Here is a 56,391-nt window from a genome sequence, read left to right as displayed (position 1 = left end):
CGGCACGCGGTCACGGCCAGCAGCAGCATGACTGCCAGCCCCCATCCACGCGCAGACCTTCCTCGCACTGCCACGCTCATGCACTCGGACTCCCCGGACCGGTCCGCATCTTGCGGCCTGCGAGGTGACAGCGGCAAGCCGGGACGTCACGGTTTCCGCGGTTGCTTGTGCAAGTCACTGATCGGAATAAAAAAAGAGCCGGGATCACGAGGATCACAGGCTCTTCAAGCCGGCGCAGGGCCGGTGGACAGTGTTGTGGCACATGTCCGGTCCGAGGACCGGATGGCGGCGATCCTACGCTGCCGCTCAAGTTAAGGCAACACTTCACGTAGTGTCATATAAATCATTGATTTTATTGATTAGCCTGATGCCTTGCGCCGGGGCCATGAAATCTACGGCAGGTTTTGCGGCGATTCGGGCACAACCGGTCCTTCGGCGGATGCAAAAACGCCATCCCGCGCGGGTCGGGATGGCGTTCGGGCCTGCAGACTGCGCAGCGGAATCTCAGCGCGTAGCCAACGCCGACGCGATTTCCTGCTGGATGGCCCGGGCCGCAGCCTGCGGATCGGCGGCCAGGCGGATCGGGCGACCGACCACGATGGCATCGGCGCCATCGGCAAAGGCCTGGGCCACGCCAACGGTACGCTTCTGGTCATCGCCGACCGGGCCACCGGGGCGGATGCCCGGGCAGACGATCGAGAACCCCGCGCCGGTAGCGGCGCGGATCGGGCCGGCTTCCTGGCCCGAGGCGATCACGCCATCGATGCCGGCCGCCTGCGCGGCCAGCGCGCGCTCGACCACCACGTCCACCGGCTCACGGTCGATGCCCATCTGCGCCAGGTCCGGGCGGCCCATCGAGGTCAGCACGGTCACCGCCAGCAGGCGCATGTCGCTGCTGTTGGCGGCGCCGCAGGCTTCCATCATCGCCGGGTGCCAGCCGTGGATGGTGGCGTAGCTGACCGGCCACTGCGACAGGCGCTTGATCACCGCCGCGGCGGTGGCCGGGATGTCGAAGAACTTCAGGTCGACGAACACGCGCTTGTCGCGGCGGGCCAGCTCGTCCAGCACCTGGAAGTACTCGCCGGAGGCGAGCAGTTCCATGCCGATCTTGTAGAACGCCACGCTGTCGCCGAGGCGGTCGACCCACTCCAGCGCCTGCACGCGGTCAGGCACGTCCAGCGCGAAGATCAGGCGCTCGTCATCGCGCAGCGGCAGCGGCGCGCGGCTCACGGTGCGTAGTCCAGCGCAGCGCGCTTGGCGTCGTGGCGGGCCTGGCGCGACTGGCTGTAGTCGTTGTTGAACTGCGCCGGCTCGAAGCCGCCGTAGGTCGGGTTCGGCAGCATCCACCAGCGCTCGCCGAACCAGTCGTGGTACTGCTGCAGAAGCGCGTCACGACCGTCGTTGGTGTTGGCGGTCACTTCGACGAAATCGCCCAGCTGGTCGCCGAACTGCATCAGCACGCGGTATTTCTGCCCGGCCAGGCGGCGGCGGCAGTTCTTCTCGCTGCCGGCCTGCTCGCAGCCTTCGACCACGGTGCCCAGGCCCAGGAACACGCTGTCATCGGCCACCGGCAGGCCCTGCTCGCGCAGGTTGGCCAGGGTTGCGTCCTTCAGGTGCACGGCGCGGTTGGAGATGTACAGCAGGGTCACGCCCTTGGCGTTGGCGGCCTTGGCGAAATCAACCACGCCCGGAATGGCCTTGGCCTTCTTTTCGGCCACCCACTGGTCCCAGGTCAGCTCGTCGTATTCCTTGCCGTCGCGCACCAGGCGCGCCTGGTAGGGCGAGTTGTCCAGCACGGTCTCATCCACGTCCAGCACCACGGCCGGCTTCAGGCCCTTGGCCTCGTTGCCGCGTTCTTCCGGCACCAGCGCATCCCAGTGGGCTTCCTTCAGCGCGGCATCCAGGTGGTCGGCGGCGGCACGGTAGGTCTGCTCGGTGATCGCCTTGTACTCCTGCGCGCGCTGCATCCACAGCACCGCATTGAGATTGTCGTTGGCAGTGGCATCGAGCGCGCCGTCGGCCTTGGCAGCGGCGGCCGGGGCCTCCGGTGCAGCGGCTTCGGCGGCAGGCGCATCCACGCGCTTGCAGGCGGACAGGCCCAGCGCCGCGGTGGCGAGCAGGGTCAGGGACAGGGAAACGGGACGACGCATGGATTCACCGGCAATCAGATATACCGGCGCATTTTACCGGCAAAGGCGGTCCCGGGACGGCTATGCTTGGCGGTTGACCCGTTGCCCTTCCGGAGGCCGCCATGACCGATTCCACCCAGACCCCCGACGTCCCCCTGCTCGACGCCGTGCAGGCCCGCCTGCTGGGCTGCCTGGTGGAAAAGGAGGCAACCACCCCGGACACCTATCCGCTGACGGTCAACGCCGCCCAATCGGCCGCCAACCAGAAGACCGCGCGCGAGCCGGTGATGAACGTCGATGCCGGCAGCGTGCAGCACGCGCTGCGCCAGCTGGAAACGCTGGGCCTGGCCCGCCAGCACTTCTCCTCCCGTGCAGACCGTTACGAGCACCGCCTGCAGGCCGCGCTGGACCTGACCCGGCAGCAGACCGTTCTGCTGGCGATGCTGCTGCTGCGTGGGCCGCAGACCCTGGGCGAACTGGTCACGCGCAGCGAGCGACTGCACCGCTTCGCCGACGCCGACGAAGCCCGCCACGCCATCGAGCGCCTGCAGCAGCGCGCGCTGCTGGTAGTACTGCCGCGCGCCAGCGGCCAGCGCGAAGACCGCTACATGCACCTGCTGTGCGGTGAAGTGGACGGCGCGGCGCTTGCGGCCAAATACGCCAGCAGCGGCGGTGGCAGCGACGCGGCCGATCCGGGCCTGGCCGAGCGCGTGGCCCAGCTGGAAGCGGCCGTGGCCGAGCTGCAGGCGCAGCTGGCCGAACTGCGCGGCTGATGGTGGGTGCCGACCGTTGGTCGGCACTACCCGACGTCAGCCGCATCCAAGGTGGCGTACAGCCGGCTGGGCGTTTCGATGCCCGGCAACTGGATCACCCCGCGCTCCTGCATGCCCAGGCCCAGCAGGATCTTCCCGGACACCACGTTGTCCAGATCGGTGATGCCGTACAGATCCTGCAGGCCCAGCTCAGCGCGCGCATGCGCGAACACCGCCCGCGCAGCCTCACCGGCATAACCCTGCCCGGCGAATTCAGACAGCACCGCGTAGCCGATGTCCGGCCCCGGCAGGCCATCGCGGCGCACCAGCCCGGCATTGCCCAGCCACGCCCCATCGGACAACCGCTCGATGGCATACATGCCGAACCCATTCAACGCATAGCTGTGCAGCACCCGCAGCGCGATGTACTCACGCGCCTGTTCTTCACTGCGCACATTGCGGTCACCAATGAAGCGCACGAAGCCCGGATCATTCAACAGCGCCAGCATCGGCGCCGCATCGCGATCAGGTTCAATCGCACGCAGGCGCAGGCGTTCACTTTCAATTGGATGCACGCGCAGACCTCCAGCCGAAACCCCGATTCTGCCTCAACCCCCGGCTGTTGCTTTTGATTTTCTTTTTTCTTTTCCGTGGCTGGCGCGCACGGAACCTGTCAGAGGCCGGGCGGGTGGGCTGGGCGGGACCGTCCGCGGCATGGATGCCGCGGCCGAGCCCCCATGGACGGGTTTACGGCGTGTCCCGACCAGGCCACCCGCCCGGCCCACCACGAATGCGCTGCGAACGGCGGCAGCCACGAGGGGCTGCGCCGTTCGCCGGTCAATCGAACAGCGCCTCGATCGCCGCCAACCCCGCACTCGCCCGTTCCTTCTTGCGCACCGCATCGGCCACCGGATCAGCACCATCGCGCTGGATCTCCTCCGCCGGAATCTCCTCGAAGAACCGGCTCGGCTTCAACCGCACGTGCTCACCGAACTTGCGGGTCAGCTTGCTGTAACTCATCCACAACTGGATCTTGGCGCGGGTGATGCCCACGTACAGCAGGCGCCGCTCTTCCTGCAGGTTGCCCTCGTCCAGGCTGACCTGGTGCGGCAGCACGCCATCCTCGCAGCCGACGATGAACACGTACGGGAATTCCAGGCCCTTGGAGGCGTGCATGGTCATCATGCGCACCTGGTTGCCGCCCTCGTCCTTGTCGCTGCGCGACAGCAGCGCCAGCTGGCCGGCCAGGTCGGCGGCAGTGGCACCGCGCGGGCCCCCCTCGAACCACTGCGCCAGTTCCTCGATGTTGTTGGCACGGCGCTGGTAACTTGCCTCTTCCTTGGCCTGCTGGCGCAGTTCGCTGAGCAGGCCGGATTCCTTGGCGACCTTGCGGATCATGTCGCCGGAAGTGACCTGCCGGGTCTGTGCACGCAGGTCACGCAGGATGTCGGTGAAGCGCGCCAGGCTGTTGGCCGCGCGCGGGGGCAGTTGCTGCAGGGCACCGATCGCCTCGGCAGCCTGCGCCATCGGCATGTCCTTCTCCTGCGCCAGCTCGGCCAGCTTGGCCAGCGTGCCGGCACCGACGTCGCGCTTGGGTGACTGCACCGCACGCATGAACGCGGTGTCGTCGTCCGGGTTCACCAGCAGGCGCAGCCAGGCCAGCGTGTCCTTCACTTCCTGGCGTTCCAGGAACATGGTGCCGCCGGTCAGGTGGTAGGGAATGCGCAGCAGCTGCATCGCCTTTTCCAGCGGACGCGACTGGAAGTTGCCGCGGAACAGGATGCAGAAATCACTCCACGGCACATTGCGCGACTGCGCCACGAAGGCGATCTCGGCGGCAACCTTTTCCGCCTCATGTTCGCTGTTGCGGCATTCCCACACGCGGATGCGTTCGCCGTCGGCCTGGTCACTCCACAGCTTCTTCAGGTGCTCGTGCGGGTTGTTGGCGATCAGCGCATTGGCCGCGCGCAGCACACGGTTGGAACAGCGGTAGTTCTGCTCCAGCTTGATGATCTCCAGCTTGGGATAGTCGCGCCCCATCTGCTGCAGGTTTTCCGGATTGGCGCCGCGCCAGGCATAGATCGACTGGTCATCGTCACCCACGCAGGTGAAGTTGCCCTTGTCACCGGCCAGCTGCTTGAGCAGCCGGTACTGCGCGTCGTTGGTGTCCTGGCATTCGTCCACCAGCAGGTAGCCGATGCGCTCGCGCCAGGCCAGCGCGATCTCCGGATTTTCTTCCAGGATCTGCACCGGCAGACGGATCAGGTCATCGAAGTCGACCGCATTGAACGCGGTCAGGCGCAGCTGGTAGCGCTCGTAGACGCTGGCCGCTTCCTTCTCGCGATTGCTGCGCGCGGCGGCCATCGCCTGTTCGGGCGACAGGCCGGCGTTCTTCGCGCGCGACACCAGGTTCTTCATGTCCTCGATGTCATCAGGCTTGGCCCCGTACATCAGGTCCTTGATCTGCGCAGCGGCATCGTCGGCATCGAAGATCGAGAAGCCGCGCTTCAGGCCAACGGCCGCGTGCTCGATCTGCAGGAACTTCAGGCCCAGCGCATGGAAGGTGCAGATGGTCACCTCGTCGGCGTCCTGCTCGCGCAGGCGCTTGGCCACGCGCTCGCGCATTTCCTTGGCCGACTTGTTGGTGAAGGTGATCGCCGCGATGCGGCGCGCCGGATAGCGGCCGCAACCGATCAGGTGGGCGATCTTTTCCACGATCACACGCGTCTTGCCGCTGCCCGCGCCGGCGAGCACCAGCAATGGACCTTCGATGTGCAGGACGGCGGCGGCTTGGGGGGGATTGAGACCGTGCATGGGATGGGGATTGTAGCGGGGCCGGGTGACGACCACAGCGGGCCGCCGGTGGGGTTGCTGAACGGCTTCGGCGAAGCGGGGCTGCGGCGTACAATCCGTCGATGGCCAAGCTCTACTTCTACTATTCGGCGATGAACGCCGGCAAGACCACCACCCTGCTGCAGAGCGCCCACAACTACCGCGAGCGCGGCATGCGGGTGGCGATCCTGACCCCGCGCCTGGACGATCGTGCCGGCGCCGGCGTGGTCGCCTCGCGGATCGGCCTGCGTGCGGACGGCATGGCCTTCGACCGCGATACCGACCTGCAGCGCTGGGTCGAGCAGGATCTGGCAGCCAACGGCCCGATGGGCTGCGTGCTGGTGGACGAGGCGCAGTTCCTGACCCGCGCCCAGGTCTGGCAGCTCAGCGAAGTGGTCGACCAGCTGCGCATTCCGGTGCTGTGCTACGGCCTGCGCACCGACTTCCGCGGCGAGCTGTTCGAAGGCAGCCAGTACCTGCTGGCCTGGGCCGACGAGATGCAGGAGATCAAGACCATCTGCCACAGCGGCAAGAAGGCGACGATGACGGTGCGTGTGGACGAGCATGGGCACGCGGTGCAGGACGGCCCGCAGGTGGAGATCGGCGGCAACGACCGCTACGTGTCGGTCAGCCGCGCCGAGTTCAAGAAGATCACCCGCGGCGAAGGGCGGATCGATCCGGCGCAGGCGCCGCTGCCGCTGTAGCAGGCGCGCCGGTGCGCCATGACCTCCAGCGGTTTACAAGCACGCGCTGTCGCGCCTAGGCTGCGGCTCCCCTGCTGCCGAACTGGACGTCCGACATGCGCTCTGCCCTCCTGCTGCTGCCGCTGCTGTTGCTGCCCCTGCTGGCCACCGCGGCCGAGCGCCCGTCAGGTGAAGACGATGCGGCGGTGATCGGCGCCGGTTTCATGGACAGCCACCCGGACATGATGTACCGGCAATGGGGCGTCAACGCGCTGCGTCGCAACGATGTCAACGGCGCGATGGACAACTTCCGGCTGGCCGCGCGGTATGCGGACAAGCCTGCCCAGGGCTACCTCGGCGAGATGTACTGGTACGGGGTAGAGCAGCCGCGCAATCCGGTCATGGCCTATGCCTGGATGGAGGTGGCGGCCGAACGTGGCTATCCGTTGTTCGTCGAGCTGCGCAACGAGTACTGGGCCACGCTGCCGCTGGAGCAGCATGATGCGGCGCGCGCGCAGGCAAGCGCGCTGCGCGCCGAGTATGGTGACGAAGTCGCGCGCCCACGCATGGCCGAAGTGCTCAGAAAGGGGCGCCGCGAGATGACCGGCAGCCGCGTCGGCTCGATGTCCAACAACGTCGACATCGTGTACATGGACGGCGGAATCTCCCGCACCATCAAGGCCGATCGCCTCTACGACCCGAAGTACTGGGACCCGAAGCAGTACGAACGCTGGCAGGACGAAACCTGGATGAAGATCCGCCGGGGCACGGTGGAAGTGGGTGTGCCGACCCAGTCGCACGCCACCGACAGCAAGCCTTGAAACAACGGTGCCGGCATGTAGCCGGCACCGGGCCGCATCCATTCAGTACAGCGTGCGCTCCGGCGCACCTGCCGGCGGCGGGGTGTACTGGTACAGCCAGGTCTCGGTGAGGGTCTTGCCGCCACTGCGCAGGAACAGGCGGATGTCGATCTGCTCGGTGCTGCCTTCCGGCGGCACCAGGTCGAACATCGCGCGGTAGCCGTTGATCTCGCGCAGCGGGCGCGCCGACACGATCTCGACCCGGCCACGGCTGGCTTCCACCACGGCCTCGACCTCACCCTTGTCGATCAGCCTGGCCAGTTCGCCGCCTTCGAAGTCCACCGCGAAGCGCCAGCTGAAATACTCGCGCTTCTTGCCGATCACGCCGCCCAGGCCGGTGCGGCTGGCCACGCAGTGCGCCAGCGGCGGCCGTGCCGGCGGCTCGGCGCCCCAGTACAGGCGGTAGCCGACCAGCAGCTCCTGGCCCGGCTGCGGCTTTTCCTTCGGGTTCCAGAACGCCACGATGTTGTCGAAGGTCTCGTCCACGGTGGGAATCTCCACCAGCTGCACCGAGCCCTCGCCCCATTCGCCCTTCGGCTCCACCCACAGGCAGGGGCGCTTCTCGTAGAACACGCCGTCGTCCTGGTAGTGGTCGAAGTTGCGGTCGCGCTGCAGCAGGCCGAAACCACGCGGGTTGCGGTCGACGAACATGTTGAAGCGCAGGTTGCGCGGATTCAGCAGCGGTCGCCAGATCCATTCGCCGGCACCGGTCCACAGCGACAGGCCGTCGGTGTCGTGGATCTCCGGGCGCCAGTCCCATGCCATGCGGCGGTCGTTCTCGCCCACCTGGTACATGCTGGTGCACGGGGCGATGCCCAGCCGCTCGATCGCCTTGCGCGGGTACAGCGCGCTGTCGATGTCCATCAGCAGCACATCACCATTGGTGATGGCGAAGCGGTAGGCACCGGCCACGCTGGGCGAATCCAGCAGGCCGTAGACCACGATCGTCTCCGAATCGGCCGACGGCTGCTCCAGGTAGTAGGCGATGAAGTCCGGGAATTCCTCCGGCTTGCCCATGCCGGTGTCGATCGCCAGGCCGCGCGCGGACTGGCCGTACTGGCCTTCCTTGCCGACCGCGCGGAAGTAGCTGGCGCCGAGGAAGGCGGCGAAGTCGCGGTCGGTGTCCTTGCGGGTGTTCAGGCGGAAGCCGGCGAAGCCCAGATCGGCCGGCAGCTCGCCGTCCTTGATGCCGCTCTTGCCGTAGTTGAACGCCGCGCCGTCATAGGCCAGCTCCTGCGCCTTGCCGTCGACCACGTCGAACATGCGCACCGGCGAGTGGAAGTACAGGCCCAGGTGGAAGAACTTGGCCTGGAACTTGCCCGGCTGGTCAGCCCACAGCGCATGGTCCTGGCGGTAGCCGATCGACTGGTACTGGTCCCAGTCCAGGCCTTCCAGGCGGCCCGGCAGCACCCGCTTGTGGCTCTTGTAGGGTGCCTGTGCCAGCGCGCGCGCCTGGCCCTTCAGGGTGGCGAAGTCGAACGGCTGCGGCTGGCCGAGGCGGCGCAGGCCCATCTGGCCGCTCTTGCTGGCCGCGCACGCGGGCAGGGACGGCAGGCCGAATGCAGCCAGGGCGAGGGAGGCATTGCGGATGAAGTCGCGTCGTTGCATGCAGGCGCGTCAGGCACAGAGGGAAGGTCGGCCATCATAGGCAGACAAACGTTAACGGGCAGCGGAGACGTACCCTGCCCGTTCAGCTGCCGCTGGCCGCCCGCCTCAGCGCTGGCAGTGGCTGCACCAGACGCTGGCGCGCTGGCCGATGGTGGCGTGCTTCAGCGCGCGGCCACAGTTCGGGCAGGGCAGCCCATCGCGGCCGTACACCAGCAGTTCCTGTTCGAAGTAGCCCGGTGCGCCGTCAGGGCTGATGAAATCGCGCAGCGTGGTGCCGCCACGGGTGATGGCGTAGCCGAGGATTTCCTTCACCGCGTCGGCCAGCCGCTGATAGCGCCCGCGCGAGATCTTGCCGGCCTCGCGCAGTGGACTGATGCCGGCCTTGAACAGGCTCTCGGCGGCGTAGATGTTGCCCACGCCCACCACCACCGCCTGGTCCATCAGGAAGGTCTTCACCGGCGCGCTGCGGCCACGGCTGCGGGCGAACAGGTAGTCGCCGTCGAACGCGTCGTCCAGCGGCTCCGGGCCCAGCCCCTGCAGCAGCGGATGGATCTCACCGGCGGGCTGCCAGAGCAGGCTGCCGAAGCGGCGCGGGTCGTTGAAGCGCAGCAGGCGGCCGTTGTCCAGGCTGATGTCGACGTGGTCGTGGGCGCGTACCGGCGTATCACCGGGCAGCACACGCAGGCTGCCGGACATGCCCAGGTGCAGCACCGCGCTGCCGATGGCGGTATCCAGCAGCAGGTACTTGGCGCGACGGCGGATCTCCTCGATGCGCTGCCCCGGCAGCAGCTCGGCCACTTCCGGCGGAATCGGCCAGCGCAGGTCGGCGCGGCGCAGGATCACGCCATGCACGCGGCGGCCCTGCAGGTGCGGCGCCAGGCCGCGGCGGGTGGTTTCGACTTCGGGCAGTTCAGGCATGAACCGATTCTACGCCCGCTCAGCGTGGCGGTGCCGCCAGTTCACGGGCATCCAGGACGCCATCACCGTTGGCATCCTGCTTGTGGAAACGCTGCACGATCACCTGCCGCTGCTGCTCGCGGCTGATCGCCCTGCCCTTGCCGCCGGGCAGCTCGTCTGCGCTCAGCACGCCATCGCCATTGCGGTCCATGCGGTCGAAGGCATACAGCATCCACTGCACGTATTCGGATTCACTCACCCGGCCGTCGCCATCGTTGTCCATCCGCTGCAGGTAGCTGGTGGTGTCGGTGACCTGGGCCAGCGCCGCGCCCGGCAGCAGCATCGTCAACGCAAGCCCATACCCAGCCCTCACGCGCCCACCAGGCTGTAGCCCTTCAACCGTGCGGCATAGGCCTGCAGCGCGGCGATCCCGCTTTCCTCGGCCTCACGGCACCACGCCTGCAACTGATGCAGGCGCTCGGCGGCATCGTGGCCGCGGGCCTCGAGCAGCGCCGCCAGCCGCGCGCGGTACTCGACCAGGGTGCGGATGCGCGGGCGCTGTGCCACCCATTCGCTGAGCTGGGCACGACTGTCCGGCTTCAGCCAGCGGCCATCGTTGACCAGGCCACGGCGCAGCCGGCGTGGCAGCAGGCGGCGCAGCTTGGCCCCGGCCTGCACGGCTTCCTCGCGCAGGGCCGGCATGAACACATTGCGCTGGTAATCGGTCATCGCCTGGAAGCGGTGCGACAGCAGCGCCTTCAGGGTTTCGGCATCGGGCACGGCGATGTTCGGGCGCACATCCATGGCCGGCGCCACCCGCAGCACCCTGGCCAGGCGCAGCGCCTGCAGCAGGCGGATCGCACTCCAGCCGATATCGAACTCCCAGCGCCGCATCGCGAAGCGCGCCGAACTGGGGAAGGCATGATGGTTGTTGTGCAGCTCCTCGCCACCGATCCAGAACCCCCACGGCGTGAGATTGGTGGAGGTGTCGGCGGACTCGTAGTTGCGGTAGCCCCACCAGTGCCCCAGGCCATTGACCACGCCCGCGGCCCAGAACGGGATCCATGCCATCTGGATCGCCCACAGGGCCACGCCCGGCAGGCCAAACAACACGGTATTGATCGCGAACAGCAGCACCGGCCCCAACGTGGCATGCGGGGTATACAGGCGGCGCTCGATCGCATCATCCGGGGTGCCGCGCCCGTACTGCTCGATGTCCGCGCGCATGCCACGCGCTTCGCGGTACAGCTCCACGCCGTGCCAGAACACCTTGCCGATGCCACGGGTGACCGGGCTGTGCGGGTCGTCCTCGGTCTCCACCTTGGCGTGGTGCTTGCGGTGGATGGCCACCCACTCGCGGGTGATCATCGAGGTGGTCAGCCACAGCCAGAAGCGGAACACATGGGCCAGCGCCGGGTGGAAATCGACGCCGCGATGGGCCTGGCTGCGGTGCAGGTACAGGGTCACCGAGAAGATGGTGATCTGAGTGAAGACCAGCAGCACCGCCAGCATGGCCCACCAGCCCAGGCCGAGCACACCACCGGTCAACAGGGACATCAGGGCATCTGGCATGACGGCTCTCCGGGTCGACGCGGGGATGGCAGACATCATGGGCGCTTGCGTTGCAAACTGCATCCCTGCGGCGATGCTCTGCATCGCCATCCGAGGCACCGTTCACAGTTGGGGACCTGAGTTGTCGAGCCTTGATCCACGCGCCAGCGCCATGACCGCCGCCCCGCCCCTGGCGGAGCAGCCCCCCTTGATCGAACTGGACCGCGCCACCGTGGTACGCGGCCAGGTGAAGGTGCTGCACGGGCTCAACCTGCGCATCGCACAGGGCCAGCACACCGCCCTGCTCGGCCCCAACGGCTGCGGCAAGTCCACCTTCATCAAGCTGATCACCCGCGAGCTGTACCCGCTGGCCCAGGGCGACGGCGCGGTGGCGGTGAAGGTGCTGGGCCAGAACCGCTGGCAGGTGGACCGGCTGCGCTCGCAGCTGGGCATCGTCACCGGCGATCTCAGCAGCAACCTGGCCGACATGCCCGGGCTGACCGTGGAACAGGCGGTGCTGTCCGGCTTCTTCGCCAGTTACGTGGTGCCGGCCTTCCGCGAGGTGACCGCCGACATGCGTGCACGCGTCGGCGAGACACTGGCGATGACCGGCGCGCTGTCGCTGCGTGAGCGCGCCTACGCCGAGCTGTCGGCCGGCGAGACCCGCCGCGTGCTGATCGCCCGCGCGCTGGTCAACCGGCCGCAGGCACTGCTGCTGGATGAGCCCTCCACCGGCTTGGATCTGGTCGCCCGCGAACAGCTGGTGGCGACCATGCGGGTATTGGCGCAGCAGGGCATCACCCTGGTGCTGGTGACCCACCACATCGAAGAGATCATTCCCGAGATCGAGCGGGTGGTGCTGCTGCGCGACGGCCGCGTACTGGCCGATGGCACCCGCGCCGAGCTGCTGCGCAATGAACCGCTGTCGGCGGTGTTCGGCGGCGCGATCACGGTGGTCGAACAGGAAGGCCGACTGACCGCGTACGCGGGATAGACAGATGCATCGCTCTCCGTAACCGTCTGTAGAGTCGAGCCATGCTCGACCGCCGTTCGCCGCGAGCAGAAGCAGCCGAGCATGGCTCGGCTCTACAGAAGGCGGGGCAGCGGGCCGGATGTTCCGCCCCGCCACCGCTTTGCTCAGAACCGCAACGCCAGTGCGCGCGACTCGATCGGTGCCATCCGGCTCTGGTCCTGCAGCTGCAGGTCGCGCAGCTCGTACGGCGCACCGAACCCGACCGGCAATGCGGCCTGGTCGAACGGCAGCACCAGCTGGCCTGCGCCCGGGCCATCGAACCACGCGGCCGCATGTGCCTGCGCGACCGGCTTCAACTGACCATCGCGGGCGGTGGCATACAGCGTGCCCCGTGCCTCATAGCGGCCTGCGGCGGCCACCTGCAATGGCAGTGCCACCTGGCGGCTGGACGGATCCGGTGCCGCCTGGCCGCTGAAGCGCGCGGTCGGCCGCGCCACCGCGAAGGCGACCTTGCCATCGCGCAGCACACCGTCGGCCTGGGCGAACACCTGCAATTCCCACAGCCCCTGTGCAGTACCGACATCGGCCGGGATGCGCACCTGCGCGCGCAGGCTGCCATCGGTAGTGCGCAGCAGGCGCTGCGGCCAGCTGCGGCCATCCGGCGCGACCAGCAGGGCTTCACCGCCCAGGCCGCCACGACGCGATGCCAGCTGCGCGGTGGTGGCACCGTCTTCCAGCAGGCGTGCCTGCAGCTGCACGTTGCCACCGGCCAGCACCTGCGCCTGGTTGGCCTGCACTTCCAGCCGCAGCGGGCTGTTCGGCTCCAGCACCTGTACCACGTAGCGGCCCTGGGCCTGCGCGCTCTGCAGCGTGTAGGCACCGACGGCACTGGTCGCGCCGGTACGCAGCATGCTGCTGCCATCGCTCACCGGCATGCCGGCGTCCTGCAACGCGCGCGCATCGACACTGTGCGCCACGCTGCTGCGGCCGGCCGGGTCGCGCACCTGTAGCGTGTTGGCCGGCAGCGCGCGGGCACCGTCGGCCGGGCTCAGCTGGATCACCGCATCCGGCGCCGTCAGTGGCAGGTCCAGGCCGCGTTGCAGCTGCGTGCCATCAACCTGCTGCCAGTAGCTGCGGCTGACCGAGGCATACGGCGTGGCCGCCTGCAGCGGTTGTGCGGGGTCCAGCGCCCAGGCAAAGGCCAGTGGCGCGTGTTCGCTCTCATCGGCGGGAAGCGGCGCGGCTACCAGGGCGGTAGGCACCTGATCGCCCGCACGGGCGGCCTGCAGCGGCTGCGCGGCCTGCGCTACGGAAAGGGACAGCACTGCCAGGGTGGCGCCGACCAGCAGGGTGGATTGAATCGTCATGGTCGTCTCCCTCACTGGGTCAGGTCGTTGCGCAGCAGGGTGCCGAGGCCGAAGCACTCGCGGCGGCTCTGGTTGTGGCTGAGCGGTTCTGCACCCTGGGTAAGCGCCTTGTCGGTGAACCAGGTGGTGCCGGCGGCCTTCTGGCTGCTGCACTCCAGGAAGCCATCGGAGCAGGACGACAGCCAGTTCTGGGTGAACTCCAGGCCGACGTTGGCGGCATAGCCACCGCAGTAACTGTTGCTGTCCCACACCGCCGATTCCACATCGCTGCCCACCACCGCACGGAACGGTTTGGGCAGCGCCGGGCGACCAGCGGTGCCGTACAGGTTCTGCGCGTTGTAGGTGGCCATGCTCGCCACCTGCTGCTGGCGCACGGCGTCGTTCTTGTAGCCCAGCAGCCAGCCCAGCGAGGTTTCAAAGGTGTTGCCGTTGAGCACCGCATCGGCCAACGGCGTGCCGGCCGAAGACGGTGCCAGCGCGTTGACCTTGCGCACCGTGCGGATGATCTTCGGATAGCGGCTGTCATAGGTCGGGTTGGACAGGATCCAGCGCATCACGTTGCCGCCGTTGGAGTGGGTGATCACCACCAGCTGGGTGATGCCACGGCTGTCGATGAAGCCGGTCAGCTGATTGGCCAGGCAGCCGGCCGCTTCCGGCTTCCACATGTACTGGGTGAAGTCGCAGTTGATGACCACGTAGTTGCTGCTGTTCGGCAGGCCCTGGCGCACGGTGTCGATGATCGCCGGCTGCCAGTAGTCCTGGGTGGCGTTGGTCTGTGCGCCGGTGCCATGCACGAAGGCCACACCGACCACGTCGGCCGCCTGTGCCGGCGCGGTTGCCAGCCCGAGGAGCAGGGCCAGGACGGTACTTCCTGTTGCGGTGCTGCGCATCGCTTCTCTCCCTCTGTCAACGGATCCCCCCGACCCGGCTGGAACTGGACGGCCCCTGGTGCTTGCCGTTGTGCCGATGCTCGCGGCGAGGCCGCGTGAAAGTCCGTGCGCTGCGCCCGGATTCAGGAGACTGACGTCACTCGATGACGCTTTTCATATCGCCGGGATGACCATGCCGGGTCTGGCCGTATGACCGATGGCCACTGCGGTGTCGTATACGGGCTGCGATCATGGCGCGATGTTTTTCCTCCGGAGCCTGTCCATGTCGCTGATTTCCCACCCTGCCCGCCCGCTACTCGGCCTTGCCGTCATCGCGGCCCTGGCCGGTTGTGCCGCCACCGCTGCCAAGCCGACCGCCGTCGAAGCCAACATCACCACCAAGGCGGTGGGCTATCTGGACAAGAGCGCGGTACCGGCCAGCCTCGACCTGGTGCCAGCACCGCCGGTGGCCGGTTCGGCCGCCCTTGCCCTCGACGAACAGGTCAGCCGTGAAGCCCGCGCGCTGCGTGGCAGCCCGCGCTTCGCCCAGGCCGGTGTCGATGCGGAACTCGGCTTCCCAGAAGGCGCCAACCACTTCTCCTGCGCCGCCGACATCGACGTCGATGCGGTGAAGACCCCGGCGCTGTACCGCCTGCTGGAGCGCAGCCGGATCGACGCCAGCGCCGCCACCAAGGCCGCCAAGAACCACTACCAGCGCCCGCGCCCGTTCATGGTCAATGGTGAACCGACCTGCTCGCCGAAGGACGAAGAAGGCCTGCGCAAGAACGGCTCGTATCCGTCCGGCCACACCTCGATCGGCTGGGCCTGGGCACTGATCCTGTCCGAGATCGCGCCGGACCGCGCCGATGCCATCCAGGCCCGCGGCCGCAACTACGGCGAGAGCCGCCTGGTGTGCAACGTGCACTGGCAGAGCGACATCCTCGAAGGCCGCTTCATGGGCGCCGCCGCCGTGGCCCGCCTGCATGACAACGCCGCGTTCAACAAGGACCTGCTGGCCGCACGCAAGGAGATCGCTGCCGCGCGCAAGGCCGGCCTGCATTCCAGCCGCGACTGCGCGGCCGAGGAAGCGGTGCTGAAGGTGCGCCCGCAGAGCGCGCTGTAAGCGCCTGGCGGTTCAATTGTTGCCGGCCAGCGGCCGGCACTACCGATGGGTGTAAAGCAGAAGGGCCGGCATTGCGCCGGCCCTTCTTCATTGCATCAACGCAGCCACCGCATCAGAACTTCGCGGTGAACTCCACGCCCCAGGTACGCGGCTCGTTGAGGAAGCCGGTCAGGTTGTTGAAGTCGATCGCGCCGACCACGCGGGTCTGGTTGGTCAGGTTGCGGCCGAACACGGCCACGTCGTACTGGCCGTAATCCCAGTTGTAGCCCAGGCGCAGGCCGCCTTCCAGCGAACTACGGCCGCGGAATTCCGGCGACTCGTAGATGAAGAAGTTCACCGCGCTGCGGTAGGCCCAGTCGGTGTAGGCATACAGCTCGCTGCCATCGCTGAGCGGGAAGCCCACGCGCAGGGTCGCGTTGTGGATCCACTTCGGCGCCTGCGGCAGCGGGTTGCCGTTCACCAGCGCATAGGTGCCACCGTTGATGACGGTGGTCGGGTCGTTGATGGTGCAGCCACCGCCGCAGATCGCTACCGCCAGATCCTTGTCCTTGATCTCGGTGTCGTTGTAGCTGCTGCCGAAGGTCAGCAGCACGTTGTCAGCCAGATAGGCTTCCAGGTCCAGCTCCACGCCCTGGCCGATGGTCTTGTCAGCGTTGAGCAGGGTGGCGGTGTTGTTGGTGCCGCCCACCGCGATCAACTGCTGGCCGTCAACGTTGTAGCGGAACACGCTCAGGCCCAGGCGCGCGCGGCGCTCGAACAGGTCGGCCTTGATGCCGGCTTCGTACGAGATCACCTTCTCCGAATCGGCCTGCGACAGGCCCGGCGCGAAGGCCAGGCGGCCCTGGATCGACGGCGCACGGAAGCCCTTGGCCACGCGGGCGTAGGCATTCACGTTGTCGGTCAGCTTGTACACGCCGCTGACATCCCAGCTGACGTCGTTGACGTCGGTGTTGGCCAGGTACGGGCCACTGACCGGGGTGCCGAACGGCACGGCCTGCAGCACGCTGGCGTTGAAGTCCTTCTTGTCCTGGGTGTAGCGCACGCCGGCACGCAGCTTGAAGCGGTCGGTGACATCGAAGTCACCCGAGGCAAATACCGCCCAGGCCTTGTTGCGCTGGTTCTGCACCACGTGGCCGGTCTGCGGGTTGCCCGGCTTCAACGAGTTGTAGTTGAAGTTGTTGATGGTCACGTCTTCGTCGAAATAGAAGACGCCGGCCTGCCAGTCGAAGCGACCCCATTCGTTGGATTCGACGCGGAACTCCTGCGTCCACTGGCGATGGTGCGGCAGGCCGTCGGCCGACTCCGACGAGAACGGGATGAAGCCCGGCCCATAGTTGCCAGCGCCCAGCGATGCGTCGCCGTAGCCACCGTCGATGTCACCACGATTGAGGGATTCGGCGGTTTCATAACCGGTGATCGAGTGCAGGGTCACCGAACCGAGGTTCCACTGCAGGCGCGCGCTGCCGCCCCAGGTCTCCAGGTCGGAGAAGTTGACGCCATCGTTGGCCACCTTGTCGCGATCGAAGTTCTCGACCAGGCCGTTGCCACCCTTCTGGATGATGTTGGCACGGAACAGGCGGGCGGTGCCGTTGAGCTTGCGCTTGTGCAGGTTGAACAGTGCTTCGAAGTCGTCGCCTTCGTACAGGAACTGCACGCGGCCGGCGGCTTCGTCATAACCTTCGAAACCGCTGTTGGGCGCGCCGGCACGGGTGTTGTCGACCCAGTCGTCACGGCGCTGGTAGATGGCCGAGACGCGAGCCGACCAGCGGTCGGTCAGCGGGCCGCCATAGGCGCCCTGCACGTTCCAGCTGTTGTAGCTGCCATAGCCCACGCGCACGTAGCCGTCAGCATCCTGCGACGGGCGCGCCGAGTCGAACTTGACCACGCCGGCCGGGGTATTGCGACCGAACAGCGTGCCCTGCGGGCCGCGCAGCACTTCCACATTGGCCAGGTCGAACAGCGGGAAGCCCTTCAGCAGCGGGCTTTCCTGCACCACGTCGTCGTACACCAGCGACACCGGCTGCGACGCATTGAGGTCGAAGTCGGTGTTGCCCAGGCCACGGATGTAGAAGCGCGGGAAGGCACGGCCGTAGGACGACTCGATGTTGAGGCTGGGCACGCGCGCGGCCAGGAAGCGGATGTCATCGCCCGCCGAACCCAGCACATCGAGCTTCTCGCCCTGGATCGCGCTGATCGCGACCGGCACGTCCTTGGCGTTCTCGACGCGGCGCTGCGCGGTCACCTGCAGGGCATCAAGGGCAACCGGATCCTTGGCAGCGGGAGTTTCCTGGGCGGCTGCTACCAGCGGCAACAGGGCGGAAAGAGCGGCAACGAGGGGGCGCGCGACCGGAAGGCGGCCACGGGAAGTGCGGGTCGGAGACATGGCGGTAGGCTGTGTTTGGAGGGGTGGTAAAACGGCGCTACCAGATAATTGTTGCAATACAGCACCTGCCCCGCAAATGCCTGCCGTTCATGGCCGCGTCGCCCCGGCCCCCGCGCCCTCGCTAGACTCGGGGTTTTCCAGCCCTGCAGAGCCGCCGCGATGACCCAGTGGTACTTCCATGCCTCCGCCCAGGCCGAGCGTATCGGCCCGCTTGATGACGAGGCCGCGCGCCGTTATGCGCAGGCCAACCCGCGCGCGCTGGCCTGGTGCCAGGGCATGAGCGGGTGGACCTCGATTGCCGAGGTGCCCGAACTGCAGTCCGCGGCCCCGGGCATGCCGAACACCCCGCCGCCGGTCCCCGCCGCGGCCAGCGGCCGCGCCGACGACATCGAGTTCCGCATCGTCGGCCATGAAATGCAGTTCGTGGAGATCGAGCTCGACCCCGGCGAGAGCGCCATTGCCGAGGCCGGCGCATTGATGTTCAAGGATGCCACCGTGCAGATGGACACGGTGTTCGGCGCCGCCAACGGCGACCAGGGCGGCGGCTTCATGGGCAAGGTGATGGCCGCCGGCAAGCGCGTGCTGACCGGCGAGAGCCTGTTCGCCACCGTCTACACCCAGAGCGGCCACGGCAAGGGCAAGGTCGCCTTCGCCGCGCCCTACCCCGGTACCGTGCTGGCAATGAAGCTGGACCAGCATGGCGGCCGCCTGATCTGCCAGAAGGACAGCTTCCTGGCCGGCGCGCGCGGCGTGCAGATCGGCGTGCAGTTCCAGCGCAAGATCATGACCGGCCTGTTCGGCGGCGAAGGTTTCATCATGCAGAAGCTGGAAGGCGACGGCTGGGTGTTCATCCATGCCGGCGGTTGCGTGGTGGAGCGCGAGCTGGCCGCGGGCGAGCGCCTGGACGTGGATACCGGCTGCGTGGTGGCCTACCACCCGACCGTAGACATGGATGTGCGCCGGGTGGCCGGCATCAAGAGCATGCTGTTCGGCGGCGAAGGCGTGTTCCTGGCCACGCTGACAGGTCCGGGCAAGGTCTGGCTGCAGTCGCTGCCGTTCTCGCGTCTGGCCGGCCGCATGTGGATGGCCGCGCCGCAGGGCGGTGGCCAGAACCGCGGCGAAGGCTCGGTGCTGGGCGGCCTGGGCCGGATGCTGGACGGCGACAACCGGTTCTGACCGCCCCCGGTCGTGCCGGCCGCTGGCCGGCAGCCCCATGGAACTTGGCGCGCATCCCGGTCGTGCCGGCCGCTGGCCGGCAACCTCATGAACCTTGGCGCGCATCCCGGTAGTGCCGGCCGCTGGCCGGCAGCCTCATGGACCTTGGCGAGCGTCCCGGTAGTGCCGGCCGCTGGCCGGCAGCCTCATGAACCGCTGCCAGGTTCCCAATGATTGCCGGCCAGCGGCCGGCACTACCTTTATGAATGGGCGATGTTTCCTACCCTGCCCGCCCCGCCACGGCTTCGGTATGCTGGCGCCCTTTCCTGAATCCGGCGCCGCGAGCGCACTGCCGATGAGCCTGTTCCGCCCCCGCATGCTGCTGTCCGTCGCCCTGATCGGCCTGCTGGCCGGCTGCGGTGGCGACCCGGTCCGCCCCACACCGCCGCCGGCGCCGACCGTGGTGCCGCAGGCCAAGCCGGTGAAGATCGGCATCGCCCTCGGTGGCGGCGCAGCCAAGGGCTTCGCGCACATCGGCGTGATCAAGATGCTGGAGGCCAACGGCTTCGAACCGGCCGTGGTGTCCGGCACCAGCGCCGGCAGCGTGGTCGGTGCGCTGTACGCCAGCGGCATGGACGCGTTCCAGATGCAGAGCAAGGCGGTGGCACTGGACGAAGCCAGCATCCGCGACGTGCGCCTGTTCTCCGGCGGCCTGGTGCAGGGCCAGAAGCTGCAGGACTACGTCAACGAGCAGGTTGCCAACCGTCCTGCCGAGCGCCTGAAGAAGCCGTTCGCCGCCGTCGCCACCCAGCTCGAAACCGGCGAGCGCTCGATCTTCGTGCGCGGCAACGTCGGCCAGGCGGTGCGCGCGTCCAGCAGCATTCCCGGTGTGTTCGAACCGGTGAAGATAGGCGGCCGCAACTACATCGATGGCGGCGTGGTCAGCCCGGTGCCGGTGGATGCCGCGCGCCAGCTCGGCGCCGACTTCGTGATCGCCGTGGACATCTCCAGCAAGGCCAGCGGCAAGGCGCCGACCGACATGCTGGGCATCGTCAACCAGTCCATCTCGATCATGGGCCAACGCCTGGGCGAGCAGGAACTGGCCCGCGCCGACATCGTCATCCGCCCGAAGGTGCTGGACATCGGCGCCGCCGATTTCAGCCAGCGTGGCACCGCGATCCTGGAGGGCGAAAAGGCCGCGATGGCAGCCATGCCGCAGATCCGCGCCAAGATCCAGCAGCTGCAGCGTGCACGTGCCGCCGCAGCGGCACCGGCACCGGTGGCCGCGCCGAAGTGCGAGGAAGCCTCGCGCCTGGGCAAGCTGATGGGCCGCAAGGACAAGTGCTGACCTGAGCCGGCGCGTCGCTGCCAGACAGCGACGCGCGTGCTAGCGCGCGGGCCGGTAGCCGCTGGCCTGCAGCCGCTCGCGCCTGCGCATCTGGCGCGCCTGCTCCTGCAGTGTCGCCGTATGCTGCAGTTGTTCCATGCCATCGGCCGGCACATGCAGCTGGCGTCGCGCACGGGTCAGCGCCAGATAGACCGCGCGCACCGGGTTGTGCCAGATGCGCCCGCCCTGCCCCGCACTGAAGCAACCGGGCGACAGCGAGACCACGTCGAACTGCAGGTTCTTCGCGTGTTCGGCCAGGCACAGCGCCACCCGCCCTTCAGTGGGCGTGTCCTGGTCATCAAGCGCTTGCAGCAATGACTGCACCCGATCGGCAGACGCAAACAGTTCGACCAGCGCGCCCTGCCCTTCGTCGGCCTGCGTGGCCAGGAAGCGCTCCCATTCCTGGTCCGATGCGCTGTCGCGGCGCCGGCGCCACGCATCCAGTGGCCGCTGCAGCACGCTGCGCAGCGCGCGCAGCGATGCCGGATGCAGGTAGGGCCGCAGCCCGAGTGCGTGCAGCTGTGCCGCGTCCAGGGCCAGATCGGCGACGCTGCCATGGATGCGCAGGCCCTCGCTCGGCACCTGCGCCCAGTCGCGGTAATGCAGCACACCGGTGGCGCGGTCGGTGGCACCGACGAACGGCCCACTTTCCTGGCCCAGTCCATCCAGTGCCAGGGTCTGGTTGACCAGGCCCTCGACCTGGTTGCCCTGGCGCACCGACTGGTGCATTTCCAGCACCTTCGACGCGGCCCAGCGCGGCACCGTACCGGTCAGGCACTGGTGCGGATCACCCAGGCTGACCACGCCAGGCGCATGGCCGGCCAGCAACTGCTTCCACGACGGGCTCAGGTCATGCGCCTCGTCCACCAGCAGCATGCCCATGTCCTGCGGGGGGGTGACGCCGCGCAGCGCCAGCCACTTGCCGATGTGCGCCGGGCTGAGACTCAGCAGCGTGCCCCGCTGTAGCTCGGCGTCGAACATGCAGCGCCAGACGTGCTCGGCGGCCGCCATGTACGGCGACACATCGAGCATCGCAGCGGGCACCGAACGGTCGAAATGCTGGAACGCCAAGCCCGTTGCCGACGACGCGCACCAACGGTTGATGGCCTCGAACGCGGTCAGCAGCACCTGCTCCGGGCTGCGCCCACCGATGCCCTGCAGGCCGATGCGGCCGGCAATCTCGCGCGGCGTACGGGTGCTGCGCCGGTAGCTGGCAACGAAGCCACCGGTCTGGCCGCTGCGCGCGGCGTGCTGGGCCACGCGGTTGGCGAATTCGATCTGGGTCAGCAGGCGCACCGCAGTGCTGGCCGGCACGCGGGCGCGGAAGGCTTCCACCTGCCCACGCGAGGGCGCCACGTAGGTGTAGCGGCCCGGCCGCGCCTCCATCAGCGCCAGCACCAGGTGGCCCTTGCCGGTGCCGGCATAGCCATCGAGGTCGATCAGCTCATCGGGATTCGCGGCGATGGCGCGCAGCACGCGGGCCTGCTCGGAGGTGTACAGGCCATGGTGCTCGGCCGACCGCGCATCCGCGGCGGCGACGTCATCCAGCGTGGCCTCGTCGTCATCACTGGAAAAGGTGGCGGGAAAGCGGATCTCATGTTCGACCAGGGTTTCCTGGCAGGCCTGCTGCAGGGCCAGGCCCGGGTACTCCCGTGGCGACTGCGCGATGACGTCCTGCAGGATCTCCGCCGGTGCCAGCAGCACGCCGTGGGCAGCCAATGCGCTCAGCCAGGCATCCAGTTCCGGTTGGCCACCGCCACCGGTCCCGGCCAGCTGTGCAGCCGCACCTTCGTTGCCGGCAAACAACGCGCAGGCATCATGCAGCAGGCGCTCGATCTCGGCCGCCGGATGCAGGCGCGTCCGGCACAGCTGCGCGGCCATCAGCCCGGCCTGCTCCACTGCGGTCTGCGGTGGCGTGCCATGGGCAACGTAGCGCGCCAGCGACTTGCGCTGCAGCGGCAGGAACGTGGTGGTGGGCAGCGGGTGCTGGAGTTCGGACATGCGTGGAACCGGAAAGGAACGCTGCGACGCGCGCAGGGCGGAGATGCTCGGCTACCCGCCCGGCGCCGTCAAATCGCAGCGGCGCGTTCATTCCAGCTGCGAAAGCGGCAATGCCTGGAAGCCCTTCACCGTGCGCAGCACGAAGCTGGAATTGGCATCGGCCACGCCGCCGGCATTGAGCAGCCGGTCCAGCAGGAAGTGCGAGAAGTGCTCCAGGTCGCGCACGTAGACGTGCAGCAGGTAGTCCATGTCGCCGGTCAGTGCATGGCAGGCCACCACTTCATCCCAGCCCTGCACGCTGTCCACGAAGTGGCCGATGGCGGCCTGGTCGTGCTTTTCCAGCTGCACGCGCACAAAGGCCTGCAGGCCCAGCCGCAGCTGCCGTGGCTCCAGCCGCGCGCCATAGCCGACGATCACGCCCTCGCTTTCCAACCGCTGCAGGCGCCGCAGGCAGGCCGAGGGCGAGAGGTTCACCCGCGTCGCCAGCTCGGCGTTGGTGGCGCGCCCATCCCGCTGGATTTCAGCCAGCAGGCGTATATCCGTGCGATCGAACTGGACTTCTCCGGCCATTGTTGCCCCGCAACATGGTGAGTACGCAAGGATATTGCGCCAACAAGGCCAATCGGCGCAACTTTTGCAACCCTGTTGCGCGCGCCCTGCCCTAGCATCGTGGGTATCTCATCCCGGAGTGCCCCATGGACCTCGCCCAGCCCCGCCGCGTCGAACACCAGCAGACCGACAAGGGCTACGTGCCGGTGTATACCACCGCGCTCGTCGAGCAGCCGTGGGACACCTACAGCGCCGACGACCACGCCACCTGGAGCACGCTGTACCAGCGCCAGCGCGAACTGCTGGTCGGCCGCGCCTGCCAGGAATTCCTGGATGCACAGGACGAGATGGGCATGAGCGCGCACATGATTCCGCGCTTCGATCAACTCAATGAAGTGCTCGGCGCCGCCACCGGCTGGACGCTGGTGGGTGTGGAAGGCCTGCTGCCGGAACTGGATTTCTTCGACCACCTGGCCAACCGTCGTTTCCCGGTGACCTGGTGGATCCGTCGCCCGGACCAGATCGATTACATCGCCGAACCGGACCTGTTCCACGATCTGTTCGGCCATGTGCCGCTGCTGATGAACCCGGTGTTCGCCGACTACATGGAGGCGTACGGCCGTGGCGGCGTCAAAGCCCACGCGATCGGCCCGGATGCACTGCAGAACCTGACCCGCCTGTACTGGTACACGGTGGAGTTCGGCCTGATCGATACGCCCGACGGCCTGCGCATCTACGGCGCCGGCATCGTGTCGTCGAAGGGCGAATCGCTGTACTCGCTGGAATCGGGCGCGCCCAACCGCATCGGCTTCGACCTGCAGCGGATCATGCGTACCAAGTACCGCATCGACACCTTCCAGAAGACCTACTTCGTCATCGACAGTTTCGAACAGCTGATGCAGGCGACCTCGCCGGACTTCACCCCGATCTACGCGGCGCTGTCTGACCAGGCGCATCTGCCGGCGGGCGATGTGCAGGGCGATGACCGCGTGTTCCAGAAGGGCACCGGCGAAGGCTGGGCCGACGGCGGCGACGTGTAGGCGAACGGCACACACCGCTTCGCATTGAAAACGGCGCACCTGGATGCGCCGTTTTCGTTGCTGCCTGCCTGCACCGTCACGGCAGTGCAGGCGAGGGCAGGGCAATCAGGCGTCCACGGCCCGGCAGGAACCGCGCACCATCAGCTGTGGGTGCACGCTGGTCGCGGTCGGCGCATCCGGCACGTCGGCCTGCACCAGCATCGCCGCCGCCATGCGCCCGATGTCGGACACATGGCGACGCACCGAGGTCAGCGGCGGCCACAGCCGCGACGCCAGCGGGCTGTCGTCGTAGCTGACGATCGACAACTGCTGCGGCACCGCGATGCCCGCACGCAACGCCACCTGATACACGCCGGCAGCCATTTCGTCGTTGCCGGCAAAGATCGCACTGGGGCGTTGTCCGCCCATCAGCAGCCGTTCGGCGGCATGCACGCCCGACTCGAACGTATCGCCCGCTTCCAGCACGCGTTCACCCGGCAGGGTCAGGCCCACCTGCGCCAGCCGGTCGAGGAAGCCATGGGTGCGCTCGCGTGCAGTACGGCGGTCGCCCGGACCGGCAATCACCGCGATGTCGCGGTGGCCGAGCGAGAGCAGGTAGCCCGCTGCCGCGGCTGCACCGTCGCGATCATGGGTGACCACGGCCTGTGCCTCGTCATCCGACACATGCGCGTTGATGCGGACGTAGCGGCATTCAATGCCGTCGAGCATCTCCGTCAACGCAGCCGACTCGGAGGCACGCGGGCCCAGGATCACGCCGTGCAGCTTCTGCTGCTGCACGAAGCGCCGTACGCCGTACGCACAGTCCGGAGCCAGGCTGTCGCAGGGATGCACGACCAGTTCATAGCCGGTGCCGCGCAGCGCTTCCAGCGCGCCGTGCTGCAGGTCGACGATGCATTGGGCGCCCGGGTCGTCATACACCAGGCCGATCAGGAAGGAGCGGCGGAACGCGAGGCCGCGCGCCAGGGGGTCGGGCACGTAACCGACCTCGCGCATCAACGCCTCGACCTTGTCGCGGGTGTCTTTGCGCACCAGCGGCGAGTTGTTGATGATTCTTGAAACCGTTTTCTTGGAAACTCCCGACAGTCGTGCGATGTCGTTGATCGTGGCAGCCTTGCCCTTCGATGCCGGCAACGCGGCATCGCTAATAATTCGCACTGACATGTATAGAACCAGGTAAGTCGGAGAATTCTAGCCTTGCGCCCGTGGGGCGCGAAGTTGCGGAATGTCGCAGCGAAGATGGATCGCGTCGTGTTCGACCGCTTCTGCTGCGCGAGGTTCCATTGTGATCGCTCTACTTGATGTCCATCTGAACCGTTCTTCCGCGCGTGTTCACCTTGAATGCGGGCGCGACGCGCGCGAACGCCAACATTCCCTTAACCAGGCTCCGCTACAGTCGGGGCATGGACCTGCAGACTTCTCCGTTTCCGGTGTTCCGTGGCCGCGACAGGTTGATCGCTGCGGTCGACGCGGCGATGACCTCCGGTGATGCCGAGCGCATCACCGCCGACCTGCAGCTGGCGCTGCAGGAAGCCATCGCGGACAGTCGCATCGAATTGCCCGAGTGCGTACACCGTCCGGTCAGTGATCATTACGCGCGACGCCCGCTGTACCACAGCCGCGAACACGGCTACAGCGTGATTGCCATGAGCTGGGGCCCAGGGCAGGGCACGCCGCTGCACGACCACGATGCCATGTGGTGTGTGGAGGGAGTGTGGTCAGGCGAGCTGGAGATCACCCGCTATGAACTGCTGGAGCGCAACGGTGAGCGCTGCCGCTTCCGCCGCCACGCCGTGCTGCGCGGGGGCTGCGGCAGTGCCGGCAGCCTGATTCCGCCGCACGAGTACCACACCCTGCGCAACGCCAGCAACGAAGCGCTGGCGATCTCGGTACACGTGTACGAGGCGCAGATGGAGCGCTCTGCGGTGTTCGATCCGCTCGGTGGTGACTGGTACCAGCGCCGCATCCAGGCATTGCAGGCCGACCCGGCCTGAGCCGGGGGCAGGGCGGGGCACCACCAGCACCGTCGTGAGCCACGTGGCATCATGCGCCGCTGCGCTGCCGGACCCGGCGGCGATCCGCGATGCCCGGTCGGGCAAGGAGCAAGACGATGTCCAGCGCTGATCCGCGCCTGCGCGCGCTGTTGAAGCTGGCACCGGTGATTCCGGTGTACACCCCCGAAGATGTGAATGAAGCGGTCGAAGTGGCCCAGGCGCTGTTCCGCGGTGGCCTGCCGGTGATCGAAGTGACGCTGCGCACGCCGCAGGCGCTGGATGCGATCAAGGCGATGGTCGAGGCCGTGCCCGATGCGGTAATCGGTGCCGGCACCGTGCTCAACGCCGCGCAGATGCAGGCAGCGAAGCAGGCCGGTGCGCGTTTCGCGGTGTCCCCCGGTGCCACGCCGACGCTGTATGCCGCCGCGCGTGATGCCGACCTGCCGTACCTGCCTGGTGCCGCCACTGCCTCCGATCTGATCCTGGGCCTGGAGCACGGCCACGACACCTTCAAGTTCTTCCCGGCGGTGCAGGCCGGTGGCGCTGCGCTGCTGGCGGCCTGGCACGGCCCGTTCGCCGATGTGCGCTTCTGCCCGACCGGCGGCATCAGCGCGCAGACCGCGCCGCAGTTCCTGCACCTGCCCAACGTGCTGTGCGTGGGCGGCTCGTGGCTGACCACCCCGGCGCTGCTGCAGACCCGCGACTGGGATGCGATCGAGCGCCTGGCCCGCGAGGCCTCGGTACTGGCCGGCTGAACCGCTGCACGAATCGTCAAAGGTTTGATCGTGATCAAAGCGCCGGCCTCGAGCCGGCGTCATTCTGTGGGCAAGCGCACTACGGAGATCCGAACATGAATTCGACCATGAAGGCCGCCGTGGTGCGTGAGTTCGGCAAGCCACTGGTGATCGAGGAAGTCCAGGTACCGCGCCCGGGGGCGGGCGAAGTACTGGTCAAGATCGAGGCCTGTGGCGTCTGCCACACCGACCTGCACGCCGCCGAGGGCGACTGGCCGGTGAAACCGAACCCGCCGTTCATCCCCGGTCACGAGGGCGTGGGGCACATCGTGGCCGTGGGAGGCGGGGTAGGGCACGTCAAGGAAGGCGACAGGGTCGGCATCCCCTGGTTGTACTCGGCCTGTGGCCATTGCGAACACTGCCTGGGTGGCTGGGAAACGCTGTGCGAGACACAGCGCAACACCGGCTACTCGGTCAACGGCGGCTTCGCCGAGTACGCACTGGCCGATGCCAACTATGTCGGCCTGCTTCCGAAGGAAGTGGGCTTCGTCGAGATCGCGCCGGTGCTGTGCGCCGGCGTGACCGTCTACAAGGGCCTGAAGGTGACCGACACCAAGCCCGGGGACTGGGTCGCCATCTCCGGCATCGGCGGTCTGGGCCACATGGCGGTGCAGTACGCCCGCGCGATGGGCCTGAACGTGGCCGCGGTGGATGTGGACGACAACAAGCTGGCATTGGCCCGGCAGCTCGGCGCGCAGATCACCGTCAACGCGCGCACCACCGACCCCGCCGCCTTCCTGAAGAAGGAAATCGGCGGCGCGCACGGCGCGCTGGTCACCGCGGTTTCGCCGAAGGCCTTCGAGCAGGCGCTGGGCATGGTCCGCCGTGGCGGCACCGTCTCGCTCAATGGACTGCCGCCCGGTAATTTCCCGCTGGACATCTTCGGCATGGTGCTCAACGGCATCACCGTGCGCGGCTCGATCGTCGGCACCCGGCTGGACCTGCAGGAGTCGCTGCAGTTCGCTGCCGAAGGCAAGGTCGCGGCCACGGTCAGCACCGACCGCCTGGAAAACATCAACGACGTGTTCGCGCGCATGCACGCGGGCACCCTTGAAGGCCGCGTGGTGCTCGACTTCGCCGCCTGACCGCCTGTGCATGGCCGCCGTCGCTCCGTCCCCCTCTCCCACGGACGCGGCGGCCATGCCTATCCCCCGGTGGTGCCGACCGCTGGCCGGCAAACCCCAGTCGGTTCGGTAGTGCCGGCCGCTGGCCGGCAACCCGGGCACTCTGTGACAGCCGTACAATGCGCGCATGCCCGGCCTGCTCAAGACCCTGTTCCTGTCCCTCGTCGCCCTGATCGGCGGCGTGCTGTCGCTTGCGCTGGTCAGCAGCGTCGCCAGCTGGCTGCCCCCGTTGCTGGGCATGTCGCCGGACAACAACAGCGTGCAGCTGGGGTGGGACCTGGCCTTCAGCGTACTGGGCGGCATCGCCGGCATTTCCTTCGCCACCTACTACGCGCCGTGCTGGCCGCGTTCGCATGGGTTCTCGATCTGGTCGTTGATCGCACTCGGATGCGGTTACGCGATGTGGAGCGCCGGCGCGGATTTCCCACTCTGGTTCGTCATTTCGCTGCTGGCATCGCTGCCGTTGCAGCTGCTGGCCGGCTGGTGGTTCGGCCGCCGCGCGTCGCGCGATCCGCGCTGAGCGCATCCAGGTAGTGCCGGCCGCTGGCCGGCAACCTCGCCCATGCTACAGGTGCCGGCCAGCGGCCGGCACTACCGCTTCAGCGTCGGCAGCGTCTGCTTCAATCGCGCGATGCCCTGCCATGGGTCACCCTTCAGCCGCTTGGCACGCGCCAGCGCCTTGACCATCGGAAACGCGTCGGCCGCGCTCACCCGCGCCAGTTCTTCCCAGCGCAGCGGCACCGCCACGCCGCCAGAATCGCGTGCACGCAGCGACCACGAGCACACGCTGGTGGCGCCTCGGGTGTTGCGCAGCCAGTCGATGAAGATGACGCCATTGCGCTTCGCCTTGCTCATCGTCGCCACGTAGCGGTCCGGCGCCTGCTCCGCCATCACCTGTGCGAACGCCTCGCAGAATGCCTTGGCTTCGTCCCAGCCAGCCTTGGGCTGCAGTGGTACCACCACGTGCACCCCCTTGCCGCCAGACAGGCGTACGAAGCTCTCCAGACCCACCTGCTGGAGGCGGTCACGCACATCGCGTGCACCGGCTTTCACCTGTGCCCAGCTGACGCCGTCACCAGGGTCGAGATCGAACACCAGTCGATCCGGATGCTCCGGGTCGGCCACGGTCGCACCCCACGTATGCAGCTCCAGGGTGTTCATCTGCACCAGCTGCAACAGGCCACGTGCATCGTCGATATAGACATAGTCCTCGCGGCCGCTCTTCTGCTGGAGGGGCACCGCATGTACCGCATCGCCCAGGCCGGGGCCATGATGCTTCTGGAAGAAGCAGGCCTTGCCGACGCCATCCGGACAGCGCAGCAATGACAGCGGACGTCCGGCGACTTCGGGCAGGATCCAGCGCGCCATGCGCTGGTAGTAGTCGGCCACGTCGCCCTTGCTCAGTTTCTGCTTTGGAAACACCACCCGCTCAGGATGGGTGATCTGGACCTCACCTCCGGCTTCGGCATCTGCGGTGCTCATTCCCAGGTCCTCCTTCTGCTTGTCGCTGCGCAGCCGCTTGAAACTGGCCTGGCGCAGCAGGCCTTCCTTGCCCCAGCCACGGAACGCCACCTCCGCCACCGTCACCGGTTTCACCCAGCGTACGCTGGCGGCGCGGAACGGCACATGCACCGGCAGCTGCAGCACCGGCGTCTTCACTGCCAAAGGCTGCAGTGCCTTGAGCAGCGCGCGCAGGCGCTCGTCGTCGAAGCCGGTACCCACGCGGCCCACATAGCGCAGCCCGGCCTTGTCCGGCGTGGCCAGAAGCAGCGAGCCGAATCCCACCCGGGAACCCTTGGGTGCCGTATAGCCGACGATCACGAACTCGTCGGTGTCTTCGTGCTTCACCTTCACCCAGCTGCGCGCGCGGGTGTTTACGTACGGCGCATCCACCTGCTTGCTGACGATGCCTTCGAAGCCGGCCTCGCCGCTGGCATCGAACACCTGCGGCCCATGGTCGACCACGTGTTCGCTGAAGGCCAGTGTGCCGGGCGCCGGCCCGATGAGATCCTTCAGCAGCGCCTTGCGTTCCAGCAACGGCGCACGACTGATGTCCACGCCGGCCACACCCGGAAGATCGAACACGATGTAACGCAACGGTTGCTTCGAGCTTCCATCGATCACGCGCTGCAGTGCTGCGAAATCGCTGCGTCCTTCCTTGTCCAGAACCACCAGCTCGCCATCCAGGCGCGCATCGCGCACCGGCAGCGCCAGCACGGCCTGCGCGACCTCGGGAAAATCGGCCGTCCAGTCCAGGCCGTTGCGCGAGCGGAGTTTCACCTCGCCATCGTGCAGATCGGCCAGCAGACGATAGCCGTCCCACTTGATCTCATGCAGCCAGCGCTCGCCGTCGGGGGCACTGTCGCGATGATCGGTCAACTGCGGTTTGAACCCAAGGGGATAGGGCGTATCACGTGCGCCGTGCAGTTGCAGCGCGCGTGCACGCCAACGCGCATCGGCCTTGCGCGTGGTCGTGCGTGCGACGGGTGCAGCACGCGCCGCCTTCGCTGTGGAACGCTTCTTCGCCGCAGATGCTCGTTTCGGCGTGGGTGCCGTCAGCAGGTCATCCGCCTCCGCGTCGCGCGCTTCGCCGTCGTCGCGCTTGATCAGCAGCCACTGCACCTGACGCCCTTTCATTGCCGTACGCACCAGCTTCCAGCCACCGGCCAGGCGTTGCCCGTGCAGCACGAAGTCGATCTTTCCAGCCGCCAGCGCCTGCAGTGGATCACCTTCACAGGCCCAGGTGCCGTGATCGAAGACATCCACGTGGCCAGCGCCATAGTGGCCTTCAGGAATGTCTCCTTCGAAACCGGCGTAGGACAACGGGTGATCTTCCACCTCCACGGCCAGCCGCTTCTCACCGACGCGCAGCGAAGGCCCCTTGGGCACGGCCCAGCTCTTCAGTACGCCGTCCATTTCCAGGCGGAAGTCATAGTGACGCGAGCTTGCGTGATGCAGCTGGATGACGAAGGTCGGCCGCCGCTTCGGATCGCCGCGTGCGGGCGTGTCGTCAGGCTCCGGCGTCTGCCCGGCGCCACCACCCAGTCTGCGCTTGCGCCGGTACTGGTGCAGCGACATGGTTCAACCTGCCTTGCGCCGCGTGGTCTTCTTTACGGCCTTTTTGGCGGCCTTCTTCGCAGCCTTCTTTGCCGGTGCCTTGCGCATTGCCGTCTTCTTCGCCGGCGTGCGCTTGTTGGCGTCCAGGCTCTTCTGAAGCAACGCCATGAAATCCACCACATTGGTGGTGGCATCTTCACGCGGTGCGGGCTCGTCTTCCACCCGGGTAGTGCCGCCCTTGGATTTGATGCGCTTGTTCAACACCTGCTGCAGGCGCTCGCGGAATTCATCGTGGTACTGCGACGGATCCCAATCGCCGGCCATCGACTCGATCAACTGTTCGGCCATCGCCGTTTCCTTGCTGGTGATGCGATAGTCGGACAGTTTTCCGGTGGGCAGCTTGTAGTCCTCGGGATCCACCAGCTCCTGCGGATAGCGCAGGATCATCAACACCAGCGCGTCCTCATGCGGCATCACCGCGCACAGGTATTCGCGCGTGCGCACCACCACCCGCGCGATGCCCACCTTGCCGGTACTGCGCAGCGTTTCGCGCAGCAGCACATAGCCCTTTTCGGCCTTCTTGCCGGGCACCAGCAGATACGGTTTCTCGTAGTAGCGTGGGTCGATCTGCGCCGCATCCACGAACGATTCCACCTCCACCGCTTCGTGGCTTTCCGGCGCCGCCGAACGGATATCACCTTCCTCCAGCACGACATAACTGCCCTTGTCGTACTCATAGGCTTTGACGATGTCCTTCCAGGGCACTTCCTCACCGGTGTCGGCGTTGACCCGTTCGAAACGGATCGGCTTGCGATCACGGGAGTCGAGCATGCGGAACTGCAGATCGACCTTGCGTTCGCCGGACATCAGTGACACCGGCACGTTGAGCAGGCCAAACGACAACGTGCCGGTCCAGATCGGGCGGGCCATGGGCGCACCTTTGGCGGGGCAGGGTGCCCAGCGTGGGCCGGAGGGCGTAAACCGGCCGTGTCCGTGCCGTGCACGTGGGTTCTACGGAAAGCGGTAGTGCCGGCCGCTGGCCGGCTGAGGCTCGCGGCCTGAAGTTTCCTGGGGTTGCCGGCCAGCGGCCGGCACTACTGCAGCAACGGCTTCACCGCCGCCGCCGGAATATGGTCCAGTGCGCGCCAGGCGTCCTCCACCACCGGCCTCGCCTGCGACCAGCTCAACCGCGACTGCCCGCGCATCTGCTCCCAGTGCTCGGCCAGTTCCTCGCAGGTATCGGCGGCATCACCGCGCGGCCAGTCGGCAGCGTGGGTAGTCAGCGCGAAGGCATACACCGGGCACAGATCGCGCCAGTTGCGGTGGCTCTGGCCTCGGCGCTCTTCGTAGTCACTGAGCATGTACTGCAGGTAGTCCTGCGCCACCGCCTGCGGATCTTCTTGGCGGCGCGTGCGGCGCTGCGCGGTGCGTTGGCCGAGCGGATCGAGCAGGGCGTTGAACACGGACGGTGCGGGTCGTTCAAGACGGGGCATGGCCGGCTCCTGCAGCGGGGGCGGGTGGGCAGGAATACGCGCGGTCCCGTTACCGGGGGGTGAGCGAGATGTTCATGACGCCAGGTTCGCGGCGGCTTTACCTGCAGGGCGGTGTAGTGGGAGCCCCCGAGTGCAGGTACCAGACCATGAGCCGAGAGACCTCGCGAGACCCGCTGCGCGAGAACCACCCGCCCATTCCCGGCGAGCAGCGCGGCAAGCGCGATGCCGACAATGCCGACTACCGCGGCACCGGTGCACCGTTCTTCGATGCCGAGCATGCCGGAGAGCATCTGCCGGTGAAGCACGAGTCTGAACAGGCCGCGCTGGACCGCAAGGACGGCGGCGACCGCCATCGTGGCGGCCAGGAAAGCCCGCTCAAGCGGCGTGAACGCAAGCAGCGCGCCAGCGACAACCAGGATGAGGCGCTGGAGGAGACCTTCCCGGCCAGCGACCCGACCTCGCCGTTCGTACCAGCCAAGGCCCCCGACTGACCGGTAGTGCCGGCCGCTGGCCGGCAACCTCCTGACATCCTGCACAGCGCGATGCCAGCCAGGGCCCCCGATTTACGGGTAGTGCCGGCCGCTGGCCGGCATCCCCCTGACGTCCTGCACAGCGCGATTCTGGCCAGGGCCCCCGACTGACCGGTAGTGCCGGCCGCTGGCCGGCAACCTCCTGACGTCCTGCACGGCGCGATGCCGGCCAGCGGCCGGCACTACCCCTTCAACGCCACGACCATTGCAGGCCGATGTTGGCCCGCCGTCCCGGTCCCGGCTCGTAGAAGCGGCCATTGCCATCGTTGACGATCACCGAGCCGATGTAGGCCTGGTCCAGCACATTCTCCAGCCGGGCGAAGGCGCGCAGCTCGCCACCCGGCAGGTTCCAGCGACGCCCGCCTTCCAGATGCAGCAGGGCGAAACCGGGCGCGCGTTCGGTCGCCACGTCGTTGACCACGGTATCGCTACTGGCCGAGGCTTCCAGCGCCCATTGCCAGTCGGCGGGGGTCCACTGCAGCCTGGCGAAGGCCTGCTGCTGCGGCACACCAGGCAGGCGGCTGCCCGCAGCGACCACGCTGTTCGAGGTCAGGTACGGCGAGCGCACCTGCGCCTGCAGCCATGTCCATGCCAGCTGCAGTTCCAACTGCTCGGCCAGCGGCTGTCGGTACTGCAGTTCCACACCCTGGCGGCGGGTGCGGCCGATGTTGCGATAGGTGCTGCGCCCACCAGAGTTGCTCGCAACTGCCAGCTCATCGTCGGTATCTGCGCGGAACAGGCTGATATCAAGCTGGATTCCGTCCTGTGCGTGCCACTTGCTGCCTACCTCCAGAGTGCGGCTGCGCGCAGCGGCCAGATCCAGTGCCAATCCCGCCTGGCCGTCGGCGCGATACCCCAGCTCATTGAAGGTAGGCGTCTCGAAGCCCCGGCCCACGGCGGCGTGCAGCCGCCACTGCGGGCTGGCCTCGAAGCTGACACCTGCCACCGGCGTGGTTGCCTGATAGCGACGGTGGCCGCTGTCGTCCGGATTGCGCCCGGTGATGTAGCGGTCATTCGATTCGAATCGCACGGCGCTGTGGCGCAGCCCGGCCAGCAGCGACCAGCGCGGGCTCCACTGCCACCAGGCCTGGGCGAACTGGTCCACGTTCTGCACGACGTCGATCTGGTCACGACGCAGGCGCCCGCGCACGCCCACGGTGCTGCCGATGAAGTTCTCGTAGCCGGTGCGGTGCTGGCGCTGGCGGTCCGCACTGAGCCCGGCCACCAGGTCCAACGGTCGGCCGGCGAGGTCGCCATGCCAGCCCCAGCGCGCGTCCAGTCCGCCATAGCCCGCGTCCAGATCGATCACACCGCCCGCATGCAACGGGTTGGCCTGTGCGGTCGGCGGAATCGGCAGGTACTGGGTGACCTCGCGCTGCCCGGCATAGCCCATCAGCTGCCAGCGCTGCACGCCGGTTTCCCGGGTCCAGCGCAGACCAGCCTGCTGCTGGCGCACCGATTTGCGGGTGTTGTACTGGTGCGCCACCGCCGTGGCCTGACGCGGATCAGCCGCTACCTGGGCACGGCTCAGGCCCAGCGGGTCCTGTGCATCGGGAGCATCGAGCACATTGAGCAGCAGCTCGAGCCGTCCATCGCCCAGATCACCACCAATGCGTGCGTTGAGCGATTCACGGCGCGCCCGGCTATGGTCCCGCCATCCTTCGGTGCGGAAGTGATTGGCGGCGATGTTGTAGTCCAGCGCTTGGCCGGCACCCTTCAGCTGCGCGCCGACACTGAGCGTGCTGTCGGCGCCGGCGTTCACGCGCAGCCGCCACGGGTCGCCGGCCTGGCCCTGCGCGCTCCAGACCTGCAGCACGCCGCCGGAGGAATTGCCGTACAGCGCCGAGAACGGCCCGCGCAGCACCTCGATGCGTTCGGCGCCCAACAAGCTGGCGTGCGACAGCTGGCCCTGGCCATCGGGCATGGTCGCCGGCACCCCGTCGATCAACACCCGCACCCCGCGCACACCGAAGGTCGAGCGCGCGCCGAAGCCACGAATCGACAGCTGCGTGTCCTGGGCGAAGTTCTGCCGATCGCGCGCCAGCAGTCCCGGCACCCCGGCCAGTGCCTCGGACAACTGCACGCTGTTGCCGGCCCGGCCGGCGTCGATCCAGACCGTGTCCTGGCTGGCCGGCAACGCGAACGGGTCGATGCCCGGCACCCGCGCCGCCTGCACCTGCACGGCAGGCAGGGCGGTGGGCGCAGGCTCGGCCATGGCCGCCAGTGGCGACAGCAGCAGGGCGGACAACGGCAGGCAGTGGCGTCGTGCGGCGGGATTCATGATTCAGGTTGATGGATCGGGCGGCAACGCACGCCATGGTACGGGGCTGCGGATGACGATGGCGGCGGCCAGCCCCGGCAGGCTTTGTTACGATGGGCTGTTTCCGGCCGAAAAGCCGCAGACCGCGTGGCGCAATTCCTCCCCCTTTCCGTCTACCGAACGAGTACCGCCGTGTCCTTCTTTGCAAACGTGGAACTGGTCCCAGGCGACCCGATCCTGGGCCTGACCGAGGCGTACAACGCCGACAGCCGCCCGACCAAGGTCAACCTGGGTGTGGGCATCTACTACGACGAGAGCGGCCGCATTCCGCTGCTGCGCGCCGTCAAGCAGATCGAGCAGCAGCTCGCCAACGAGGCCAAACCGCGCGGCTACCTGCCGATCGATGGCCTGCCGGCGTACACGCAGGCGACGCGTGAGCTGGTGTTCGGCAAGGACTCGCCGCTGCTGGCCGCCGGCCGCGTCACCACCGCACAGACCGTCGGTGGCAGCGGTGCGCTGCGTGTCGGCGCCGATGTGCTGAAGAAGCTGCTGCCGCACGCCACCGTTGCACTGAGCAACCCGAGCTGGGAAAACCATCGCGCCGTGTTCAGCGCGGCCGGCTTCGAAGTGGTGGATTACACCTATTTCGACCCGACCACCCACGGCGTCAACTTCGACGGCCTGCTGGCCGACCTCGGCAAGCTGGAAGCCGGCACCGTGGTGCTGCTGCACGCCTGCTGCCACAACCCCACCGGCGCCGACCTCACGGTCACCCAGTGGAAGCAGGTCGCGCAGCTGCTGAAGGAAAAGCAGCTGTTCCCCTTCATCGACATGGCCTACCAGGGCTTCGACAAGGGCATCGAGCAGGACGGCGCCGCCGTGCGCATCATCGCCGAAGCCGGCATCGACAGCTTCATCGTCGCCAATTCGTACTCCAAGTCGTTCTCGCTGTACGGCGAGCGCGTGGGTGCGCTGTCGATGGTGGCGCCGACCGCCGCTGACGCCAAGGCCGTGCAGTCGCAGGTCAAGCGCGTGATCCGCACCATCTACTCCAGCCCGTCCACCCACGGTGCCGCGCTGGTGGCCGGCGTGCTGACCAACCCGGAACTGCGCGCGATGTGGGAGCAGGAGCTGACCGAGATGCGCGAGCGCATCCACGCCCTGCGCCAGGGCCTGGTGGAGAAGCTGGCCGCTGCCGGTGCCCCGCAGTTCGGCTTCATCAACGAACAGGCCGGCATGTTCTCCTACTCCGGCCTGAGCCGTGAGCAGGTCGAGCGTCTGCGCGACGAGTTCGGCATCTACGCCGTCGGCACCGGCCGCATCTGCGTGGCCGCGCTGAACCAGAACAACTTGGAATACGTCGCCAAGGCCGTGGCCACCGTTGCCAAGGGCTGAAACAGCGCTCCAGTGGTTTGAAGACAAAGGCGCCGAAAGGCGCCTTTGTTTTTGCTCTTGCTTTGCCTCTGCCTTTGCCACACCCTCCGCGCTCGCGGCGAACCCTGAAGCGCAGGGCGAGGTACACCGTGGACAGGACCGTGAGGCGCATGGATGCGCCGACCGAGCCCCCATGGGTGAGGGCGCTTTGCCTGCGAAGCACTGCTTCGCAAGCGCCCGAACGGCCTGCCGCCAGCGGCTGGGCCGGACCCCGGAGGGGGGTTTACGGCGTGTCCTGGTCACGGTGTGCCTCGCCCTGCGCCTCCATGAAGGAGTGCGCCGACAGCGCAACGCATCTGGAAACGATTACGCCTTCCCGCGCTCACGCACGGCCCCGCCATACGGGCGACAATAGGCGTTTTCCCGCTGCCGAGACCTGCCCGCTCATGTCCCGTACTTCGTTGACCCGCTTCCTGATCCAGGAACAGCACGCCGGCCGCATCAATGCCGACCTGCGCCAGCTGATCGCGGTCGTCGCCCGCGCCTGCACCAGCATCTCCATCGCCGTCAGCAAGGGCGCCCTCGGTGGCGTGCTCGGCGACGCCGGTACCGGCAACGTGCAGGGCGAAGCGCAGAAGAAGCTGGATGTGATCAGCAACGAGATCCTGCTCGAAGCCAACGCCTGGGGCGGCCATCTCGCCGCCTGCGCCTCCGAAGAAATGGACCACAGCCAGCCGGTGCCGGACATCTATCCGCGCGGCGATTTCCTGCTGCTGTTCGATCCCCTCGATGGCAGCTCCAACATCGACGTCAACGTCTCCGTCGGCACCATCTTCTCGGTGCTGCGCTGCCCGACCAACGTCGAACTGCCGGGCGATGACGCCTTCCTGCAGCCGGGCAGCAAGCAGATTGCCGCCGGCTACTGCATCTACGGGCCCAGCACCCAGCTGGTGCTGACCGTCGGCCACGGTACCCATGCCTTCACCCTGGACCGCGAGAAGGGCGAGTTCGTGCTGACCACCGAGAACATGCAGATTCCGGCGGCCACCCAGGAATTCGCCATCAACATGTCCAACCAGCGTCACTGGGAAGCGCCGATGCAGGCCTATGTCGGTGATCTGCTGGCGGGCAAGGAAGGCGCGCGCGGCAAGAACTTCAACATGCGCTGGATCGCCAGCATGGTCGCCGACGTGCATCGCATCCTGACCCGCGGCGGCATCTTCATCTACCCGTGGGACAAGAAGGATCCGTCCAAGGCCGGCAAGCTGCGCCTGATGTACGAAGCCAACCCGATGGGCCTGCTGGTCGAACAGGCCGGTGGCGCTGCCTGGACCGGCCGCGAGCGCATCCTCGACATCCAGCCCGACCAGCTGCACCAGCGCGTGCCGGTGTTCCTGGGTTCGCGCGAGGAAGTGGCTGAAGCCGTGCGCTACCACCACGCGCACGACGACGCGCAGGGCTGACGGCCTATCGCCTGACAGCGGTCATGGCAGTTCGATGACATGACCGTGGGGTGACACCGAGGGCGGCAAACGGCACCATCAAGCCGTTGCCGCCTAAGGAATGCACGCATGCACGAGCAGGGCCCGGTCGATTTCATCGAAGTCATCCACAACGCCGTCCCCAGCGAGGTCTGCGCGGCCATCGTTGAGCGCCTGCGCGCTACGCGTGGCCTGCAGCCCGGTGCGGTGGGCAGTGGCGTGTTCCCGGAACTCAAGCACAGCAAGGATCTGCGCATCAGTGGCCTGGACGGCTGGCAGGATATCGATCAGCAGCTGCAGATCGCGGTGTTCAATGGCCTGCTGACTTATCTACGCCGTTATCCACAGGCGTTGATTGCGCCGCTGATGTTGCAGATCCAGGACAGCAACGGCCAACCGCGACGCCTGTCTGCCGAGGACTTCCCCGACATGCCGCAGCAGCAGCTGGCCGATCTGGCCCGCACCTGCCTGCGCCCGGGTGCGATCAACCTGCAGTGGTATGCGGCAGGCGAGGGCGGCTACCCGTACTGGCATTGCGAGCTGTACCCGAAGGATGCGCAGGCCGAGACCCTGCACCGGCACGTGCTGTGGACGCTGTACCTCAACGACGACTTCGAAGAGGGCGAAACCGAGTTCCTGTTCCAGGGGCGGAAGATCGCGCCGCGCACCGGCAGCCTGCTGATTGCGCCGACTGCGTTCACCCACACGCATCGTGGCAACCGGCCGCAGGGTGGGGACAAGTTCATCGCGACCAGCTGGATCCTGTTCCAGAGTGCGCAGAAGTTGTTTGGAGGGTAGAGTCGAGCATGCTCAACTGCCTTTACGTCTCCAGTCGAGCAAGCTCGACTCTACTCAGAACAACGAACCCTGCGGCGAATCCTTCTTCGGCGGCAGCGGCTTCAGGAACCGGCTGCAATCCAGCTTCGGCCAATGGCTGTTCTGCGCATTGAAGCCCAGACGTTTGCGCGCCAGCTTGAAGCGGTTGTTCAACAGATCGGCATACACGCCCTGGCCCCGCATGCGCGTGCCGAACTGGCTGTCGTAGTCCTTGCCGCCGCGCAGCTGCTGGATGGTACTCATCACATGTGCGGCGCGATCTGGATGATGGGTGTCCAGCCACTCGCGGAACAGCGGTGCCACTTCCAGCGGCAGGCGCAGCAGCACATAACCGGCGGTGCTGGCACCGGCATCGTGTGCAGCCTCCAGCACCGCTTCCAGTTCGCTGTCGTTGATCCACGGAATCACCGGCGCCACCATCACGCCCACCGGAATGCCAGCGTCATGGAGGCGCTTCATCGCGCGCAGCCGTGCGTGCGGCGCCGATGCGCGCGGTTCCAGCTTCGCGGAGAGGTGCGGGTCCAGCGAGGTCACCGAGAAATGCACGCTGACCAGGTTCTCCGCCGCCAGCGGTGCAAGCAGGTCGATATCGCGCTCGACCAGTGCGTTCTTGGTGATCAGCGAGAAAGGATGCTTGGTCTCCAGCATCAGTTCGATCAGTTGGCGGGTGAGTTTGAACTTGCGCTCGATCGGCTGATACGCGTCGGTGTTGATGCCCAGCGCGATCGGCTGCGGCACGTAGCCCGGCTTCGACAGCTCCTTGCGCAGCAGCTGCGGCGCATTGGTCTTGGCGAACAGCTTGGTTTCGAAATCCAGGCCCGGCGACAGGTTCAGATAGGCATGCGAGGGGCGCGCAAAGCAGTAAGAACACCCATGCTCGCAACCGCGATACGGATTGACCGACTGGCTGAAGCCGACGTCCGGCGAGGTGTTGCGGGTGATGATGCTGCGCGCGGTCTCGGCACGCACTTCGGTACGCAGGCGCGGGGCAAGGAACTCCTCGCTCTCGTCGACCGCCCAGCCGTCGTCCACCGCCTCGCTGACGGTGCTTTCAAAGCGCCCGGCAAGGTGGGACGTGGAACCTCGGCCCTTGATCGCAATACCCATTGCGGCAGGGTACGTCGTGGTTGTCTCAATGGCTGCGACGGCCGCCTGAAGGGTTCAGCGCCACCCGTAGAGTCGAGCCTTGCTCGACTGCACCCAGGGTGGCCCCAGACCGAAGTCGAGCATGGCTCGACGCTACAGGGGAGGGGTCAGAGCAGCGCCAGGTACCCGCGCACCGTGGCGTCCAGCCCGTCGTACAGCGCCTCACCGATCAGCGCGTGGCCGATCGACACCTCCAGCACGTCCGGCACGTTGGCCAGGAAATCGCGCAGGTTGTCCTGCGACAGATCGTGGCCGGCGTTCACGCCCAGGCCAACGGCCTGTGCACGGCGTGCGGCAGTGGCGAACAGCGCCAGCATCGCGTCAGCATCACCAGCCGCATGCGCCTCCGCATAGGGCCCGGTATACAGCTCGATGCGGTCCGCACCCACTTCGGCCGCCTGCTCCAGCAACGGGTTGCCGGCATCGACGAACAGGCTGACCCGGCAACCCATCGCTTTCAGTTCGGTGATCAATGGGCGCAACCGCTCGGCATCGCGCTCGAAGTCGAAACCGTGGTCGGACGTGATCTGCCCATCGCCATCCGGTACCAGGGTGGCCTGCGCCGGGCGGGTCTGCGCGCACAAGGGCAGCAGGCCGGGGTAGCCCTCGCGGGGCGGTGCAAACGGGTTGCCTTCGATGTTGAATTCGACGCCACGGGCACGGGTCAGCGTGGACAGGGCCAGCACATCCTCGGCGGTGATGTGGCGACGGTCCGGCCGCGGATGCACGGTGATGCCGTGCGCGCCGGCATCCAGGCAGGCCTGGGCGGCGCGTACCACGTCCGGTTCGGCACCGCCGCGCGAATTGCGCAGGACGGCGATCTTGTTGACGTTGACGCTGAGCTGGGTCATGGAACGAAACTACTTGGAAAGAGGGGATGGATCGTGATCGTTGGGGTCGTCACCGCGGCGGGCCTGGGCCTGTTCGCGCAGGCGGCGCAGTTCTTCGGCATCGACCAGTGTGGACGGATCGCGCTGTGGATCACCGAAACGGGCCACATAGCGGCCGCGTACCCAGGCCAGCAGGAAGGCGAGGGCGGCCAGCAGGCACAGGGTCATCAGCCCGGGGCTGGGGGTCTTCAGCGCGAAGGCGAAACAGCCCAGCGCCAGCAGCAGGTACAACCAGTACATAGTCGGGCTCCCCGGATGATCGGCGCAGTGTAGCGCTGCGTCAGAGCAGCGGCGAGGCCAGCCGGGCGAAGGCCTCGGGCAGGCGGTGCAGCCACAGCGAACGACCGGCCTGGTCGTGCACCCGCGTGGAACGGTCGAATTCGCCCTGCAGCAGTTCGGCCAGCGCAGCTACCCGGTCACGGTCGCTGATCATCATCGACAGCTCGAAGTTCAGCCGGAAGCTGCGGTGATCGAAGTTGGCACTGCCGACGATGCAGACGTCGTCATCGGCGATGAAGGCCTTGGTATGCAGCATGCGTGGGCCGTACTCGTAGATCTTCACCCCGGCATGCAGCAGCTCGTCGAAGTAGGAGCGGGCGGCCTGGGTGACGAACCAGGAATCGCTCATCTTCGGCACCAGCAGGCGCACGTCCAGCCCGCCCAGCGCGGCCGAGGTCAGTGCCATCCGCGCCGCTTCGCCAGGCACGAAGTAGGGCGTGACCAGCCAGACGCGCTCGTGCGCTTCCTGGATCGCCGCCACATGCAGGCGATGGATCGTTTCCCAGCCCGAGTCCGGGCCGGAGACCAGCACCTGGGCGTTGATCGCACCATCGCCGCGCAGCGGCATGTCGGCTGGCCACAGACGCGCGATGTCCATGCGCGAGGGATCCTGTCCACTGGCGTAGAGCCAGTCCTCGGCAAACACCAGCTGCAGGCTGCGCACCACGTGGCCGCGGATGCGCATGTGCAGGTCGCGGTAGGCATCCGCCCTGCGGCTTTCATCCTCGTCGTCGGTGATGTTGATGCCGCCGGTGAAGGCGAGGCGGCCGTCGACGATCACCAGCTTGCGGTGGGTACGCAGGTTCAACCACGGGCGCTTGAATGGCTTCAGCAGCTGCCGTGGGTGGAACCAGATCGCTTCGCCACCGGCGTCGAGCAGCGGCTGCAGGAAGCGGCGGGGCAGGGCCGACGAACCCACCGCGTCGAGCAGCAGGCGCACCTGCACGCCCGCGCGTGCGCGCTCGACCAGGGCGTCGCGCAGCGCGGTGCCGGCATGGTCCGGGTTGAAGATGTAGTACTCCAGGTGGACGTGGTCGCGGGCCTGCGCGATGGCCTCCAGCAGGGCCGCGTAGGTGGCCGCGCCATCCACCAGCCAGGTGACTTCGGTGGCGCTGCTTGGCGCGAGCCCGGTCGTGGCCTGTGCGACCTTGGCCAGCTCGGTGCAGTCGGCGTCGGGAGGGCAGACATCGCTGTAGTGCTCCATCCCCGAGCGGGCACGGCCACGGCGCAGGCGCTGCCGCTTCACCTTCTGCGGGCCCAGCAGGTAGTAGATGAAGAGACCCAGGTAGGGCAGCAGCGCCAGCGACAGGATCCAGCTCAGCGTGGCCACCGGCTCGCGCTTCTGCAGCATGATCCAGCCCGCCAGCGCGAACAGGTACAGCAGATAGGCGACCGCCAGGATCGTGCCAAGGTGGGCGATGCCGTCGAGCCATTGGCGCAGGGAGTCGAAGAGGGCGAGCATCCGCCGATCATAACGGTCCAGGCCGTCAGGCATAAAAAAGACGCCCCTGTTTCCAGGGGCGTCTGCAGTCGCGTCATGACTGTTGTATTGCGGTGTAGCAGTTACTGCTGCACAAAACCGATCTTCTTCATCTGAGCGTTCTTCGCGGCAGCCAGAACCTTGGCCATCACGTCGTACTCGGAATCCGGGCTCGCGTCGATGCGCAGTTCCGGCTGGTTGGTCGGGTCCTTCTGGACCTCGTTTTCCATCCGCTGCTGCAGCTCGCTCGCATTGATCGGGCTGTTGTTCCACGAGACCTGGTTGCTGGCGTCGATCTTGAGTTCGATCGGCGGCGGCGGTTCGACCAGCTGCGGCGGTGGGTTGAGCACGCGCTGCGGCAGGTCCACGGCGATCGGGTACGTCATGATCGGCGCGGTCACGATGAAGATGATCAGCAGAACCAGCATCACGTCCACGAGGGGCGTGACGTTGATGTCTGCCATGGGGCCTTTGCCACCACCACTACTGAATGCCATGGCTTACTGCCCCTTCTCTTTGGTCGCGACGAAGCCGACGTCCAGCATGCCCTGTTCCTGCGCGATCTTGGTCATCTCGTTGATGACACGCATCTTGGTGGTGCGGTCACCACGCAGGTTCAACGGCGGCTGCGGGGTCTGCTGGGCGGCGGTCGCCAAGCGCGACTCGAGAGTCTGCTTGTTGATTTCTTCGTCGTTCCAGTAGATCGAGCCATCTTCCTTGACTGCCAGGGTGATGGGGCCCTTGCGGTCGTTGGTGTCGTCCGGCTTCTGGACCAGGTTGGCCTCCGGCAGATCCACCTTGACCTTGTGGGACATCAGGGGCGCCGTGATGATGAAGATGATCAGCAGCACCAGCATCACGTCCACGAGGGGCGTAACGTTGATGTCGGCCATGGGGCCGCCGCTGTTACCACTACTGAAAGCCATAACGGGCTCCGTCTAGATCGTGTTGACTACGTTCTCGCTGGGTACAGCGCGTCGCAATTAGCGGACGCGCGAACCGGTGGCGAAGAAGTCGTGCAGGTCGTGCGCGAAGGTATCGAACTTGCTGATGGTCGCGCTGTTGATCTTGCTGAAGAAGTTGAAGGCGAACACGGCCGGGATCGCGACGAACAGACCGATCGCGGTCATGATCAGCGCTTCACCCACCGGGCCGGCAACGGCGTCGATCGAAGCGGAGCCGGTGGCACCGATCTTGATCAGCGCGCCGTAGATGCCCCACACGGTACCCAGCAGACCGACGAACGGAGCGGTCGCGCCGACGGTGGCCAGCAGGGTCATGCCCGACTGCAGCTTGTTGCTTTCGCGGGTCACGGCCTGACGCAGAGCGCGGTCGACGAACTCCGAACGGCTCAGGTTCTCACCCACGCCGCCGGTGGCGCCGCCTTCAGCGCGCTGGTGGTGGGCAGCCGCCTGGGCAGCGTCCAGGGCGATCTTGGAGAACGGCTCGGAAGCCGGCTGTTCTTCCATCGCACGGATGGCGTCCTGCGCGTTCGGGGTATCCCAGAACAGGCTGACGACGCGATCAGCGGCGCTCTTCAGGCGGGTGGCGCGGAAGATGTTGATGACGGTCCAGTACCAGGACATGGCCGACATGACGACCAGGGTCAGCAGCACGACCCAGGAAACCGCGAAATCACCCGGCTTGGTGGTCATTTCGTGGATCAGGTGCTCGAAGCCCATCTGCGACAGGGCGTTGGACGGATTGCCCCCGGCAGCAGCGGCGATGAAAATTTCCTGCAGCATGACGCTTACCTTTGTTGTGTGTGGTGATAAAGGGTGTAGCTAAGCTAAACAATCGAACTGGGAGCGGGGGTGGCCAAGCAGCCACCCGGACGCATCAGTTCAGCGCAAAGTTGACCGGGACGCGAACGCGACCTGCCGCCTTCTTACCGCCAGATTCAGCGGCGTTGAAGCGCCACTTGCGAGCTGCTTCCATCGCAGCACGGTCCAGGTCGCGGTTACGGCTGGACTTTTCCACCGTGACATTGGTGACGTTGCCGCTGGCATCGACATCAATGATCAGGATCACTTCGCCCTGGATACCCGCGCGGAAGGCTGCCGGCGGGTAGCGCGGCGGGTTCATGGCCTTCGACGAGATGTCCACGCTGGCCTCGATCGAGGTCGGCGGAGCCGGCGGCGACGGAGGCGACGGCGGGGTGACGATATCGCTCGGGCGCGGTTCCGGCACGTCCACGACCGGCGCCTGCGGCGGCGGCGGGACTGGCGACGGCTTCGGCGGCGACAGGTTCTTCACCGGCGGCGGCGGAGTATCCGTCGGCGGCGGCGGCGGCGGCGGCGGTGGCGGCGGCGGCGGGGCGTCGACGATCGTCACCATGACGTTGCGCTCCTTCTCAGCCACGGCCTTGGGAGCCACGGCGGGGATCAGGAGCATCATGAACGCGGCCAGATGCAGGGCAATTACAAACGCGATGCCGACGATGCGAGGCCAGCTCAGCCCCTTGTCATCGGGTTGTTCGTACCGGTGAACGACTAGTTGTTCCGTCATGCGCCAAGAGCTCAATAGTGGGGCCGGGATGCCGGGGGCGGAATCCCTGATCAGCGGTGCATGACACCGCAGGAACCTCCAAGCTTATACCAATCCTGAGCGCCTGCGCATCAACTGTGCAGGCATTCAGGCGTTATTCCTACTTACTTCAGGTTGATGATTTTTTTGGCATCAGCCTGGTTCTTCACACCCTTCGCCAGCGCCTGCTGGGCGGCCTGCTTGGCCTCCGGGATGCGACCTTCGGCATGCAGGACGCGTGCCAGGTTCAGGTAGGTCTCACCGTCCTTGGACAGCGGGGCAGCCTTCTGCCACGCATCGATCGCCTGCGGCACCTGGTCGGAGTAGTAGTAGGACTGGGCCAGCGCCAGGTAGACCTGGTAATCCGGCTTCAGGATGCCCTTCTGCAACCCTTCGTTGATGACCGCGATGACGTCCTTTTCCTTGTGTTCGGTGTTGGCATAGATCGAGTACAGCTGCTTGTACTCGCGCTCTTCGGTGAGCTGGCCGCTGCTGCGCAGCTTGTCCATCACCGCGGCAGCCTTCTCCATCTGATCGGCCTGCATGTACATGCTGGCCAGGTTCAGCTGGGCCTTCTTGTCGTTCGGGTTCTTGGCGGCCAGCGCCTCGGCTTCCTTCACCGCTTCACCGGACTGGCCGGCTTCGGAGAGGGCCGCCATCAGCAGCTGGTTCCAGTTGTCCTTCGGTTCGGTGGCGCCGGCGATGGCCTGCTTCAGCACCGGGATCGCTTCCTGGTAGCGCTCCAGCTGGTACAGCGCCTGGCCCTTGGCGATCAGCTCTTCCGGCTTGGTCGACTTGCTCTCGGCGAAGTACTTGTCCAGGGTCGCCAGGCCTTCGGCGGTCTGGTCTTCCTGCAGCTGCAGCTGGCCCAGCATCAGCATCGACTGGAAGTGGCCGTTGTTGTCCAGGCCGTTGAACTGCAGGACCTGCTTCAGGTAGGCCACGGCAGCCGGGGTGTCGTCGGTCTGGTAGGCGGCCTGCGAGGCCAGCTGCGCGGCCAGCGACTTGTCGTACTCGTTCGCGGCGCTGTCAGCCAGGATCGCGTCGGCCTGCGTGCGCGTCTCCGGGAACTTTTCCTTGTTGTAGCTGTCGATCATCTTCTGCAGCTTGCTGCCCAGCTTGGCCGATGCCTTGACGGTCGGCTCCTCGCGGGTCGCGTTCGGGTACAGCGCTTCGGCCTTGGCCTGCTTGCCGCCGCGGTTGCCACGCTCGGAGGAACGCGAGGACTGCGCGAAGGCATCGGTGACCACGGCGCCGGTCAGGGCGGTCGCGACGAGGACGGAAAGCACAGCTTTGTGGTTACGGAAAATCATCGTTCACCTCGATCGAACCGCCGGATAGCGGCAAAGTCGGACTGTCAGAAAAATCTGAGCCGCCAAACGTATCAGAAACAGATGGCGTGAGAAATCGTTTTATGTGCTGCAATACAGCATAGAACTGCGCACTCATCCGCACTTTGGCCGCAGCCCGGCCGCCTGCGCCTGCTGATAGACCGGCGTCAATCCCGGTGCATCGCGTCGCAGTTCCTGGATACGGTTGGCTGGATCGGGGTGGGTGGACAGCCATTGCGGGCTGCGACCGCCACTGGCGGCCATCATGTTCTGCCACAGGTCGACCGCCTGCGCCGGGTTGAAACCGGCCTGGGCCATCAGTCGCTGGCCGATCACGTCGGCCTCGCTTTCCTGGGTGCGTGAACCGGGCAGCAGGAAGGCGGTCTGCGCACCCATGCCACCGAGCTGGTTGACGGTGCTGGCAGCGCCTTCTCCGTAGGCCGCGCCGGCCAGCGCACCGAGTACGGCCAGCCCGGTCTGCGCACCCATCTGCCGGGTGATGCGCTCTTCGTGGTGGCGGGCGATGACGTGGCCGATTTCATGGCCGATTACGGCAGCCAGCTGATCCTGGTTCTTGGCGACGGTGAAGATGCCGGTGTTCACGCCGACCTTGCCACCGGGCAGGGCGAAGGCGTTGGGCTCCTTGTCGACGAACACGGCCGTCTCCCACCGTACGCCACGGTATTGAGGCGGCAGCTGCGCGACCAGGGCGTTGACCACGCACTGCACGTAACCGTTCTGGCGGCCGTCGGTGCTGATCTTTTCCTTCTGCTTGGTTTCGGCGAACGCCTGTGCGCCGAGCTGGTCCAGCTGCGCCTGCGACACCCCGCCCACCATCTGCCGACGGCCGGTAGGAGAGGTCGTGGTCGCGCAGGCGCTGACCAGGGTGGTGATGACAAGGGCCAGCAGCAGTTGTTTCATGGATCCACCCCCGTGTTCATATGCGCAGTGTGTAGCGTAGCGGCTTAATCTTTCGTCAAGCGGACACGGCGTTACGTTGCCCCGAAGAACACAAGCGCGGCAAGCGCCACGCCGTTGTTCAGCGCGTGCGCGGTGATCGCGGCCCAGAGCGTGCCGGTGCGCTGGTACAGCCAGCAGAACGCGGCACCCATGCCGCCATAGACCAGCCACAGCTGCGCGATCTCGGCCGGGCCGTTGGCACTGGTGCCAGGGATTTCATGGATCAGGGCGAAAGCAAGGCTGCTCAGTACCACGCCCAGCCACGGGCGTCCGGCCTTCCACAGGCGGCCAAACAGCACGCGGCGGAACAGCAGCTCCTCGTAGGCCGGTGCCAGTACCACCGCGAACAGCACCAGGAACAATGGGAAGCGCGCGATCGCGCTCTGCATCAGCGCCAGATTGGTGGGAACCGGCTCGATGCCGAACTGCTTGGCCAGGAAGGCGATGCCATTGCTGCCGAGCACGATCAGGGTCGCCACCAGCAGGGTCCAGCCCCAGGTGGAGGGACGGCGCAGCGCCTGGCGCGACGCGTGGCGCTCGGCGGCATTGGCCGGCCGTCGCCAGAAGTACAGCAGCAGCGCGGCGCCGCCGGTGGCAAACAGCGCCATGAGAATCTGCGCAAGCGCGCCCGGCTGGCCCAGTGATGCCGCTACCGAACTGGCGTCGGGGGCGCCAGCGCCGGCCTGCGCGTTCGCGTAACCAACCACCACGCCACGGTACAGGCCCCATAGCAGGCCGCTGATCAGGCTCAGGCCGAACAGGGTGACAGCGGCGATACCCAGGTCGATGAAAAACCCCGCCAACGGCGAAACGGCACGCGGCGCGGCAGAAGCCGGCGGAACCGGGGGCGGAGCGGAAACCGGGGCGGATGCGGACATCAGGTACCTGCGTTCAAGAGTCGAAGGCCGGCGCGCCTCCCCGCGCACCGGCCGTGTCCCGATTGTGTCAGATATCCAGGTTTGCGACCTTCAGCGCGTTGTCTTCGATGAAGTCGCGACGCGGTTCGACGACATCGCCCATCAGCGTGCTGAAAATCTGGTCGGCAGCGACAGCATCTTCGATGCGCACCTGCAGCAGTCGACGGGTTTCCGGATTCACCGTGGTGTCCCACAACTGCTCCGGATTCATTTCACCCAGACCCTTGAATCGCTGGATCTGGCGGCCGCGCTTGGCCTCCTCGAGCAGCCAGTTCTGTGCCTTGGCAAAGCTGTCGACTTCGATCGACTTGGCACCGCGGGAAATGGTCGCGCCTTCGCGGACCAGACCGTGCAGCAGCTTCGATGCCTGGTGGATCGCGCGCAGTTCGCCGCTTTCGAAGGCCGACATCGGCAGCACCTGGATGTGCTGTTCGCCCATGTGGCGACGGGTCACCAGCACAGCGGCCGGGCGCTCATCGTTGGCGTCCTGCAGTTCCAGCGTGAAACGCGGGCTGCCCAGGCTGCCCTGGTTGAGACGCTTGGCCAGTGCATCCAGGCCCTCGCCTTCGCCGGCAGCGCGCAGGCTTTCCAGGTCCATCGGGACGAAGTCGACCAGCGCTTCAAGCAGGTTGCGGTCGTAGCGGTGTGCGTTGCGCTCGATCGAATCCAGCGCCGCCGCGTAGGCCAGCAGCAGCTTCTCCAGCGCCAGGCCTTCGATGCCGGGCTCGCCGGTGGCCGGCACCAGTGCAGCGTTTTCCACTGCGCTGCTGGCCAGGTAGCTGTCCAGCGCCGGGTCGTCCTTCAGGTACAGCTCCTGCTTGCCCTGCTTGATCTTGTACAGCGGCGGCAGGCCGATGTAGACGTAACCGCGCTCGATCAGCTCCGGCATCTGACGGTAGAAGAACGTCAGCAGCAGGGTGCGGATGTGGGCGCCGTCGACGTCGGCGTCGGTCATGATGATGATCTTGTGGTAACGCAGCTTGTCCGGGTTGTACTCGTCACGGCCGATGCCGGTGCCCAGCGCGGTGATCAGCGTACCCACCTGGTCGGAGGACAGCATGCGATCGAAACGCGCGCGTTCCACGTTGAGGATCTTGCCGCGCAGCGGCAGCACCGCCTGGTTCTTGCGGTTGCGGCCCTGCTTGGCCGAACCACCTGCCGAGTCACCCTCGACGATGAACAGTTCGGACAGCGCCGGATCCTTTTCCTGGCAGTCGGCCAGCTTGCCCGGCAGGCCCGCGATGTCCAGCGCGCCCTTGCGGCGGGTCAGGTCGCGGGCCTTGCGCGCGGCTTCACGTGCACGTGCGGCATCGACGATCTTGCCGGCGATCGCCTTGGCTTCGTTCGGGTTTTCCTGCAGGAACTCTTCCAGGCGCGCACCGAAGGCATTTTCCACCGCCGGGCGCACGTCGGAGCTGACCAGCTTTTCCTTGGTCTGGCTGGAGAAGCTCGGGTCCGGCACCTTCACCGACAGCACTGCGATCATGCCTTCGCGCATGTCATCGCCGGTCAGGTTGATCTTGGCCTGCTTGGCGATGCCGTTCTGCTCGATGTAGTTGTTGAGCACACGGGTCAGCGCACCGCGGAAACCGGCCAGGTGGGTACCGCCGTCCTTCTGCGGAATGTTGTTGGTGAAGCAGTACATCGTCTCCTGGTAGGAGTCGGTCCACTGCAGCGCCACGTCGACGACGATGCCGTTGTGCTCGCCGGTGACTGAAATGACGTTCGGGTGCAGCGGGGTCTTCAGCTGGGCCAGATGCTCCACGAAGCTGCGGATGCCGCCTTCGTAGTGGAAGTCATCGCGACGGCCATCGCCACGCTCGTCGGCAAGGACGATCTTGACGCCGGAGTTCAGGAACGACAGCTCGCGCAGGCGGCGGGCCAGGATGTCGTAGTGGAATTCCACGTTGTCGTGGAAGGCGACGGTCGACGGCCAGAAGCGCACGGTGGTACCGCGCTTGGTGGTGGCTTCCAGCTTGGCCAGCGCAGTCACGGCTGCGCCGTTGCTGAATTCCTGCTGGTAGTGGGAGCCATTCTGGAACACGTCCACCAGCAGCTTCTGCGACAGCGCGTTGACCACGCTGACGCCGACGCCGTGCAGGCCGCCCGAAACCTTGTAGCTGTTGTCGTCGAACTTGCCGCCTGCGTGCAGGACGGTCATGACCACTTCGGCCGCAGACACTTCGCGACCGAGCTTGGCGCTCATCTGCTCGTGCTTGCCGGTCGGAATACCACGGCCGTTGTCGGACACCGAGACCGAGCCGTCGGTGTGGATCGTCACTGCAACGTGGTCGGCGTGGCCGGCCAACGCTTCGTCGATCGAGTTGTCGACGACCTCGAACACCATGTGGTGCAGACCGGTGCCGTCATGCACGTCGCCGATGTACATGCCGGGACGCTTGCGGACAGCCTCCAGGCCTTCCAGGGCGGTAATGCTGTTGGCGTCGTAATTGCCGTTGTTTGCCGGGGTGTTCTGTTCGTCGCTCATTGCGCTTGCCGTAGGCTCCGCAGGTCGGGCACCGCTTGGGGCGATGCGCCGAGAATGAAAGGATTCCAACCCGAATTATACCAGCCGGGGTCGAGCGGCCCTGGTGTGCCCACTATGGCACAGCCACGATCTGTGCATGTTCCACGTGGAACCGGGCAATGTGGGTCAGTTCCTGCAGCGCCGCTGGGGTTTCGGTGGCGGTAATGAATATCTGTGCGGGCCCATTGAGCAGACGCTCCAATACCCGCGCCTGATGGGTACGATCCAGCTCCGAGGCCAGATCGTCCAATGCGATCACCGGCCATTCGCCTCGCTGTTCCGCATAGTCCTCCGCCTGTGCCAACAGGCACGCCAACGCCGTCAGCTTGGCCTGGCCGCGGGACAGCGCATCACGACCTGGAATGCTGTGGAAATCCACACTCCAGTCCGCGCGGTGCGGGCCCACCGAGGTATACCCTGCCTGCCGGTCACGTTCCCGGGCCAGAAGCAGGGCATCGGCCAAGGGAAGCTCATGCCGCCGCCAACCGGGGCTCAGCTCCAATCCCTGGATACCGAGCTGTGGAGCGAGGCTGGCGGCCAAGGCGACCGTGCGCTGCTGCAGACGCTCCAGGTAGTGCTGGCGGCGGCTGGTCAGTGGTTCTCCTGCCTCGGCCAGCTCGTGATCCCAGGTATCGAGCATCCGCGACGGCCCGCCCTGCTTGAGCAGGGCATTGCGCTGCTTCAGCGCCCGGGAGTAGCGACGCCACAGGGACAGAAAATCCGGTTCCACGTGGAACAAGCCCCAATCGAGGAAGCGGCGGCGGGGTTCACCACCACCACTGACCAGTGCATGGCTCCCGGGCTCGAACGTCACCACGGCCAGCGCTGCGCAGAGATTACCCAGCTGTGCGACATCCTCGCCGTCCAGTCGCCCCTTCCAGTCCTGACCACTGTGGCGCAGGCCGGCTTTTCGGCGGTGGGGCGGGTGATGGGCACGCTGTTCGTCCCATTCCACGAAGATTTCCAGCGCTTCCTGGCCCTGGCGTACCAGACCGTCGCGCACCCGGCCACGGAAGCTGCGGCCATAGGCCATCAAGTGCAGGGCTTCGAGCACGCTGGTCTTGCCGGCACCGTTGTCGCCGGTCAGCAGGTTCAATCCCGGCTGGGGCGACAGGTCCACCGCACTGAAACGACGCAGTTGATGCAAGGCGAGGCGGCGGATCTGCATGGGGCGCGAAAGACCATCCGCACAAGGCGGTAGAGGGGCAGGGAATCCATCAGCTTACTGCATCGGTCAAGCCAGCCGTGCCGCCCCAGACATCGCCACTGTGCTGAAGCTTCCGTCTGGCAACCCTACGCGTGTTCCACGTGGTGGCGCTCCCTCACCTGGGCTCGCCTGGGTCTGGATGCGCCCGGGAATCCTTGAATTCTGAGCGGCGGCGCAGGGTACCGGCCCTCAGATTTCAGCGATTTCAGCCTCATTCCGCGAGCATCGCCAGGTGCCCCGACGGTGGTTTGCGCGAACACCGCGCAGATTTCTTGAAATCTACGATGCGATGCCCTGGAGGGTTCCACAGATTTCAAGGAATTCGAGCCCTCCGTTTCACACTGTCCACAGCAGGTCTGTATGACTTATACACAAGGTATGGGCAAACTGTGGATAAAAAAGCCCTTTTGCCCGACCTGCGAAACTATCCACAGGTTCCCCCCCAGCCTGAGGGGCCTCTATACAGGGGGTTTCAGGCGCATAAATCTCTTCAAAATCAAATAGATAATTCATTTCTCCACGAAATCTGGGCCTACCATCACCACCATGCTTTAGATTTATACCCAGATTTAGAAGCTAGGCCGGCCCAGATCCGACCCCAACGAGACCTGTGGACAGTGGCGTCTGCAGATGAAGCAACCGCAGCGTTGCGACCCACGATCTGCTTCACCCCTCCCGCAAGTTCGGGGAACGTGCATCAGGCTGAAGACCCGGAACGGCATACTCGATCGAGAGCGGCTGGACAGCGCCCAAGCTCACAACCTGGATTCCAATCGCTCAGCACCGATTGCATCGGAAAGGCAGCCAGGATCAATCGGCAACCAGCAATCTCAAGGAAGGCATTCACCCATACCTGGAGATCCGGCCATCGCGATGCTCCACGTGGAACCTGCAAAAAAAACGCCCGGGAAGATCCCGGGCGTCGTTCGGTTCCACGTGGAACACGCTGCTGTCAGAGACGCAGCGGCATCACCACGTGGCGCGACTTCTCGCTGCTGGATTCACGCACAAGCGCCGAGGAGTTGGAGTCGCGCAGCTGGATGATGACTTCCTCGTCGCGCAGGGCGGAAAGGGCATCCAGCAGGTAGTTCACGTTGAAGCCGATGGCCAGATCGCTGACCGTGGTGTCGGCTTCGATCTCTTCCTGGGCTTCTTCCTGCTCCGGGTTGTGCGCGCTGATCTTCAGGTTGCCCGGCGAGACTTCCACGCGGATGCCGCGGTACTTCTCGTTGGACAGGATCGCGGCACGCTGCAGCGAGGCACGCAGTGCTTCGCGATCAACCTTCACTTCGCGGTCGGCACCGATCGGAATCACCGCTTCGTAATCCGGGAAACGGCCGTCGATCAGCTTCGAGGTGAAGGTGACATCGTCGCGCTTGACGCGGACGTGGCTGCGGCCGACTTCCAGCTCGATCTCACGATCACCGCTTTCCAGCAGGCGCTGCAGTTCGGTCACGCCCTTGCGCGGCACGATGATCTGGCGCTTGGAACCACTGGGCTTGGCCAGGTCCGTTTCACACAGCGCCAGGCGGTGGCCGTCGGTGGCGACGGTACGAAGCGCATCGCCGCGCAGATCGAACAGCAGGCCGTTGAGGTAGTAGCGCACGTCCTGCTGGGCCATCGCGAACGCGGTGCGCTCGATCAGTTCCTTCAGGGTCGCTTCGCCGATGGCCACGCGCTCGGTGGCTTCCACTTCATCAACCGACGGGAAGTCGTTGGAGGGCAGGGTGGCCAGGGTGAAGCGGCTGCGACCGGCCTGCACGGTGATCTTGTCACCGGTCTGCGAGACGGTGATCCGGCTGCCGTCGGGCAGGGCGCGGATGATCTCGAACAGCTTGCGGGCGGGGATGGTGGTTTCGCCGTCCTGGGCATCTTCAACCGCGATCCGCGACACCATCTCCACTTCCAGGTCGGTACCGGTCAGCGACAGCTGGCCGTTCTGCACCTGGACCAGGAAATTGGCCAGAACCGGAAGGGTCTGGCGGCGTTCGACCACGTTGACGACCTGTGCCAACGGCTTGAGAAAGGCTTCGCGCTGCAGTGTGAAACGCATGTGGTTCCGTGCCCCTATGCTTTAAAAAATGTGGAATAAATCAAAAGCTTGGTGGTGCTGGTAGAGACAGAATCGCTGGAAAACAACTCTAAGTCTTTGTAAATAAAAGAATTTCATACATCGAAACCCTCTGTATTACCGACCCCCAGGGGGTGGGGAAAGCTGTGGATAAATCTGGCGCGATTTCAAACGCCATTTTTATCCACAACGTGTCCCGCGCTTGCTACCGGATTCTGCACCGTTTTGTGCGATGACGCCTCATCGGCATCCGTGCATCATTCGCTCAGCTTCCGGATCAGCTTGTCCCAGTCCTCGCGGAGCTTGCCGTCGGTTTCCATCAGGGTCCGGATCTGGCGGCAGGCATGCAGCACCGTGGTGTGGTCGCGACCGGCAAAGGCGTCGCCGATCTCGGGCAGGCTGTGCTCGGTCAGTTCCTTGGTCAGGGCCATGGCGACCTGGCGGGGCCGGGCCAGCGAGCGGGTCCGACGCTTCGACAGCAGATCCTTGATCTGCAGGCCGTAGTAGTCGGCAACGGTTTTCTGGATGTTGGGAATGCTGATCGCCTGCTGCTGGGCGCGCAGCAGGTCGCGCAGGGTTTCCTGGGCGAATTCGGTGGTGATCGCGCGGCCGGTGAAATTGGCGCGGGCGGTCAGGGTATTGAGCGCACCTTCGAGGTCGCGCACGTTGGAGCGCATCTTCTTGGCGATCAGGAACGCAACATCATCGGGAATCTCTGCACCGCGTTCGCGTGCCTTGGCCAGCACGATCGCAGCGCGGGTCTCGAAGTCCGGCGGTTCGATCGCGACCGACAGGCCCCAGGCAAGCCGCGACTTCAGGCGTGCTTCCAGGCCTTCGACCTCGCGCGGATAGCGGTCGCAGGTCAGGATGATCTGCTGCTTGCCATCGAACAACGCGTTGAAGGTGTGGAAGAACTCTTCCTGGGTGCGGTCCTTGCCGGCGAAGAACTGGATGTCATCGATCAGCAGCGCGTCCACCTGCTGGAACTGGCGCTTGAACTGATCCATGGTCTTTTCCTGCAGGGCCCGGATCATCGCGCTGAAGAACTGTTCCGAACGCAGGTACAGCACCTTCGCACCCGGATTGGCCTGGCGCATGGCATTGCCGGCGGCGAACATCAGGTGGGTCTTGCCCAGGCCCGTGCCTCCGTACAGCAGCAGCGGGTTGTGCGCGCGGTCGCCCGGCTTCTGCGCTGCCTGGAAGGCGGCGGCCAGGCCCAGCTGGTTGCTGCGGCCTTCGACGAAGTTGGCGAACGTGTAGTGATTGTCCAGGTTGCCGGCAAACGGCACCTGCGGTTCGCTGGACACATGCGCCGACGGCGTGGAAACCGGCGTGTTCTGCGCCTCCACGGGACGCGGGCGCGAGCCGATTTCAAGAAAAACGTCGCTGAAACCGGCGAAATGGGCCAGCAGTTCGCGGATCCGGGCCAGGTACAGCTCGCGGACCTGGTCGACGATGAAGGCATTCGGTGCATACAGCACCAGGCTGTCCACGCGCAGATCGGCCTGCAGCGGCTTCAACCAGGTATGAACGTCTTCCGGCGGGAACTCCGCTTCGAGGCGCTCGAGACTACGGGACCAAGCATCCATCAGCAATAATCGTCCGGTGGCCGGGGCATGGACGCGACAAGGCGCCCAAACACAGGCCGGAAAGGGGGGAAATGGATGGCTCAGACTACCACCGAGCGCCCGCCTTCGGAATGCTTGTCCCCTACTTATTCACAAAAACATCCACAGCTATTGCACAGCCCAGTGAAATCGCGTAGCTGCCAGGGGTTGACTTGGGGCGGGGTACCTCTCTAGAATTTCCGGTTCTTTCCGTCCCATTCATACGAGAGGCCCCCAATGGCCACGAAGCGCACCTACCAGCCCAGCAACCTCAAGCGTAAGCGCGACCACGGCTTCCGTGCCCGTATGAAGACCGCTGACGGCCGCAAGATCCTGTCGCGTCGCCGCGC

At 66.4% G+C, this 56,391-nt stretch carries 51 protein-coding genes (2 of these 51 running past the window's edge); 17 read left to right on the top strand and 34 right to left on the bottom strand.

Features of this window, described 5'->3' with window-relative positions:
- The 3 genes from R1L06_RS03775 to R1L06_RS03765 all read right to left on the bottom strand — a co-directional run.
- Nucleotides 1–80, bottom strand: partial view of a hypothetical protein gene (locus tag R1L06_RS03775; protein WP_071228638.1) — the 5' end (the start) only. 874 nt of this gene lie to the left of the window's left edge; 80 of the gene's 954 nt are visible here — the first part of the coding sequence; its start codon is at nt 78–80; its stop codon lies beyond the left edge, outside the window.
- A 424-nt stretch (nt 81–504) separates the two neighbouring features.
- On the bottom strand, nt 505–1,230 hold the full coding sequence (gene pyrF / locus R1L06_RS03770; RefSeq protein WP_317216943.1) for an orotidine-5'-phosphate decarboxylase: 726 nt from the start codon (nt 1,228–1,230) through the stop codon (nt 505–507).
- Nucleotides 1,227–2,150 (bottom strand): 5'-nucleotidase, lipoprotein e(P4) family, encoded by a 924-nt coding sequence (locus R1L06_RS03765; protein ID WP_032128687.1) that lies wholly within the window; start codon nt 2,148–2,150, stop codon nt 1,227–1,229. The genes pyrF and R1L06_RS03765 overlap by 4 nt, the downstream gene beginning before the upstream one ends.
- Before the next feature lie 101 nt (nt 2,151–2,251).
- On the opposite strand from R1L06_RS03765, the gene R1L06_RS03760 reads away from it, so the two are divergent.
- Complete coding sequence (locus R1L06_RS03760; RefSeq protein WP_032128686.1) at nt 2,252–2,902, top strand: YceH family protein; 651 nt, start codon at nt 2,252–2,254, stop codon at nt 2,900–2,902.
- 26 nt (nt 2,903–2,928) lie between these two features.
- Here R1L06_RS03760 and R1L06_RS03755 read toward each other — a convergent pair whose 3' ends face one another.
- Nucleotides 2,929–3,456, bottom strand: coding sequence for a GNAT family N-acetyltransferase (locus R1L06_RS03755; RefSeq protein ID WP_317216942.1), 528 nt, complete (start codon nt 3,454–3,456; stop codon nt 2,929–2,931).
- 262 nt (nt 3,457–3,718) lie between these two features.
- On the bottom strand, nt 3,719–5,695 hold the full coding sequence (locus R1L06_RS03750; RefSeq protein ID WP_032128682.1) for a UvrD-helicase domain-containing protein: 1,977 nt from the start codon (nt 5,693–5,695) through the stop codon (nt 3,719–3,721).
- A 101-nt stretch (nt 5,696–5,796) separates the two neighbouring features.
- On the opposite strand from R1L06_RS03750, the gene R1L06_RS03745 reads away from it, so the two are divergent.
- Both R1L06_RS03745 and R1L06_RS03740 read left to right on the top strand, forming a co-directional pair.
- Entirely contained in the window at nt 5,797–6,417 is a 621-nt protein-coding gene (locus R1L06_RS03745) for a thymidine kinase (RefSeq protein ID WP_008264720.1), read from the top strand.
- Between the two features lie 95 nt (nt 6,418–6,512).
- On the top strand, nt 6,513–7,217 hold the full coding sequence (locus R1L06_RS03740) for an SEL1-like repeat protein (RefSeq protein WP_032128680.1): 705 nt from the start codon (nt 6,513–6,515) through the stop codon (nt 7,215–7,217).
- A 42-nt stretch (nt 7,218–7,259) separates the two neighbouring features.
- On the opposite strand, the gene R1L06_RS03735 is transcribed toward R1L06_RS03740, so the two are convergent.
- From R1L06_RS03735 to R1L06_RS03720, 4 genes are all read right to left on the bottom strand, one after another.
- Nucleotides 7,260–8,864 carry an OpgD/OpgG family glucan biosynthesis protein gene (locus tag R1L06_RS03735; protein ID WP_317216941.1) on the bottom strand — a complete coding sequence of 535 codons (1,605 nt, stop codon included), beginning with the start codon at nt 8,862–8,864 and terminating at the stop codon, nt 7,260–7,262.
- 105 nt (nt 8,865–8,969) lie between these two features.
- Nucleotides 8,970–9,782 carry a bifunctional DNA-formamidopyrimidine glycosylase/DNA-(apurinic or apyrimidinic site) lyase gene (gene mutM / locus R1L06_RS03730; protein WP_049422377.1) on the bottom strand — a complete coding sequence of 271 codons (813 nt, stop codon included), beginning with the start codon at nt 9,780–9,782 and terminating at the stop codon, nt 8,970–8,972.
- A 19-nt stretch (nt 9,783–9,801) separates the two neighbouring features.
- Nucleotides 9,802–10,134 carry an EF-hand domain-containing protein gene (locus R1L06_RS03725; RefSeq protein ID WP_317216940.1) on the bottom strand — a complete coding sequence of 111 codons (333 nt, stop codon included), beginning with the start codon at nt 10,132–10,134 and terminating at the stop codon, nt 9,802–9,804.
- Entirely contained in the window at nt 10,131–11,333 is a 1,203-nt protein-coding gene (locus R1L06_RS03720; protein ID WP_182266985.1) for a DesA family fatty acid desaturase, read from the bottom strand. Before R1L06_RS03720 ends, R1L06_RS03725 begins: the two co-directional genes overlap by 4 nt.
- Before the next feature lie 151 nt (nt 11,334–11,484).
- Here R1L06_RS03720 and R1L06_RS03715 point away from each other — a divergent pair, with 151 nt between their 5' ends.
- Nucleotides 11,485–12,306, top strand: a complete 822-nt coding sequence (locus tag R1L06_RS03715) for an ABC transporter ATP-binding protein (protein ID WP_317216939.1) — start codon at nt 11,485–11,487, stop codon at nt 12,304–12,306.
- A 143-nt stretch (nt 12,307–12,449) separates the two neighbouring features.
- Here the strand turns inward: R1L06_RS03715 and R1L06_RS03710 are convergent, their stop codons facing one another.
- Nucleotides 12,450–13,652: a DUF4785 domain-containing protein gene (locus tag R1L06_RS03710; protein WP_317216938.1), complete on the bottom strand. Its 1,203-nt coding sequence runs from the start codon at nt 13,650–13,652 to the stop codon at nt 12,450–12,452.
- Between the two features lie 11 nt (nt 13,653–13,663).
- Nucleotides 13,664–14,542 (bottom strand): hypothetical protein, encoded by an 879-nt coding sequence (locus tag R1L06_RS03705; RefSeq protein WP_293799242.1) that lies wholly within the window; start codon nt 14,540–14,542, stop codon nt 13,664–13,666.
- 262 nt (nt 14,543–14,804) lie between these two features.
- Here R1L06_RS03705 and R1L06_RS03700 point away from each other — a divergent pair, with 262 nt between their 5' ends.
- The gene (locus tag R1L06_RS03700) at nt 14,805–15,644 is read left to right on the top strand and encodes an acid phosphatase (protein ID WP_049399001.1); all 840 of its coding nucleotides are present in this window, start codon (nt 14,805–14,807) and stop codon (nt 15,642–15,644) included.
- A gap of 112 nt (nt 15,645–15,756) precedes the next feature.
- Here R1L06_RS03700 and R1L06_RS03695 read toward each other — a convergent pair whose 3' ends face one another.
- The gene (locus R1L06_RS03695) at nt 15,757–18,027 is read right to left on the bottom strand and encodes a TonB-dependent receptor (RefSeq protein ID WP_032129261.1); all 2,271 of its coding nucleotides are present in this window, start codon (nt 18,025–18,027) and stop codon (nt 15,757–15,759) included.
- Between the two features lie 159 nt (nt 18,028–18,186).
- On the opposite strand from R1L06_RS03695, the gene R1L06_RS03690 reads away from it, so the two are divergent.
- Together R1L06_RS03690 and R1L06_RS03685 are read left to right on the top strand one after the other, a co-directional pair.
- Nucleotides 18,187–19,203, top strand: coding sequence for a TIGR00266 family protein (locus R1L06_RS03690; protein WP_032129262.1), 1,017 nt, complete (start codon nt 18,187–18,189; stop codon nt 19,201–19,203).
- A gap of 334 nt (nt 19,204–19,537) precedes the next feature.
- Nucleotides 19,538–20,530 carry a patatin-like phospholipase family protein gene (locus R1L06_RS03685; protein WP_049399033.1) on the top strand — a complete coding sequence of 331 codons (993 nt, stop codon included), beginning with the start codon at nt 19,538–19,540 and terminating at the stop codon, nt 20,528–20,530.
- 39 nt (nt 20,531–20,569) lie between these two features.
- Here R1L06_RS03685 and R1L06_RS03680 read toward each other — a convergent pair whose 3' ends face one another.
- A complete protein-coding gene (locus R1L06_RS03680; RefSeq protein ID WP_317216937.1) occupies nt 20,570–22,570 on the bottom strand; it encodes a hypothetical protein in 2,001 nt (666 codons plus the stop codon).
- An 87-nt stretch (nt 22,571–22,657) separates the two neighbouring features.
- Nucleotides 22,658–23,140 carry an Lrp/AsnC family transcriptional regulator gene (locus tag R1L06_RS03675; protein WP_004153377.1) on the bottom strand — a complete coding sequence of 161 codons (483 nt, stop codon included), beginning with the start codon at nt 23,138–23,140 and terminating at the stop codon, nt 22,658–22,660.
- Between the two features lie 125 nt (nt 23,141–23,265).
- Between R1L06_RS03675 and phhA the strand changes: the two genes are divergently transcribed.
- Nucleotides 23,266–24,159 carry a phenylalanine 4-monooxygenase gene (gene phhA / locus R1L06_RS03670; RefSeq protein ID WP_317216936.1) on the top strand — a complete coding sequence of 298 codons (894 nt, stop codon included), beginning with the start codon at nt 23,266–23,268 and terminating at the stop codon, nt 24,157–24,159.
- Between the two features lie 105 nt (nt 24,160–24,264).
- Here phhA and R1L06_RS03665 read toward each other — a convergent pair whose 3' ends face one another.
- Nucleotides 24,265–25,320, bottom strand: coding sequence for a LacI family DNA-binding transcriptional regulator (locus R1L06_RS03665; RefSeq protein WP_032129266.1), 1,056 nt, complete (start codon nt 25,318–25,320; stop codon nt 24,265–24,267).
- Nucleotides 25,321–25,559: 239 nt separating this feature from the next.
- Between R1L06_RS03665 and R1L06_RS03660 the strand changes: the two genes are divergently transcribed.
- The 4 genes from R1L06_RS03660 to R1L06_RS03645 all read left to right on the top strand — a co-directional run bounded on the left by R1L06_RS03660 (nt 25,560) and on the right by R1L06_RS03645 (nt 28,588).
- Entirely contained in the window at nt 25,560–26,150 is a 591-nt protein-coding gene (locus R1L06_RS03660; RefSeq protein WP_049399007.1) for a cysteine dioxygenase family protein, read from the top strand.
- A gap of 116 nt (nt 26,151–26,266) precedes the next feature.
- Nucleotides 26,267–26,905, top strand: coding sequence for a bifunctional 4-hydroxy-2-oxoglutarate aldolase/2-dehydro-3-deoxy-phosphogluconate aldolase (gene eda, locus R1L06_RS03655; protein ID WP_132808674.1), 639 nt, complete (start codon nt 26,267–26,269; stop codon nt 26,903–26,905).
- A 95-nt stretch (nt 26,906–27,000) separates the two neighbouring features.
- Nucleotides 27,001–28,029, top strand: a complete 1,029-nt coding sequence (gene adhP, locus R1L06_RS03650) for an alcohol dehydrogenase AdhP (RefSeq protein ID WP_317216935.1) — start codon at nt 27,001–27,003, stop codon at nt 28,027–28,029.
- Between the two features lie 166 nt (nt 28,030–28,195).
- Complete coding sequence (locus tag R1L06_RS03645; protein ID WP_197617072.1) at nt 28,196–28,588, top strand: hypothetical protein; 393 nt, start codon at nt 28,196–28,198, stop codon at nt 28,586–28,588.
- Nucleotides 28,589–28,659: 71 nt separating this feature from the next.
- Here the strand turns inward: R1L06_RS03645 and ligD are convergent, their stop codons facing one another.
- The 3 genes from ligD to R1L06_RS03630 form a co-directional block, all read right to left on the bottom strand.
- A complete protein-coding gene (ligD, locus tag R1L06_RS03640; RefSeq protein ID WP_317216934.1) occupies nt 28,660–31,146 on the bottom strand; it encodes a DNA ligase D in 2,487 nt (828 codons plus the stop codon).
- A gap of 3 nt (nt 31,147–31,149) precedes the next feature.
- Nucleotides 31,150–32,055, bottom strand: coding sequence for a non-homologous end joining protein Ku (gene ku / locus R1L06_RS03635; RefSeq protein ID WP_317216933.1), 906 nt, complete (start codon nt 32,053–32,055; stop codon nt 31,150–31,152).
- 164 nt (nt 32,056–32,219) lie between these two features.
- Nucleotides 32,220–32,618: a hypothetical protein gene (locus tag R1L06_RS03630; RefSeq protein WP_049399009.1), complete on the bottom strand. Its 399-nt coding sequence runs from the start codon at nt 32,616–32,618 to the stop codon at nt 32,220–32,222.
- Nucleotides 32,619–32,764: 146 nt separating this feature from the next.
- Here R1L06_RS03630 and R1L06_RS03625 point away from each other — a divergent pair, with 146 nt between their 5' ends.
- Complete coding sequence (locus tag R1L06_RS03625; RefSeq protein WP_032129273.1) at nt 32,765–33,109, top strand: hypothetical protein; 345 nt, start codon at nt 32,765–32,767, stop codon at nt 33,107–33,109.
- Between the two features lie 229 nt (nt 33,110–33,338).
- On the opposite strand, the gene R1L06_RS03620 is transcribed toward R1L06_RS03625, so the two are convergent.
- Nucleotides 33,339–35,429: a TonB-dependent receptor family protein gene (locus R1L06_RS03620; RefSeq protein ID WP_317216932.1), complete on the bottom strand. Its 2,091-nt coding sequence runs from the start codon at nt 35,427–35,429 to the stop codon at nt 33,339–33,341.
- A 171-nt stretch (nt 35,430–35,600) separates the two neighbouring features.
- On the opposite strand from R1L06_RS03620, the gene R1L06_RS03615 reads away from it, so the two are divergent.
- The 3 genes from R1L06_RS03615 to R1L06_RS03605 all read left to right on the top strand — a co-directional run bounded on the left by R1L06_RS03615 (nt 35,601) and on the right by R1L06_RS03605 (nt 39,061).
- On the top strand, nt 35,601–36,803 hold the full coding sequence (locus tag R1L06_RS03615; protein WP_106466640.1) for an amino acid aminotransferase: 1,203 nt from the start codon (nt 35,601–35,603) through the stop codon (nt 36,801–36,803).
- Nucleotides 36,804–37,228: 425 nt separating this feature from the next.
- Entirely contained in the window at nt 37,229–38,245 is a 1,017-nt protein-coding gene (locus R1L06_RS03610; protein WP_014035428.1) for a class 1 fructose-bisphosphatase, read from the top strand.
- A 108-nt stretch (nt 38,246–38,353) separates the two neighbouring features.
- Complete coding sequence (locus R1L06_RS03605) at nt 38,354–39,061, top strand: 2OG-Fe(II) oxygenase (RefSeq protein WP_317216931.1); 708 nt, start codon at nt 38,354–38,356, stop codon at nt 39,059–39,061.
- A 54-nt stretch (nt 39,062–39,115) separates the two neighbouring features.
- Here R1L06_RS03605 and R1L06_RS03600 read toward each other — a convergent pair whose 3' ends face one another.
- The 15 genes from R1L06_RS03600 to dnaA form a co-directional block, all read right to left on the bottom strand.
- The gene (locus tag R1L06_RS03600; protein ID WP_317216930.1) at nt 39,116–40,207 is read right to left on the bottom strand and encodes a PA0069 family radical SAM protein; all 1,092 of its coding nucleotides are present in this window, start codon (nt 40,205–40,207) and stop codon (nt 39,116–39,118) included.
- A gap of 146 nt (nt 40,208–40,353) precedes the next feature.
- Nucleotides 40,354–41,097 (bottom strand): pyridoxine 5'-phosphate synthase, encoded by a 744-nt coding sequence (locus R1L06_RS03595; protein ID WP_032129279.1) that lies wholly within the window; start codon nt 41,095–41,097, stop codon nt 40,354–40,356.
- A gap of 9 nt (nt 41,098–41,106) precedes the next feature.
- A complete protein-coding gene (locus tag R1L06_RS03590; RefSeq protein WP_032129280.1) occupies nt 41,107–41,376 on the bottom strand; it encodes a hypothetical protein in 270 nt (89 codons plus the stop codon).
- 40 nt (nt 41,377–41,416) lie between these two features.
- Entirely contained in the window at nt 41,417–42,877 is a 1,461-nt protein-coding gene (gene cls / locus R1L06_RS03585; RefSeq protein ID WP_317216929.1) for a cardiolipin synthase, read from the bottom strand.
- A 101-nt stretch (nt 42,878–42,978) separates the two neighbouring features.
- Nucleotides 42,979–43,392 carry an ExbD/TolR family protein gene (locus R1L06_RS03580; RefSeq protein ID WP_032129281.1) on the bottom strand — a complete coding sequence of 138 codons (414 nt, stop codon included), beginning with the start codon at nt 43,390–43,392 and terminating at the stop codon, nt 42,979–42,981.
- 3 nt (nt 43,393–43,395) lie between these two features.
- Nucleotides 43,396–43,821, bottom strand: a complete 426-nt coding sequence (locus tag R1L06_RS03575; protein WP_012509603.1) for an ExbD/TolR family protein — start codon at nt 43,819–43,821, stop codon at nt 43,396–43,398.
- Between the two features lie 57 nt (nt 43,822–43,878).
- Nucleotides 43,879–44,640, bottom strand: a complete 762-nt coding sequence (gene exbB / locus R1L06_RS03570; protein WP_004132614.1) for a TonB-system energizer ExbB — start codon at nt 44,638–44,640, stop codon at nt 43,879–43,881.
- A gap of 94 nt (nt 44,641–44,734) precedes the next feature.
- The gene (locus R1L06_RS03565) at nt 44,735–45,403 is read right to left on the bottom strand and encodes an energy transducer TonB (protein WP_049399022.1); all 669 of its coding nucleotides are present in this window, start codon (nt 45,401–45,403) and stop codon (nt 44,735–44,737) included.
- A 143-nt stretch (nt 45,404–45,546) separates the two neighbouring features.
- Entirely contained in the window at nt 45,547–46,734 is a 1,188-nt protein-coding gene (locus tag R1L06_RS03560; RefSeq protein WP_032128511.1) for a tetratricopeptide repeat protein, read from the bottom strand.
- 132 nt (nt 46,735–46,866) lie between these two features.
- On the bottom strand, nt 46,867–47,673 hold the full coding sequence (locus R1L06_RS03555) for a M48 family metallopeptidase (protein ID WP_032128510.1): 807 nt from the start codon (nt 47,671–47,673) through the stop codon (nt 46,867–46,869).
- 71 nt (nt 47,674–47,744) lie between these two features.
- Nucleotides 47,745–48,590, bottom strand: coding sequence for a CPBP family intramembrane glutamic endopeptidase (locus tag R1L06_RS03550; RefSeq protein WP_049399023.1), 846 nt, complete (start codon nt 48,588–48,590; stop codon nt 47,745–47,747).
- A 67-nt stretch (nt 48,591–48,657) separates the two neighbouring features.
- Nucleotides 48,658–51,117, bottom strand: a complete 2,460-nt coding sequence (gyrB, locus tag R1L06_RS03545) for a DNA topoisomerase (ATP-hydrolyzing) subunit B (protein ID WP_317216928.1) — start codon at nt 51,115–51,117, stop codon at nt 48,658–48,660.
- A 112-nt stretch (nt 51,118–51,229) separates the two neighbouring features.
- Nucleotides 51,230–52,324: a DNA replication/repair protein RecF gene (gene recF, locus R1L06_RS03540; RefSeq protein ID WP_032128507.1), complete on the bottom strand. Its 1,095-nt coding sequence runs from the start codon at nt 52,322–52,324 to the stop codon at nt 51,230–51,232.
- A 991-nt stretch (nt 52,325–53,315) separates the two neighbouring features.
- Nucleotides 53,316–54,416, bottom strand: a complete 1,101-nt coding sequence (gene dnaN / locus R1L06_RS03535; RefSeq protein WP_005411731.1) for a DNA polymerase III subunit beta — start codon at nt 54,414–54,416, stop codon at nt 53,316–53,318.
- A 275-nt stretch (nt 54,417–54,691) separates the two neighbouring features.
- On the bottom strand, nt 54,692–56,023 hold the full coding sequence (gene dnaA, locus R1L06_RS03530; RefSeq protein WP_014035414.1) for a chromosomal replication initiator protein DnaA: 1,332 nt from the start codon (nt 56,021–56,023) through the stop codon (nt 54,692–54,694).
- A 255-nt stretch (nt 56,024–56,278) separates the two neighbouring features.
- Between dnaA and rpmH the strand changes: the two genes are divergently transcribed.
- Nucleotides 56,279–56,391, top strand: partial view of a 50S ribosomal protein L34 gene (rpmH, locus tag R1L06_RS03525; RefSeq protein ID WP_005411729.1) — the 5' portion only. The gene runs 28 nt beyond the window's last position; the window shows 113 of its 141 coding nt (coding positions 1–113); the start codon lies at nt 56,279–56,281; its stop codon lies off the right edge, out of view.

This window comes from Stenotrophomonas mexicanensis (genome assembly GCF_032911605.1).
Lineage (GTDB): Bacteria > Pseudomonadota > Gammaproteobacteria > Xanthomonadales > Xanthomonadaceae > Stenotrophomonas > Stenotrophomonas maltophilia_A.
The sequence above is the reverse complement of the archived record's forward strand: the minus strand, read 5'-3'. Positions and strand labels throughout refer to the sequence as shown.

Bases quoted from the DNA above. Each gene is read 5' to 3' on its own strand.
- R1L06_RS03765 (WP_032128687.1), bottom strand. From the start codon at position 2,150: ATGCGTCGTCCCGTTTCCCTGTCCCTGACCCTGCTCGCCACCGCGGCG.
- R1L06_RS03760 (WP_032128686.1), top strand. From the start codon at position 2,252: ATGACCGATTCCACCCAGACCCCCGACGTCCCCCTGCTCGACGCCGTG.
- R1L06_RS03750 (WP_032128682.1), bottom strand. From the start codon at position 5,695: ATGCACGGTCTCAATCCCCCCCAAGCCGCCGCCGTCCTGCACATCGAA.
- R1L06_RS03745 (WP_008264720.1), top strand. From the start codon at position 5,797: ATGGCCAAGCTCTACTTCTACTATTCGGCGATGAACGCCGGCAAGACC.
- R1L06_RS03740 (WP_032128680.1), top strand. From the start codon at position 6,513: ATGCGCTCTGCCCTCCTGCTGCTGCCGCTGCTGTTGCTGCCCCTGCTG.
- R1L06_RS03735 (WP_317216941.1), bottom strand. From the start codon at position 8,864: ATGCAACGACGCGACTTCATCCGCAATGCCTCCCTCGCCCTGGCTGCA.
- mutM (WP_049422377.1), bottom strand. From the start codon at position 9,782: ATGCCTGAACTGCCCGAAGTCGAAACCACCCGCCGCGGCCTGGCGCCG.
- R1L06_RS03720 (WP_182266985.1), bottom strand. From the start codon at position 11,333: ATGCCAGATGCCCTGATGTCCCTGTTGACCGGTGGTGTGCTCGGCCTG.
- R1L06_RS03715 (WP_317216939.1), top strand. From the start codon at position 11,485: ATGACCGCCGCCCCGCCCCTGGCGGAGCAGCCCCCCTTGATCGAACTG.
- R1L06_RS03710 (WP_317216938.1), bottom strand. From the start codon at position 13,652: ATGACGATTCAATCCACCCTGCTGGTCGGCGCCACCCTGGCAGTGCTG.
- R1L06_RS03705 (WP_293799242.1), bottom strand. From the start codon at position 14,542: ATGCGCAGCACCGCAACAGGAAGTACCGTCCTGGCCCTGCTCCTCGGG.
- R1L06_RS03700 (WP_049399001.1), top strand. From the start codon at position 14,805: ATGTCGCTGATTTCCCACCCTGCCCGCCCGCTACTCGGCCTTGCCGTC.
- R1L06_RS03695 (WP_032129261.1), bottom strand. From the start codon at position 18,027: ATGTCTCCGACCCGCACTTCCCGTGGCCGCCTTCCGGTCGCGCGCCCC.
- R1L06_RS03690 (WP_032129262.1), top strand. From the start codon at position 18,187: ATGACCCAGTGGTACTTCCATGCCTCCGCCCAGGCCGAGCGTATCGGC.
- R1L06_RS03685 (WP_049399033.1), top strand. From the start codon at position 19,538: ATGAGCCTGTTCCGCCCCCGCATGCTGCTGTCCGTCGCCCTGATCGGC.
- R1L06_RS03680 (WP_317216937.1), bottom strand. From the start codon at position 22,570: ATGTCCGAACTCCAGCACCCGCTGCCCACCACCACGTTCCTGCCGCTG.
- R1L06_RS03675 (WP_004153377.1), bottom strand. From the start codon at position 23,140: ATGGCCGGAGAAGTCCAGTTCGATCGCACGGATATACGCCTGCTGGCT.
- phhA (WP_317216936.1), top strand. From the start codon at position 23,266: ATGGACCTCGCCCAGCCCCGCCGCGTCGAACACCAGCAGACCGACAAG.
- R1L06_RS03665 (WP_032129266.1), bottom strand. From the start codon at position 25,320: ATGTCAGTGCGAATTATTAGCGATGCCGCGTTGCCGGCATCGAAGGGC.
- R1L06_RS03660 (WP_049399007.1), top strand. From the start codon at position 25,560: ATGGACCTGCAGACTTCTCCGTTTCCGGTGTTCCGTGGCCGCGACAGG.
- eda (WP_132808674.1), top strand. From the start codon at position 26,267: ATGTCCAGCGCTGATCCGCGCCTGCGCGCGCTGTTGAAGCTGGCACCG.
- adhP (WP_317216935.1), top strand. From the start codon at position 27,001: ATGAATTCGACCATGAAGGCCGCCGTGGTGCGTGAGTTCGGCAAGCCA.
- R1L06_RS03645 (WP_197617072.1), top strand. From the start codon at position 28,196: ATGCCCGGCCTGCTCAAGACCCTGTTCCTGTCCCTCGTCGCCCTGATC.
- ligD (WP_317216934.1), bottom strand. From the start codon at position 31,146: ATGTCGCTGCACCAGTACCGGCGCAAGCGCAGACTGGGTGGTGGCGCC.
- ku (WP_317216933.1), bottom strand. From the start codon at position 32,055: ATGGCCCGCCCGATCTGGACCGGCACGTTGTCGTTTGGCCTGCTCAAC.
- R1L06_RS03630 (WP_049399009.1), bottom strand. From the start codon at position 32,618: ATGCCCCGTCTTGAACGACCCGCACCGTCCGTGTTCAACGCCCTGCTC.
- R1L06_RS03625 (WP_032129273.1), top strand. From the start codon at position 32,765: ATGAGCCGAGAGACCTCGCGAGACCCGCTGCGCGAGAACCACCCGCCC.
- R1L06_RS03620 (WP_317216932.1), bottom strand. From the start codon at position 35,429: ATGAATCCCGCCGCACGACGCCACTGCCTGCCGTTGTCCGCCCTGCTG.
- R1L06_RS03610 (WP_014035428.1), top strand. From the start codon at position 37,229: ATGTCCCGTACTTCGTTGACCCGCTTCCTGATCCAGGAACAGCACGCC.
- R1L06_RS03605 (WP_317216931.1), top strand. From the start codon at position 38,354: ATGCACGAGCAGGGCCCGGTCGATTTCATCGAAGTCATCCACAACGCC.
- R1L06_RS03600 (WP_317216930.1), bottom strand. From the start codon at position 40,207: ATGGGTATTGCGATCAAGGGCCGAGGTTCCACGTCCCACCTTGCCGGG.
- R1L06_RS03595 (WP_032129279.1), bottom strand. From the start codon at position 41,097: ATGACCCAGCTCAGCGTCAACGTCAACAAGATCGCCGTCCTGCGCAAT.
- R1L06_RS03590 (WP_032129280.1), bottom strand. From the start codon at position 41,376: ATGTACTGGTTGTACCTGCTGCTGGCGCTGGGCTGTTTCGCCTTCGCG.
- cls (WP_317216929.1), bottom strand. From the start codon at position 42,877: ATGCTCGCCCTCTTCGACTCCCTGCGCCAATGGCTCGACGGCATCGCC.
- R1L06_RS03580 (WP_032129281.1), bottom strand. From the start codon at position 43,392: ATGGCATTCAGTAGTGGTGGTGGCAAAGGCCCCATGGCAGACATCAAC.
- R1L06_RS03575 (WP_012509603.1), bottom strand. From the start codon at position 43,821: ATGGCTTTCAGTAGTGGTAACAGCGGCGGCCCCATGGCCGACATCAAC.
- exbB (WP_004132614.1), bottom strand. From the start codon at position 44,640: ATGCTGCAGGAAATTTTCATCGCCGCTGCTGCCGGGGGCAATCCGTCC.
- R1L06_RS03565 (WP_049399022.1), bottom strand. From the start codon at position 45,403: ATGACGGAACAACTAGTCGTTCACCGGTACGAACAACCCGATGACAAG.
- R1L06_RS03560 (WP_032128511.1), bottom strand. From the start codon at position 46,734: ATGATTTTCCGTAACCACAAAGCTGTGCTTTCCGTCCTCGTCGCGACC.
- R1L06_RS03555 (WP_032128510.1), bottom strand. From the start codon at position 47,673: ATGAAACAACTGCTGCTGGCCCTTGTCATCACCACCCTGGTCAGCGCC.
- R1L06_RS03550 (WP_049399023.1), bottom strand. From the start codon at position 48,590: ATGTCCGCATCCGCCCCGGTTTCCGCTCCGCCCCCGGTTCCGCCGGCT.
- gyrB (WP_317216928.1), bottom strand. From the start codon at position 51,117: ATGAGCGACGAACAGAACACCCCGGCAAACAACGGCAATTACGACGCC.
- recF (WP_032128507.1), bottom strand. From the start codon at position 52,324: ATGCAGATCCGCCGCCTCGCCTTGCATCAACTGCGTCGTTTCAGTGCG.
- dnaN (WP_005411731.1), bottom strand. From the start codon at position 54,416: ATGCGTTTCACACTGCAGCGCGAAGCCTTTCTCAAGCCGTTGGCACAG.
- dnaA (WP_014035414.1), bottom strand. From the start codon at position 56,023: ATGGATGCTTGGTCCCGTAGTCTCGAGCGCCTCGAAGCGGAGTTCCCG.